This window comes from Gemmatimonadaceae bacterium (genome assembly GCA_035633115.1).
Classification (GTDB): domain Bacteria; phylum Gemmatimonadota; class Gemmatimonadetes; order Gemmatimonadales; family Gemmatimonadaceae; genus UBA4720.
In genome coordinates, this window is sequence record DASQFN010000115.1 from 1 (window position 1) to 48927 (window position 48927).

Genomic DNA, 48927 nt, shown 5'->3' on the forward strand with positions numbered 1-48927 from the left:
CGTTAGGCCGCGCTGGTTGGAGAGCAGCTTGAATGTTATCGGTAGTGAAACGATGTTCGCGCGATGATGTCACGCGGGCTGCGGCAGGAGGAAGAGATGAAGCTTGATTGGGAAATGCAGGCGGGACGCAGGCTCTGCGGATCGGTCGGATTGGGTCCCGGCACGGTCGTCCGGTTTGAAGGGAAGCTGGCGCCATGACGCCGCCGCCAACTTTTGCCACCCCCTCGAGGTTGACCGCCTGCGGTGCCGTCCTGCTCGTCCTGACCCTGGTCGCGATGGCTGGCACGGTTTCAGGCCAGCAGGCCGAGCGATCTTCTGGTAGCGACGCGCCTCGAATCCGACGTACGGCGCCGGCCGATGTCGCCGCGCGACAGCGCTTCCTAGAGATGTTCGCTCGGGCGTACTTTCCTGGACGAACTGGCCAACTCCTGATCGTGCCACGTGAAGGCGCCTTCATCACGCGGCCTGACCCGGACGTGGCGTACATGCACGGTTCCCCGTGGGCGTATGACGTCTCGATTCCGCTGATGTTTGCGGGCCCCGCAGTGAGAACGGGAGTGTACTCGATGCCGGCCGTGCAGCAGGACGTTGCGCCAACGCTTGCGGCGGCGCTGGGTGTGTCGATGCCCCCGACTGCGACAGGCCGTGTATTGCCGGTGTTGCGCCCTGGTTTTGCTCGACCGCGCGTTGTCTTCGTTCTCGTTCTGGATGGCATGCGGCGCGATTACTTCGATCGGTACGCCGATGTGATGCCGACGCTTTCCGCGCTACGCCGGCGCGCCGCGTGGTTCAGCCAGGCGCACGTCAACGTTCTGCCTTCGAACACCGCTGTTGGACACTCGACGATCTCGACTGGCACCGATCCTTCTATCCACGGCGTCACGGTCAACAACATTTACGACCGCTTCCACAGGCGGCGCCAAGACCTGTTCGCCGGGATGATGCCGCAGGCTCTGATGGCATTGACGCTTGCCGACGTATGGCAACTCACCACATCAGGCCGCGCGATCGTCCTGGCGCAGGGCAGCATCGAGCGAGCGGCGACACCGCTCGCCGGCCATGGTGCGTGTCAGCCGAATGGCGCGCCGGTCGTGCTCGTGAGCTACGACGAGGCGACGGGTGCCTGGCACTCGAACCCCGACTGTTTCCGTCTGCCTGACTATTTGAAGGATCGCAATGCGAGCACACTGTGGTCGGCGGAGAGCGAGTGGCTGCATCACAGAATCGATTCGCCTGCGGCGGTGCGTCGTTCGGCGCTCTTCCCCGCCTTCGAAGCCGACGCGATGACCGCCATGATGGAGCACGAGCCGCTGGGCGAAGACAGTGTTGCAGACCTTCTTCTGCTGAACTACAAAGGCGCGGATTTCGTGGGGCACCGCTACGGGCCGGATTCGAACGAGCTGCGCCTCACACTGGGCGAAATGGACCGCAATCTGGCGCGAATCATCGGTACGCTCGAGGCCAAGGTTGGAAAGGACGATCTCCTGGCGGTGACCGCTGACCACGGCATGCCCTCCGCACCGCCGGAGCGCCGGCACCTGGCACCCGCAGTGGTAGACCTGCTGCACCAGAAGTTCGATCCACAGGAGAAGCAGCTCGTTACAGCCTACGAACCGGAAAACGCACAGATGTTCGTCGATGAGGACCGGCTGTTGCTTCTCGGTCTGACCTTGGGCGACTTGGCTCGTTTCCTTGAAGCGCAGCCGTTTGTTTTCTCGGTCTTCACCCACGACGACGTGCGGCGCGCGGCTGAGGCGGCGAACCATGTGACGCCGACGCGCAGGCAAACGAAGTTCGAATAGAGCCGGCCTAACAACCGGTTGCAGCGGACGGCGCTCTGCGCCGCCGCTGAACCGGAGCGTTATGCCGCTTGTAAAAGCTTTTGTCATCCCAAGAGGAGGCCGCTTCATGCGCTCCATGAAGTATTCGAAACTCGCAATGATTTTCGCCACGGTTGGCAGCCTGTTGGCGCAAGAGCTGCGAGCTCAGGCCGATCGCTTCAACGCCGATTTGCTTCCGGCGCTCCGGCGTGCCGCAACGCTTATTCCGGGCGAGGTGGCAACGTCGGTCAACTTCGTGCTCCTGAATCCGTTCACGGTGACTTGGGCCTACCTGCTCGAAGGTGGCAACACAGACACCGTCGCTGGCGGATACCCGGTGTTTCAAATTCGTTTTCCGCGTGGCTGGATCACCGTTGACGCGGCTCTCGATCGCAGTTTTGTGCCAGCTAGCAAAACCTTTGACGACAGTACATATCGAGTGATCCATGAGGCACTTCGCGGCGCGCGCCTGGCTGTGGTCACGCACGAACATCACGACCATGTCGCGGGAGTCCTGAGTTCGCCTGCGCTCGCCGAGGTCCAAGCGCACACGGTGCTCACGAAGGCTCAGATTCAATCGCTAATGCTTCGTCCGAACAACCCGCGAATCAAGATCGATTCAGCCGTCGCCTCGCGATATCTGGTCACGGACTACGATCCGATCATGCCCATCGGCCCGGGGGTGGTCCTGATCAAGGCACCAGGCCATACAGCCGGATCGCAGATCGTTTACGTGCGGTTGGCATCTGGCTCCGAGATCATCATCGCGGGTGATGTCGCGTGGAACATGCGCGGTATCGATTCGCTCGTGCAGAAACCGGCAGCCAGCACACGGGGTTTCGGCGGCGAAGACAAGGACGCGATAGCGAGGGAATTGAGGTGGCTTCGCGACGTCGCGGGCCCGCAGACACACGTCGTCGTATCGCACGATGTTGCGCGACTCAACGCGCTCGTGGCACAGGGAAAACTGAGGATTGGGTTTGACCTCAGCAGGCCGTGAGGCGTGAATTTCACAAGCTCCTGCGTGGGCGCGGCATAACGATCGTTGCACTTGACGAGCGAGCTAAAGATTGGCGCGAGCGAAGCTCGCGCCTTTATTGATTCGCTCGCAAGTGAACTTAGGCGTTAGCTGGACTACTCTAACAGACCGAATGCACACCCGGTACATAAAACTCAGGCGATTTCTTGTGGTCGGTGTCGCTTGCGCGTCACTCTGGCCCGGTCTGGCTCGCGCGCAGCAGTTTCCGCTGTCCGCCGCGGAATTGGCAGATTCGGCAGCACTCGCTACATCGATGCCGAGACTCGCCACACAGGTGTTGGCTGACTATCGCGATACCAGTCGGGCACGTTATCTCGACAACCGTTTCCGGCTCGAAATGCTGCTGGGACGATACGCCGACGCCGCGAGTTCACTGGCGGCGCTGCGGCAGGTGCAACAGGATACGACCGCATCAACACGCGCGCTAAACGTACAGTACGAAATTCTGTCGGCTGCCATGACCGCTCCCGTGGAAACGCCCTTCGCCGAACGTTTCGCGACTGCATTCCGCTCGCGCTTTGCGGATCTCGACGACGCGGCTGCCGCGTGGGCCTCGCGCACGATTCTTCAGAGCCCGCGCACTGTGGCCGGCGATCTCCGATGGGCTACACCAAATCTGAACGGCCGGACGAGTGTGTCGCTCGACGAAGCGCTCACACTGCTGCGCGTGTTCAACGCCGTGGCGACGTATCGCCGCTTCGCAGGTCTACCGGCCGCCTCGGTGGCCGAAGACGACGCGCGGCGCTACGTGATGGAGACGAACATTGCGGTAAGGACACCGGACCAGGCTACGGTGTGCACGTTCGTGACGAGGCCGCGAGCGGCGCGAGGAAAGCTGCCCGCGCTGATGCAGTTCACAATCTACGCCGACTCGATCGCATCGCTGCGGGAAGCGCTTCTGACCGCTGCGCACGGATATGCTGGCGTTGTGGCACACACCCGTGGAAAAGCGTGCAGCCCTGACGAGATCGTTCCCTACAAGTACGACGGTATGGACGCGGCAGCGGTGATCGACTGGATTGCCCAACAACCGTGGAGCGATGGCCGCGTGGGCATGTACGGCGGAAGCTATTCGGGATTCACGGCGTGGGCGGCGGCGAAGTATATGCCGGCGCCACTCAAAGCGATGATGGTGGGAGCACCGGCGGCTCCGGGCATCGACGTCCCAATGGAAGGGAACGTGTTTTGGAATTTCCTGTACCCTTGGCCTTTTTACACCACCAACAATCGCTGGTTGGACAACGACACGTACAATGACTTCGGTCGCTGGAATCGACTGAACCGCGCGTGGTATACGGCCGGCCGCTCGTACCGGGAGATGGAGAAAATCGACGGCACGGCAAATCCAGTGTTCGCGCAGTGGCTCGCGCATCCGGCACTGGATTCGTTCTGGCGTTCGACAGTTCCACAGGGCAGCGACTACGCACGCATCAACATTCCAGTGCTCCAGACCGCGGGCTACCTCTTCGGTGGTCCGGGCGGTGCGCTCTGGTATTTCCGGGAGCACTACAGAAATAACCCGCAGGCGCAACATTATATGCTCTGGGGGCCGTACGATCATCTGCAGGCACAGCGTGGCGTTGTGACGGCGCAGAGCGACACGGCGACGTTCATCGCGGGATACGAGATCGATCCCGTCGCGCGCATCGATATCCTAAGGCGACTGCGGTATCCATGGTTCGACCACGTCCTCAAAGGCGCACCTCGCCCGGCGCTGCTCGTCGACCGCATCAACTACGAGATGATGGGCGCGAACGTCTGGCGGCATGCGCCGAGCGTCGCCGCGATGTCCACGAGCCGCATGCGGCTGTACTTCAACGCCCAAGCGTCTGGAGCGACGTACACGCTGACGCCAGCGCCGGGCGCTGTCGGCTCAGCGGTGACGCTGACGGTGAATCTCGCCGATCGTTCCGATGTCGACGCGCCGTTCGTGGGAGGCCTGCTCGACTCGGTGCTGGACACGGCGAATGCGGTGACGTTTGTCAGCGAGCCCCTACCGGATTCGCTGGACGTCGCCGGACCCCTCTCCGGACATCTGGAGCTGGTCGCGAACCGGCGCGATTTCGATTTCGTGATCACGCTGTACGAGTTGCTGCCTGACGGACAGTACTTCCAGATCGTGCCGTTCACCGCCCGTGCGAGCTACACGGCAAGCCCGAGCGAAAGACGCCTGTTGAAGCCAAATCAGGTCGAGCGTCTGGACTTTGGCGGCGGCATTCGGCTCATGGCTCGACACGTAGCGGCAGGAAGCCGGATTGTGGTGACGCTTGCCATTCCGAAGAGCCCGCGGCAGCAGATCAACTACGGCACGGGTCGCGATGTAAGCGATGAGTCGATCGTCGACGCTGCAGCACCGCTCACTATTCGGTGGCTACCGGGAAGCTACGTCGAGCTCCCGGTTCGGCGGTAGTGAACGCAGGAGCCGATGCGCGCGTGGTTGCCAGCTAACACGCCGATGAAGCTGACGATCGCCTTCGGCGTCCGCAGCTTATCGGCAAGGCGTTAGACAGCGCGACATAAGCTGGATCGCCGGCGGTTCGTCATATTAGCAACCCTGCGTAGCTCCATCGCAGAAGAAGATTCTATGAGAAAGCCTCCATTCGTCGTTCTGCTTCTGCTAATCGGGTGCACTTCGGCGGGCCAACGGCGCCGCGCCGATGTCGCTGCACCCGAGATGCTGGCGGCGCGTGTGGACTCGGTATTCGGGGACATCCGGTATGATGCGCCTGGCTGTGCAGTGGGGGTATACCGGGACGGCGAGCTCCTGCTCGCAAAAGGCTACGGTCTGGCCAACGTGGAGGACGGACGGCGGATCACGTCGCACACCTCCTTCGACCTCGGCTCGGCCGCCAAACAGTTCACGGCACTTGCGGCGCTCATGCTGGAAGAGCAGCGCCGCTTGTCGCTGGACGACGATGTGCGGCGTTACGTGCCCGAGTTGCCCGACTACGGCACGCCGATTCGGATCCGCGATCTGCTCCAGCACACGAGCGGTCTGCGCGATTACGGCTCCCTCGACGTGCTGGCCAGGCGTGAGACGCGAACGATGGCCGAGTTCCTCGCGCTGCTGTCAAGTCAGCAGCATCTCAATCTGACGCCGGGCACGCGCCACGAGTATAGCCACAGCGATTTCGAGTTGCTGAGCCTGGTCATCGAGCGTGTCGTAAAGGAGCCGTTCGGTGCGTATCTCGAGCGCGAGGTGCTGCGACCCCTCGCCATGACGAACAGTCGCGTCCAGGATGCGCGTGGCACGCGTGTACCGGAACGGGCGTTTGGTCATGCCCGGTCGAGGGACGGCTTCCGCGTCGTGTTCAACAGCTCCGAGATTGCCGGCGGGGGAAACCTGTACACCTCGATCGAGGATCTGCTGCACTGGGATCGCGCGCTCGCGCAGGGCGCGAGTGGACGACGGCCGCTCGTCGCGCACATGCTGACGCGGCCGACACTCCCCAACGGCGATACGATTCCTTACGCGTACGGCATTCGCAAAGAGAGTTACCGCGGCCTAGCGACCTTCTCTCGCGGTGGTCACTCGAGTGGCATCAGGACGGAGATCATCCGGTTTCCCGACCAGCAGTTCGCTGTCGCGACACTCTGCAATAGCGATCATCTCTGGGCAGGACAGCGAGCCGAACGCGTCGCCGACGTGTACCTCGACGCCGTGATGCAGCCACGCCGCGCCTCGGCCACCTATCGCCCACCGCCGGCCGCGCCGATCACCGAAGAGGAGTTGCAAGGCTACGTCGGCGTTTATCAGGCGCCAGGTGAACTCGACCTCTCCAGGATAGCCATCCTCGATGGCAAGCTGGTCGAGCTATTTGGCGACACGGCGCAGACCTTCACATACCGTGGTGATGGCGTGTTCACGGCCGACGGCATCCCTGGCGACTTTCGCTTAGCCTTCTCGCGCAGTCCATCCGAAACGATGCGGATGGAGTATGTCTCCGCCGGCGAGGTGGACGTTGTGTGGGAGCGCATGGCGGATTCCGCCGTGTGGCGCCCGGACTCGATGATACTCGCCGAGTACGCCGCAACATATGTCAGCGAGGAACTGAACGCGGTATGGCAGCTCGCGGTGCGTAACGGGAAACTTGTGCTTCGACGTCCCGGCCAGGCGGACGGTCCGCTTCTGCCCATGCGGCCGGATGTGTTCAGCCGCCACTTCGGTGTATGGAACGAACCGCTCATCGCCAGCTTCGAGTTCAAGCGGAATGCTGCGGGGAGCATCACGCATTTCGCGATCACCACGCCGCCAGGCGCCGATGTAGTTCGCGACCTGCGCTTCCTTCGAGTGCCAGCACGTTGAACGCCAAGTGTGCTGTCTAACAATACGCTGAAGCTGACGTGGGTACTCGCGCCGCGCGTCGCTTCCCTCCGCGCGTTGCGTCGTACACCACGCAGCTTAGCTCGAATACGTTAGACGGCTGGCACGAGGATGGAACTATGGTGAAGCGCTTCGCAATGGCGATCTTGGCGGCTGGAGGTGTGTCGTGCAGCCTTCCGATCGCGGCGCAGGTGGGACTGGCCGCTTCGTCCCGGTCACCGACAAGATGCTTCAGAATCCCGATCCGGCCGACTGGCTGATGTGGCGCCGCACGCTTGATAGCTGGGGCTACAGTCCACTTGACCAGATCAACAGCAATAATGTTCAGCAGTTGACTCTGGCCTGGTCACGTACATTGACGCATGGCGTGCAGGAGGGAACGCCGCTGGTCTACCGCGGCGTGATGTACATGCCCAATCCGAGCGACATCATCCAGGCTATCGATGCGAAGACCGGCGATCTTCCTCAGCGTTGGCGATCGGCAGGGCACGGTCGCGGTAGGCAAGCGCGCCGACTTGCTGCTGCTCGAGCAAAACCCGCTGAGCGACGTTCGCAATGTGAGGCGCCTCGCGGGCGTCATGCTTCGCGGTCGATGGATGCCTGAGCCCGAGCTCCGCGCGATGATGGAAGTGTTAGTGCGCTCTTATAGTCGGCGGTAGCGCAAGTCATCAGCGTCGCAACGTCCGCGACTGGCTCGATCACCGCACTCGCAGCCTCGCCGCTTCGACTGCGGATCGACATCACTTCTGCGAATGCAGTCGGCGAGACGATTCGTCTTTCCGGCGACTCAGGTTTTTCCTACCACAAAGTGCAGGCGCTATGTAGCTGACGGCATGAGGAGGCCGCAGCCGGTTAGCGGGCATTCAGCAACGGCCACGGATTCACCGCACCACGCGCCGGATCGTAAACGCCGTAGTGGAGATGCGGTGGAGTCGCGCGCGCGTTGCCGGTGTTACCAACGTAGCCGGGGATGTTACCGCGATAAACCACATCGCCTGGTTTGAACGCGCCGTAGCGATCGAGATGCGCGTAGCCGTGAACCTGTCTTCCTGGCCCAAGCACGTTGATGACTCGTCCGCCGAGCCGGTTCGTTCCTACGCGAAGAACGATTCCATCGGTTGCGCTGAGTACGGGTGTACCGCGGGTCGCGAAGCATGCGGTTGCTCGCGATCAGTACCGTGTGCTCGGGAAGCACGCGGCCGTCGTGCACGTCAACGATGGTCACGTGCGCGAAGGCGAGGTCAGCAGCAATCGGGGCCGAAGCGGGCCGGATGGAGGTACACGCGCTGCTGACGATGAGGGCGACCCAAACGAAGCGGCTCACGTAGCTCCGTAGCGAGAGTCCAGCGAAAAATACCAGCTACACGTTATCAAAATCAAACGGGCGGAAGCTGTTTGATCGCGTTCTGGCGGTACCTCGACACAGGACTCATTCCGGAGGGCGCCGTGCTCCCCGCATAACGCACGAAGCAGGTACTGCGCTTTCCGTCACCGACCGGAGGGAGAGGCCCGCATTTGCCGTCGGGTCTCGAGGGCTAAGCTCTCGGAACCGTGTGTTAAAAAGGGGTTTGCTCCCCTCCCTCGCTTCAACTCGCCCTTGGGCGGATTCACAAAGTTCGGGTGCTCGCCTCTGCCGACACGGATAGGAGGTTGTTCACGGGCATCACGCCCGGAACGTTCGGAAGAAGCGGCCAGTTGGTGAACGGAATGCACAATCGACAACCACAGCGGCGCGTAGCCGCGTTATTGCGATTGCTCGCTATTCACCTTTGCTCCAGGACTTGACAGATGATCCCTCATAGGAGGCAGACCGGTCAAATATCTTCAGGCTTGAGCCCGGTGTGGCGAGCGATGCGCGCAAGCATCCGCGGACCAATTTCTTCACTATGGTGAAATGCAAATACGTAATCCGGCCAATCGGGTCTGGCCAAAGTCTTGTGACTACTTGCTTCGCGCTTGACAGCCCAGCCGATACGAAGAAGCGCCGCTAAGACACGCTTCGCTTTGGCGGCACCCCAAGTGCTCACGCCGCCTGAAACGAGACGTCAAGAAACTCTGGAACGGCTTCACCACGCTCCAAACGCTCCGCCAGGACGCGAAGTGCGAGAGCCTGAACCTTAGCGAGGGCATCGGTTTTTGTCGTCCCGTACGAAGCAACGCCAGGAAGCGCCTCGACCTCAGCCATCCACCGGCCATCAGCTTCTTGCTCAATCTCAATCTGAAATTTCATGGGCCTCCCCTTGTACGCACCTTCAGTATAGCGAGTGGCCGTGGGCTCTGCCCAGCTCCGGACGAAGAACCTTGAGGGCGACTTCGCGGTCATGCCTGACGTCGCGGGCGAGATAGACGGTCGCCATGCCGCCGGCGCCGACCTGCTTCATCGCATAGCGATCAGTGACGATGCGTGGCAGCTCCGACGGGGGCACGGTCATTCATCTATCTTTTAGTTGCGAACCTGAGGTGTGTTACGTTCGGCGCCGCGACTGTCCGCGTGACCTCCTCGACGACCGTAACGAAGATCTGCTGATCGGACCGTCAGGCTGGGCACCGGGGCAGCGCTACTGGACACCGCTCGGGGTCGGGCGCTGGCGCCGATGAATCCCCACCGGGGCCTCCGAAGGTGTACAGGTCGAGCCGGAGTGTTGCCAGCTCGCTCCCAGGTACCGGAAGCTGCGTGAAGCTTCCCTCAGGCAGCAGCTGCCACCCTCGCGCGTCAAAGAAGCGGACAACCGCGTCAACGCCCACCATCTCCACTCCCTTCTCGTAACGGAGCGCATCCCACAGGCTGCCGCACTGTCCGTTGACCTTTCGTGGAACGCACCCTGGCTCGTCGGGCGGACCATCGGTAGTAACCGGCGGCAGCTGGCCGTTGGCGATGCGGGTCTTGTTGATGAGCGCTACGGCTTCTGCCGCGCGATTGAGTCGAATCAGCGCCTCGGCCTTCAACAGGTCCATTTCCGTCACGGTGACGGCGGGCTGTGCGCCCGTCTGCCAAGTGAGGCCGGTGCCGAAGCGGTGGTAGTAATAGTGTGAGTACCGCCACGTGCCGCGGCTCGACTGGAAGATGTTCTCGGCATTGTGACCGAAGTACTTGCCGGGAGTCGCCGGACCGGCAGCTCCCTGTATGCGGCGATCCTTCGTTCGGATCTGAAACGCGACGCGGTTATTGAGTGGCGTGTTGACCCAGTTCACGAAACCGTTGGCGGAGTCGGCGGGGCCGAGCAGCCAGTAGCTGGGCCTGCCGAAATCGCTCGGTCGTGTTGCTGTACGCACGCGGGCTACCAGGCGCTTCCAGTCATCCCAGAGGATATCGACCTGCGCCGTCGGCGCAAAATCGGCAGTAATACCTGCATCCACCCGCCGGATCACCTCCGTCCAGTTGACCCCGGCTCGCTCGGCCCGTGTGCGCGGCGCGTAGGCAAGAAACCTGGCGACGAATGAGTTTGCGAGCTTCACCAGATCGGCGCTGCTCATGGCCTGGAACAACCATGTATCGACGGGCAGCGTAAAGGTATTCGCCTTCGCAATGGCGATGGATGAGTCGAGCTGCGTGATCGAGGCGGCGATGAGCTGAGGGTATGGATGAAACTGCGCAACGGTTATCGTGTCGAGCGCGAGCTTCTCGTCAACGATGTATCCCTTGTCGAAGTAGAGGCCCAGCTGCCCGTGCGAGATTCCCTGAATGAATTTCCCGACCGAGCGCGTCCGCGCCGTGCGACCGGCGTCGACGATGACGAGGCCCGAGTCGATCGCTATCAGCGCGTCATTCACTGAAGAGATCGTGCGGTACAGCCCGTACCAGGGCTCCTCGTTCACATCATTTCGCGCATTTACCGAGCTGTTATTCCACGCCGATCGTGGCTCTGCCGATATCTCGAGCTGGCCGAAATCGGCGAAGCCGGAAGTGATCTCCCGGGCCGACGTCGAAAGCGCCCAGGCTGGATAGTCGTCGTGACCCGATACCGGCCACCAGGTGCGGAATGAGCTCGCAACGAAAGATTCAGCAGCGGTGGGCTGTTGAGTTGCGCGCTCGCGATCGGGCGCGTTGGGATTCGTCACGGCGAGGTCCTGGCATGCGGCCGCGACAACACAGGCAGTGGCGCCCACAGCAATTCCTGCTTTGCGCATCAGATCTCCCGAGGCTCTTGTGCCGCGCTCTTGCCGCGATTCACCGTTATGGTGTGCGCCGTCATGGCCGCTTAAGGCGTTCAAAACGTCACCTCCACGCTGCCGGTGAATGTCCTGTACCGCGGGTAGCCGAAGTTGTCACGGCGGACAATCGTCCCGCCAACTTCCGGGTCATAGCCTTTGTAGTTGGTCCAGGTTTTCAGATTGCGGCCGATAAGCGAGAGCGAGATACCGCTAACGCCGACACGGCCGAGTGAGCTGACGAGACCCGAGCCGAGCCGGTAACGAAGCGAGACTTCGCGGAGTTTCACGAACCCGGCATCCTCCACGAAGTAGTCAGTGGGATCGTTCGCGGCGTACAGGTTCACGTAATATTCGACGGGCTTTTTGAGTCCCTGCTCCTTGCCCGCCTGATCGACGTCTTTGCTGCGCGCCCACTGGTACATCCGCTGATTGGTCTCGTTGTAGACCTGGCCTCCGACCTGCGCATCGAGAAGCGTAAAGACGCTGAAGTCGTTCCAGCTGAGATTGTTGGAAAAACCCCAGTGAAAGTCCGGGTTTCCGTCGCCGATCTTGACGAGGCGATTGCTCCCGGTCGAATCCCGCAGCACGATCGGCATTCCCCAGGCGAAGTTGGTCGTGCCGATGGTGGCCGACGTGCCCCACAGTTTCTTTGTCTCGCCTTCCTGGAAAGTGTTGCCAGCCCCGACCCAGACGAGAATTCCTTCGTCGTTGACCTGGAAGTCGGAGGCACGCGCCTGCGCGTTCGCCAGCAGCTCGTCCGTTCCGCGGATGAACCGGAAGCCGTACATCGCCCCCAGCGTCTCGCCGGCGCAGCGAAAAGCGATGTTCTGGATAGTGAAGCAGCTGCGGTCGAACTCGGTGATGCGGTTACGCGAGCGATCAGCGACGATCCCCATTCGCCAGGCGAAGTTCGGCCGCCTGACGAGCTGCGCTTCAAGGGTGCCCTCGAGGGTGTTGCCGACGACGGTTCCAGCGTTCTGCCACTGCGTCGTGTAGCCGAAGAGGCCGGCGAGAGGAATCTGGATGAGCTGGTCAATAACGCGATTTCTCGCGTACGAGAGCTGCAGCGAGTATCGCTGCCGGAAGATCGCGTCGATACCGACTTCGGTCTCCGTTGCATGCTCCGGCTTGAGGAATTTGTTGCCGAGCGTCAGCTTCGAGAGACCCCCGCCTTCTGAAAACGAGAATGTCTCGTACTGATCGCTAAAGTCCGGCCGGGTTCCCGCGGTCCCGCGCGATGCGCGAAGCTTGAATTCATCGATTGATTTGAGCGGCCACCAGCTCTCTTCCGACATCCGGTAGGCACCGCTCAGACGATAATAATTGTTCCATCGCTCCTCCGGTCCGAACAGCGAGCTTCCGTCACGCCGCACGAGGCCGTCGACGATGTAGCGGCCGTCGTAGTCGGCGCCGGCGGTCAATGCGTACCCTGTTGCGCGGACTTCCTCGAGCAACGACGCTATCGAGCGCTGCTGCGCGTTGTTCAGACTGCGCACTCCCGGCGCGGAGAAGATAGTCCCGCTGGCCGTGGTCGTCTGGTTGCTCTGCCGTTCAATAAGGGCGCGCAGCGTAGACCGCATCGTGAGCTGCGCCACTCGACCGAGCAGATTCGCGCTCGCGGCGGCGTTAAACGCATTCGTCGTTCCCGTGAACTGCTCGATCTCGCCTGGCCCACCGGTGGCGAAGCCTTCAGTCTTCACGCCCTGGTCGAGGAAGAAATCGTTCCGGCGGTCGGACCGGTCGTAGCTCAGGTTGCCGTCGAAGTTGAGCCAGCTGAGCGGGGAGTATCGCCCCGCCAGGCTGCCCTGAGTGCGCGCGCGCTTCCGGCGATCGTACTCGGTCGACAACACGTATAGAGGGTTCTCCTCGCGCGCCTCGATGGCGTCGCCCTGGTATATGTACGGGGTGCCATCCGGATCGGGAACCAGCAGGTCCACGTCGGGCGCCTGGTTGATCAGGTCGAAAAACGTGTCGCCGTACAGCTCGTTGCGATCGGAACGGCTGTGATAGCCGCTGAACGAAAGCTCGAGAGTCTCGATGGGACGGTGGTCGAGATTGAGGCGTATGTTGTTCTGCTCGTACTTGCCGCTGTTCAACACCACGCCGTCCTCGCGGGTGTTCACCAGGGAAAGCAGCCAGTTCGTCCTCGCACCATTCTGCGCGATGTTGATCGAGTTCTTGGCGAACTGTCCCGGATCGAAGAAACGATTGACCTGATCATAGACCGGCTCGGCGTAGCTCACGTCCTGAAACCGCGCGAAGAGCGGCTTCGGGACTCTCAGCGAGCGCGTCACCACCGCGCCCGCGGCATTCACGTATTGCCCCTGCTCGTTGGTGAGGTAGAAATGATTCTGCGCCCAGTGGATTTTTCCGCCAAGCTGGTTGGTGCCGATTTCGGAGCGCGCTGTGACGCGGGTGGTGCCTTCTGGCAGTCCTGAACCGCGCCGGGTCTTGATCTGAATCACGCCGGACGCCGCACGCGACCCGAACAGCGATGACGCGGCGGCACCCTTGACGACCTCCACGCTTTCGATGTCCATGGACTCGAGGTCGGCCGTCGAACCGGTGAACCCCTGGGCAATGACAACCCCGTCAACGACAATCAACGGGGAAATCGATTTCGAGATACTGGTCGGCGAGCGCAACAGAATGCTTGTTCCACTTCCCGGTTGTCCGCTTGGAACGACCGTGACACCAGCAATTTTTCCCTGAATCGTTTCGATTGCGTTCGTGGCGGGAACAGGGGCATTCTCGGCGTCAACGCGACCAATTGTGAATGGTGCACGAGTGCCACTTATCGGGTCGACGACGCCCGTGGTAACGACGGCCTCGAGGGTCAGGCCAACGGGATCCAGCTTGAAGTTCGCGGTTGCGGTGAGGCCATCGCCAACCGTCACGCCGGTGACGGCCGACTGGCGATAGCCCAACCTTCGCGCCGAAAGATTGTACCGCCCGGACCTGACGTTGTTGACGGTGAATCGTCCCGCGTCATCGGTGACCGCGGCGAGTCTGGTGCCGCTGACCGAAATGCGCACCGAGGGAAGCGGTCTGTTGTCGGCCGAATCCGTGACGACGCCTGTTATGCGGCCGGTTGGCTCGCCCGTAGTCTGCGCGGACCCGGGAGTCGCTCCAAGAGCAGCGCCAAGGACCAGAAGCGCACCCGCGACGGTCGAACCGAAGCGGGCAGGTGCGCCGACCGGGAGGATAATACGCCTGAGACAAAGCTCAAACGCGCAAGCGCGGATCATACTGAACCTGGAACGAGGCATTCATCCTCCGAAGATTACGGGAACATGTGAAGCCATAATGGGATTGGGGGTCGCAAGCGTCAAGGCGGAGCGCGTACCTTATCAAGGACAGATGAGTGAGTCGGACAGAAATTGCTGTTTTACGAAAGTGACCAAGCTTTGCACAGATGCGAGACGGCAGAAGCATAGTCGCTGAGTTTCGAGTCACGGTTGCGCTCATCGCGCTCGCCGCGGGCGCGTGCGCGACGGCTGGCAGACCTTTGCAGCCGGTCGCGACCGCACCAATGGTTCAGTCGCGGGGCCACCTGCTTCTCGTCGGCGGAGGCCCAATCCCGCCCGAGATCACGACGCGATTCGTAGAGCTTGCGGGAGGCGCCGGAACGGCGCGAATTGCAGTGCTGCCGATGGCGAGCGCTGTCGCCTCAACGGGCCCGGACAAGGCAAGCGAGCTGCGCGCTCTCGGCGCGGACGCATTCAGTATCAGCTTCACGCGTGCCGGCGCGGACACCGATTCGATCCTCAGGAAACTCGAGGCGGTGACGGGGATATGGTTTACGGGCGGCGATCAGAACCGGCTGATGGAGACGCTCGCCGGGAGCAAGGCTGAACGCGCGATTCGCGCGCGGCATCTGGCCGGGGCGGTGGTAGGGGGGACGTCGGCGGGCGCGGCAGTAATGAGCAGCCCCATGCTGACCGGGAGTGAGCGCCGCCCCGGTGGTGCGCGCCGTCTGACTGACTCGACTCAGGCCTACGTCACCATCGATCGCGACAACATCGTAACTGCCGCGGGTCTCGGACTGCTGCGGGGAGCAATTGTCGACCAGCATTTCGTGCGACGGAGAAGACAAAATCGACTCCTGAGTCTCGTGCTCGAGCATCCCGCGATGCTGGGAGTCGGGATAGACGAGTCAACCGCGATCGACGTCCGGCCCGACGGATCGTGGCTGGTCGTTGGAGCCAGTGTCGCCGTCATCTTCGATGCGCGCGCGAGTGAAATCACACCGGGTGGCGAAGTGCTCGGCGCTTCAGGAATCCGCATGCACATATTGCCCGGCGGTACCACGTTCGATCCTGTCGCCGGCAGGGTGACGCGCCTCGGCAGCGGGCCCCGATAGCAGGATCCTTCGAGCCGGCGCGGGCCGGGATCGTCTCACCGCCTATGGACGGTGGCCGTTCCGACACATAGCATAGACCTTCGCCGCCCCCGCACTCTCCGGAGCCCCTGAAAGGTGATCTCGAATCCAAGCTGGTCGCGATAAAACGAGAGTGCTGCCGTCGCGTCATGCACGATGAAGAATGGTGAGATTCCGCCAATCTCTGGTCGTGTCATCCGGATACCCTTCGGCGGCCAAGCCACAGTCGCCCGGTCCGTTCGAGGAACGCGGCAGCCAGCACGCCGTTCACGGCGTCGCCGAAGGCGGTCGTCGCGGCTGATTCCCATTGTCCATGTCGGACGCAATCAACCATCGGCCTCTTGACCGCCGCAGAGTCAGCGTAAACTTTCCCTGGTCGCCTGGAGTATCCCCATATCCGTAGGCTCCAATAATGTAGCCGACCGTGTCGGCTTGAGCGTAGGCCAGCGCGCGAAGCCGCAGCATTCCGCCGGCCTGACCGCGATAGACGTTTGTCAGCGCCGAATGTCCACGCGCCGGCGTGCGTCCGGGCTGGAGGACGAACCCATCCTCGGTGAAGAGTGAGACCAGCGCGGGAATGTCGTTGGCACGCCATGCACGCTCGTAGTTGCGGAGCACTTGATCGAAGTCCGCAGGTAGAGTAAACGATGGAAGCGAGTCAGCTGCGACAGCTGGTGCAGGCTGAGGGGTCTGCGCTCTCAAAGGAATTGCGAGCACACTGAAAGCGAGTGCCACAGAGGCCATCCTGTACATGGTCACACCGTCGTTAGGGTTACGAGAAAGCGTTGATGAAGAATGCGCGACATCAGTCGCGCCGGACAGCGTGCAGGTTTTCAAAAAGGTCCGCTGAGGATCGGCCAAGGATTCACTGCGCCGCGCTCCGAGTCGTAGATGCCGTAGTGCAGGTGAGGTGGCGTGTCGCGCGCGTTGCCGGTGTTTCCAACGTAGCCGAGGGTGTCGCCGGGAAGCACCACGTCGCCAGGCTTGAAGACGCCGTAGCTATCGAGGTGCGCATAGTAGTGCACCTGCCTCCCCGGGCCGAGCACATTGATGACGTTGCCGCCAAGCTCGTTGGTGCCGACGCGCAGAACTATCCCTTCCGCTGCGCTGAGCACAGGCGTGCCGCGTCTCGCAAAGATGTCGACGCCTTGATGCGCTCGCCCGCCGCCGCGAGGTGCGCCCCAGGAGCTGGAAATCTGGCGCTTGAGTATGCCTGCGACCGGAATCCTCACCTCGGAAGGCGCATGTGAAGTGAGCAGGCGTACGAAAAATACAGGATGTCGGAGTGCTGGGAAGACCGCAACTGCAAGGAGACACGCCAGCGCGATGAGCACCATCGATACGAGGCAGCCACCGAAGCGAGCGTGAAGGAGGTTGGCACGCACGAGGAATCAAGGCCCGCTTACTTCCTTGAGGTTGTCGGTTGGATCTTGATCGTGGTGCTCTTTCCCGCGCCGTTCGCTCCGACGAGCACGTACACCGAGCCTTCCGGCACTCGAAGATCGACTCGATCGAGTGCAGGCTGTTTTTCGTAGCTCTTCGAGAGATTCGTCGTTTCGACTGCGAGCGGCGTCATTCTTCTTCGGCGATCAATTCCTGTTTGGTGTCTTGACGGAACGTTCGAAAGCGTGCGGCGGTAGGTGTAAGGTGCGTGTCGAGAAGGGCAGACTTGCTCCTGGCCGAAAGTTGCGTCGCCTGCCGTCGAGGCGGGAACGAAATCGACACTGCCGTTCTGGCCTGCGACCATGCCATCAATGCTGATGAATTTCTGAAGCCTCTCGAATTGATATGCTTCGCGAAGTCGTGATTGATCACCGATGGGAACCCAGACTCGTTCTCCCGCCTTGAGCCCAAGTCGCGCGAGTTTCCATTGCACCCTGACATGATCGGAAATGATTCTTGTCTTGAGAATGTCGTCGATTTCTTCCGGTCGACTTCGATGAGCGGCGATAGAGGCTGGGCCGCGATCGGGAGTGCATCCGGGATTTTCTGCGAAACCGTTTCGCCCTCCTGGATTCTTCGAGGATTGAGTACAGATCATCGAAATGCGCATGGAACTGTTCGAGTCTCGTCGGAAAAACAGTGGTGAATCCGCGGAGACGATATGAATCAAACAAGGGCGCAGAGGACTAAATGTAGCTTTCCTTTCCCCTGCAAAGAACGAGAGTAGTCGTGCGAGACACAGCGACTTATCGCATCATTGACGCATGGTCGATCCAGACGAATTTCGCCGAATGGTGCTCGAGGAGCGGACGCTGCCCACGGTCGTCACGCCGATGATCCTCCGGCAGGGCGAGGTCGCCCACCTCCGGATGCCGCGCGCAGTCTGGCGCGAGCTTGGTGCCTCCACGGGCGCGTTCGGAGTAACCGGATTTGCCGTCCTCGGAACGGGCCGACTGTTCGTGACCAACCAGCGGATCATTCTCGATGGTGTAGCGGATGATCTGAGCATCGAGTATCGCGAAGTCGAGGGTGTAGCCGTGTCGGATGGAATGCTTCTCATCCAGCGAATCGGAAAGCTCGATCCGTATCTGGAGCTGAACTCTCCTGGATGGCTGGACGCGGTGCTTCTGCTCATCGAGCGGGCTCGGCGTGGCGATCGTCCGTTGCGCGAGTATCTGGACGGGGCGGCGCCGGAATCGCCGTCCGCAGCCGGTGAACCGAGCACCGAGCGTGCGCGTCAGGCGGCGGAGTCAGTGGCGAGCGCCAGCAAAGGCGCCGATTCTCCACCGCCTACGCTCGACCAGCTGCTGTCGAAGCTCGACAAGCTGGTGGGCCTCGAGAACGTGAAGAAAGAGATACGAACTCTGGTAAACGTCGCGCGCGTGCGCGAGATGCGGCGGAAGGAAGGGCTCAAGGCCCCGCCTTCCGCATATCATATGGTATTCGTCGGGCCTCCGGGGACCGGCAAGACGACAATTGCCCGGCTGCTGGGATCGATCTTCCATGCGCTCGGCCTGTTGTCGAAGGGGCATCTCACGGAGGTGGATCGGGCGGAGCTCGTTGCCGGATATGTCGGGCAGACGGCGATCAAGACCGATGCGGTGGTGAAGGACGCGCTCGGCGGAGTGCTGTTCATCGACGAAGCGTATAGTCTGGCGCCGGAAGACTCCGGGCACGACTTCGGTGATGAGGCGATCGAAACTCTGTTGAAGCTGATGGAGGATCATCGCGACGACCTGGTGGTGATCGCCGCCGGCTATCGTGAGCGGATGGAGAGCTTCATCGAGTCGAACCCCGGGCTTCGCTCGCGGTTCACGCGGTTCATCGATTTTCCTGACTATTCGCCCGACGAGCTCACGGCGATTTTCACGCGAATGGTCGAAGAGGACGGGTACACGCTCGGACCGGGTGCGGTCGAGTCCGTGAAAGTGATTCTCGCGAGAGAGTATGAATCGCGGAGCGAGAACTTCGGGAATGCACGGCTGGTGCGGAATCTCTTCGAGCGGAGTCTGACGTCGCAGGCGAACCGGCTAGTCAGCGCGACGCCCTCGCGCGCTGACCTGTGCGTGATCGCGGAGTCAGACATTACTGCCACAGCCTGAGGTGACCGTTAAAGCCTAACGAGGGCCTAGGCGGGAACCTGTAGCGCAAGAGGAAGGTCCGGATTCATTAGGGAGCTGCCACCATCAACGGAAACAGCTTGCCCGGTGACGAATCGGGCTTCGTCACAACAGAGCAGCGCGCAAACATCCGCGACGTCCGCGGGCCTGCATCGCCTTCGCATTGGTGTCCAACCCGATTCCGCCCAGTCCTTCACCGCATCCTGCACAGCCTGAGGTGTCTGTCCCAGCACGGTCGTCTCGTCGGAGAAGCCGGGGCTGACCGTGTTCACGGTTATACCATGCCGGCCCAGTGCGACGGCGAAATAACGGGACATGCTGTCGAGCGCCGCCTTGGCCGATCCCATGCCGACCCATGGTTGCCAGCCGCCGGTGCGTCCTCCTGGAGTGTACGTAAGCGCCAGAATCCTGCCGCCCCCGCTCATGTACCTTGCAGCCGTCCTCGCGCAGACAAAAAATGCTCGCGCTTGAGAATCAAAAGCGAGCTGCCACTTGGCGAGCGGAACCTCTGTCGACAACGCGTGCTCATAAATCTCTTCCATCGGAGGGATCACGCTGTGTATGAAGATGTCGCAGCCGCCGAGCTTTTCCGCTGCTTCCTTTACGATGTTCTCAGCCACGGTTGCGTCGGACACGTCTCCTTGCACGAGAACGCCCATCGCGCCAGCGCTCCGGACTTGAGACACCGTCGTTTCTGCTTCCGCCTTACGAGTACGATAGTGCACGGCGATCTTTTCGACCCCCTCTGTTGCCAGCTTGACGGCAATCCCACGACCAATGCCGCGAGAGCTCCCAGTGATGAGGGCGGTGTTAAATGGTATGTGCATGTACTCTCCTGATGCGGTAGTAAATCTTTACGCGCTGATCCCGCGGCGTGCACTTGCGCGGAATTGGATTCAGGTTCTCGAGCGAGTCTGCTTCCTTGCAGTGCGCTCGATAAATGGCGGAGTCGGCGAATACTGTGCCAACGCTGGTTGGGCTGGGAACCTTGCCGATCGCGCCGCTTCAGGCCGGCAGGCGAGAAGCAGACATGCACCCACGCAAATGGATCTCATTGCGAACTCGTCCTCGAGCGCGATGCGAGCTGCGGCCGAGCTACGCGGCTGCCAGCTTCCGTTTGCTAGGCAGCTGCCGTAGTGCGGATCATGCGCTCTATGGTGCTCGTCTCCAGGTAAGCACTCGATGGCGGGGGACGCCGTTTACCTCCGCTCGAAGATCGATGAATAGCCGCCCTCCTTCGATTCGAATCGCGGCGGTAAGTCACACCTACTTCATCGGGGCGCAGGCTCGTTTCCACGAAGTGCGCAATCGAGTCTCCGGCGGCGCTGACCTGATAGCGGCCGAAGTATGCATAGTAGCCGCCAAATAGGTCGCGAAGCTGGTCCACCTCGAGTGCAGCGAATGGATCGGCGCCGGCCAGTCGAGCGACGTTGGACCCGGAGTCAGTGCGTTCCGGGAGCACGGGTCGCGGATCACGCATGAATTGCACACTCATATGCCCCGATGCGGAATAGATAATCGCACCTGTGGGGCGTCGGCCCATCCAATAGGATACGGATCCGTTCTGAAGCGTGTCGACAATGCTGTCGAGCAGCCACGTTCCGACGATGGGAGATTGAGCAGGGACGCTCTGCGCTCGAACCGGTGCAGCGACCGTGGCGATGGCGCAAGCAACGCAGAATAGTCGTCGATTTGTCATTCGTCCCTTTTGGTAAGTGATTGCCACGCGCGTCGTGCAAGGATCGCTAACGCGTGAATGTCATTCTCACGACCTGCTTGACGGGACACCCGGCCACGCGGGCGGGAGAGAAACGCCACTCGGGAATCACGGCCCGTATCGCGTTGACTGCCGTAGAGTCGAGCTCGGCAGGGCCCTTGACCGTGGCTGGGTCAGCGCGTCCGGCAGTGTCGACAACGACGGAAGCAACGAATTGGCGGAGCCCGCCGGGTAAGAACGCGGGCATCGGGTTGCTCGACTGCAGTCTCGCCGGCTCGATCGTCGACGTGCCTCTCCCCGGGACCGCGGCCATGCGCGTAAGGCAGTCGGGTCCGCCGGTCTGGGCGACGAACGCCGGTGCGCTCGGCGCTGTTGGGGCGATGTAGGCCGGCGCGCCTTGCGCGGCATTCTTGATCTCCACGAGGACGATGCGAACGGGAGTCTTGCCGATGTTTGTCGCATAGTGGCGCCCCAGTGCGTTCCTCCAATGAGCTACTCCCTGCCACTCCTCACTGACGATTGAAGTGCCGTCCGCCTGTGTTATGCGCAGTGTGCCGCCGTTCACGACATAAGAGACTTTTGCAGGATGCGTGTGCCATTCGTCGCGCTGGCCGGGCTGCAACACGTACTCGACGACGCGCACCTCTGCGTTGTCGAGCAGTACTCGATACCGGTTGGGCGAGACTCGGACCGCATCGACCGCTTGCGCATCTGCCGGACGTGGGAATCCGGCACACGCGATAAAACACATCAGTACTCGAAGCTTCATTTCATCTCCAATGGCGTTGAGCGTTACTCCGTTACTTCGCGCGACTCGTGCGCACGCTGGTCAGGCACCGGCGTCGCCGGAATACACGTCCGTACTCAAGTAGCGCAGCCCGGAATCGACAACAATGGTGGCGACCGTAGCACCAGGGCAAAGCTGCTCGGCGATGCGGATCGCCGCAACGACGTTCGCCCCGGTCGATGCGCCTGCAAAGATCCCTTCCTCACGCGCCAAACGCCGAGCCATGTCCTTTGCTTCCTTTGTTGTCACGGTCTGAATGTCGTTCACGAGGTCAGGTTCCCACAACGGCGGAATGAATCCAATGCCGATGCCTTCGATTTTGTGCGAGCCGGATGGCTTCCCCGACAGAACGGCAGACTCCGCGGGCTCGACAGCGATGGTTCGGATGCGATCGTTGTGTTTCAGCAGGGATCTCGTGACGCCATGAATCGAATGCCTGATCGTGAGTCATAGAGAACGAAATGATGAGGCTTTGATACGTAACGCTCTGCATTTCAGCTGCGGGGGCCCGCGTCAGCTGCAAATGCGGTTAGCCAGCCACGCGACCTTGCACGAGAGGGCCCTGTTCGTGTCAACCCGTAGGGAGACGCCGTGCCGATGTCGACACCAAGAGCTTCCTTGGGGCACAATCCTCCTACCTAACTCTCGCGACCCGTCGGCTCGCCTCCTGGGTCCGAATGAAGAAGAGGGCATCCAAAACCTCGCTCCACGGTGCATGCTCGCTGATGTGGAAGAGAGGACGTGCCAGGAATGCTCCGCCGGGCCACTGCTGGCGTCCACGGGCTTCACGGAGGTTGACCCACGCCAGTTCATGACCCGCGGCGTCCATTAACTCCTCGAACTCAAACGCCGGATGCTGGTCTGGCACGAGGCTCTGCTGTTGTTCTTCCGGTTGGTTTGCAAAGCGGGCTGTCCCGGTGTACGACACGAAGCCGACCGCGAAGCTCTCTCTGCGGAGGGCCTCCCACAACCCCTGCCCCATCGTAAACCCCTGCTTCCTGCCGGAAACCGTGTGCTGTGGGTTGCGCATGACGTGACCGGTGTGCGCCCACACGATGATCTTGCGCCCCCTGTAGTAGCGGTTCACCAGCCACAGCAGGTTGTCAGCCATCTGACGGTCCCGGATCAATTCCGCGTCCTGGCTCGGATAATCGAGGTAATAGCGGGCTGTGACCGACGTACTGCGGAGCAACTGCGCCCAGAACAGTGCGTCGCGTCCCGAGTGGCTTCTCTCCACTTGCGCCGCTGTCGTCCGCAGACTCTCGAGGAATTCGGCTTGCTCGGCCGGTGTTGGTGATTGTTGCCGATCGCGCCCAGAGCGCCCGCCGTAGGTTCTCGCGAGAATCCAGCTTGGGGTGCTCTCCAAATCGGCGAGCGGACCGCCAACGCCGGTGCGCGTGAGGAACTCCCGAAGATTGGGGAGAAGGGAGTCCCGCGAGGCCGAGAAGCGGCCCACACCGACGATGTCGAAGGCAGTCAACTCTAACGGGTGAGCGGAGCGCGCCGACGCTGCCACATATCGGATAAGGGGCTGAACCTGCTCGGACATCGCCCAAATGGGATACGCTCCCTGGGAGAACGCCGCGCGAGGCTCAGCGCCGGTCTGGAGTGCTCGCCACGCGACCCTGGTCCCGAAGAGCTCCCCCTCGAAGGCAAGCACGTCGAAGCCCATCTGCCGATGCAGGAACTTGACCAGCCGGGTCTTCGCCGTGAAATCGGACCCATCGCCGTGATCGGCCTCGCCGAGCAGCACGACGCGGACTCCCCGTAGCTGCTTACGCAGGAATTGGAGGTCCGAGAAATCCCCGTCTTCGGGATCGATCGACCGAATCCTTTGCGCATGCTCCCGAAGCCAAGCGGTCCGCGAGTCGGTTCGTAGGTCCTCCCTGATCGCTGCCTGGATCCCCGCCGAGCGGTACTCCGCTACCTGCACCTTGAATACAGGAACGGGCTGGCCAATCCCGACGGGGATGCTGAGTTCGACGACGTAGCGGCCCGAGGTGGACGCTTGGAAGGCAAGGGCAGCAAGACGCGGAGCCGTGTACTCTGCTGAATCGGGCCTGACCCACCTCACCTGGAACCGGTGGTCGTCGTAGGGCCCAAAGGCTTGGACGCGAGCATATCCCGCCTCGATGTCGACGGAAATGCGGATGAACTCGCCATCCTGGAGGAAGAGCTCGAAACACTTGGCCTCACCAGGTCCGAGAGAACCTGTCCGCGCCTCGAACGGCGCCAACTGTGGAAGCTGTTCCGCTGCCACAGGACACGCGGGCCCTTCTCGGGAGGCCTGCGCCTCGACCGACGCTGGCAGTGCGGCGCCGACCGTCAGAGCAACTCCGAGACGGTGGATGGCGAGGGTCATGTAGTGTGCGAAAAAGTTCAAGCCATGGGCCCGGTCACGAGACTGCCCGTCGAACAATCCTTGCTCCTGGTTGGACCGTACCATCGAGGGTCCTCGGGTCTGGCTAACTAAATATTAGACGGGGAGAATATACTGCCGAGCGCAGACAAATCCTTCGATCTTCGCAGGCAATGTCGCATCTGCGAGAGGCGACTCGTCGCAACAGTTGATTCAGCAATCGGTTGGCGGAGACCTGGGAGTTCGACGGAGGGAAAGGCTGCGAAAGTTCGCAGCATAACGTCGCGACGAGCTTGTGGATGACCCAAGCATTCGTCGTAAGCACTCCTCGCCCTCGGCCTAAAGAAGATCAGCCGGACTCCTCAGGCCAAGGCCGCCCTTATTCTTCCGTGGGCTCAGACGATTCCAGTCTGGCGCACGAGATATACATTAGAAAGCAATGACAGGGGTGCTGCCGAGCGGCGGCTGAGAAAGTCCCTCATAACCTGATCCGGTTAGTACCGGCGTAGGGAGTCAACAATGGAAGCACGCACGCAGATGCATTACGCGCGTCGGGGCGAAATCACCGACGCAATGCGCTTCGTCGCCGAGCGCGAAGAGATTTCCCCCGAGCTGGTGCGGGACGAGATCGCAATCGGACGACTCATCATCCCCGCGAACGTCCGACATCTCGCTGGGTCGCTCGAGCCGATGGCAATCGGCAAAGTCGCCAAAGTCAAAATCAACGCGAACATCGGCAACAGCGCGGTGAGCTCGGACATCAACGGCGAGATCGAAAAGCTCGGCATGGCCGTGAAGTACGGCGCCGACACGGTGATGGATCTCTCCACCGGCGGAAATATCGACGCCATTCGGCAGGCCATCATCGACGCCTCGCCGGTTCCCATCGGAACCGTCCCGATCTACCAGGCAGTCCAACAGGAGAAGCAGCTCGAGGAGATCACCGCGCAGGACCTGCTCGACATGATCGAGCGACAGGCGCAGCAGGGCGTCGACTACATGACTATCCACGCCGCGATCCTCATCGAGCATCTCCCGCTTGTTCACGGGAGAACCACCGGGATCGTCAGCCGCGGCGGATCACTGCACGCAGTGTGGATGATGTACCACCGCAAACAGAATCCACTCTACGTGCACTTCGACGAAGTGCTCGAGATTCTTCGCTACTACGACGTCACGATCTCCATCGGCGATTCGCTGCGCCCGGGATGCCTCGCCGACGCGAGCGACCGCGCACAATTCGCAGAGCTCGACACGATGGGCGAGTTGACTAAACGAGCCTGGGAGCGAGACGTACAAGTAATGATCGAAGGCCCCGGTCACATTCCGATGGACCAGATCGAGATGAACGTGAAGCGCGCGAAGAGAGTCTGTCACGAAGCGCCGTTCTACACGCTCGGCCCGCTCGTCACGGACATCTCTCCGGGATACGATCACATCTCGAGCGCAATCGGCGCAGCACTCATCGGCTGGCACGGATCGGACATGCTCTGCTACGTCACGCCGAAGGAGCACCTCGGACTTCCGAACGCCAACGATGTCCGCGAAGGAGTCATCGCCTACAAGATCGCCGCCCACTCGGCTGACATTGCACGCGGGCGGAAGGGTGCGCGCGATCGCGACGACGCACTCTCACGCGCGCGCTATGCATTCGACTGGAAGGAACAGTTCCGTCTCGCGCTCGATCCCGAGCGCGCGCAGGAGTATCACGACGAGACTTTGCCGGCCGAGTACTTCAAGAGCGCGGAGTTCTGCGGGATGTGCGGGCCGAAGTTCTGCTCGATGCATCATTCGAGAACGATAGAGGAGGGGATCGCACAGCTTGCTCGCGAGGCAGAGCTGGTTACTGCCTAAGCGACGATTCGGTGCGTCGAGTGTTGCGATGATGCTGTAGCCGAGCGTATCTATAGGTTGATTGGACTCGGTCCTTTTGGAGGTCGAGTGCCGGTTACAGCAAAACTCTCACGCAAATTCTATGAGCGGCTGGGTGACGATATCGCCGCGGAGCTCGTGGACTGGTTCAACGCCGTGGATGCGACATACAAATCAGACCTGAAAGAGACCAACGAGCTGAACTGGGAGCGGTTCAAGGCGACGCTTCACGAAGAGATTTCGTCGCTGCGTGCGGAGCTGCTTGGAGAGATTTCGTCGCTGCGTGGCGAGCTGCGTGGGGAGCTGCGTGGGGAAATCTCATCCCTGCGCGGCGATCTCCGATCCGAGATGAAGGCGGTTCAGGCGGATCTCATGAAGTGGATGTTCATATACTGGTCCGGAACCGTTGCGGCAATTATCGGCATGGGCTATTTCGGTCCCAAGTAAAGACCTTTCGAACACGCCGACAACTCCCACAGCGGCCGACATCCCCGCGGACCTGCGTGATGCCCTCGCTGGCCGGTACACCCTCGAGCGCGAGCTCGGCCAGGGAGGAATGGCCACAGTCTATCTCGCGCACGACGTTCGACATGAGCGGCCCGTAGCGCTCAAGGTTCTGCGCGCCGAGCAGAGCGCGGTGCTTGGGGCCGAGCGGTTCGACCGCGAGATCAAGGTGCTGGCCCGGCTGCGCCATCCATTCGTTCTGCCGCTTCACGATTCGGGCGAAGCCGCCGGCGCTCTCTACTTCGTCATGCCGTATGTCGAAGGCGAATCGCTCCGGGCCAGGTTGGCACGCGAGTCGACACTTCCGCTGGAAGATGTCGCATCGATCGTCCGGCAGATTGCGGACGCACTGGATTACGCCAACGGCGAAGGCGTCATTCACCGCGACGTGAAGCCGGAGAACATCCTGCTCTCCCGGCACGGCCACGCCATGCTCGCTGATTTTGGAATTGCCCGGGGTGCATTGCTGGCTTCGGGCGCGCCCGCCGCAGGTATCGGTCTGACTCAATCCGGCACGACAATCGGCACCGTGGACTACATGAGTCCGGAGCAGGCGCTCGGCGACGCCGACATCGATGGCAGGAGCGATGTCTACTCGCTTGCCTGCGTCGTGTATGAGGCCCTCGCCGGTCGTCCGCCATTCACCGGGAGAACTGCTCTCTCTATTGTAGCGCAACATATCGGAGTACCGGCGCCAAGCCTTGCCGCACACCGTGCGGATCTCTCACCGTCAACGATCCGGGCGGTTTCGCGCGCGCTCGAAAAAAAGGCGGACGACCGATTTCCCACGGCGACTGCCTTCGTGCAGGCGCTGCTCGCCACGGAGACACAAGCGCTCCCAGCGCAGACGCAGCTTGCATCGACACCACGCCTCTCGATTGCCGTGCTGCCAGTCTCGAATCGCAGCTCCGACGCGGAAACCGAGTATTTCAGCGAAGGCATGACGGACGAGCTGATGAACGCTCTTGCAAAGGTCGAAGGACTCCGGGTCGTGTCACGCACGTCCGCATTTGCGTTCAAGAGCGGCGACGTCCCCATCAAGGAGATCGGCGCGCGGCTTGGAGTCGGATTCGTTCTCGAAGCAAGCGTGCGACGTGCAGGCAACCGACTGCGCGTCACGGCGCGACTCGTCGGCGTCGAAGACGACTCCACTCTCTGGTCGGAGACCTACGAGCGGCAGCTCGAGGACGTGTTCGCGGTGCAGGATGAGATAACGCACTCGATCGTCAAGACGATCACCGGAGCACTTCAGCTCGGCCACCTGCGCGGCGCGAAACCCGTCCAGCAACCGCGAAGTCTCGAAGCATACGATCTCTATCTCCTCGGCCGCCATCACTGGTACAAGAGAACCAACGAGTCGATGCGGCGGGCACTCGAGCTCTTTCAGGAAGCCGCTGCCGCCGATCCGTTGTATGCCCCTGCGTACTCCGGCATCGCGGACGCTTCGGCTCTGCTCGCGTCGTGGCAGTTCGCGACAGCGAAGGAGATGTATCCGCAGGCCGTTAAAGCTGCGCAGCGTGCGCTCGAGCTGGATCCGTCGCTCGCGGACGCCCACGCGTCGCTTGGCTTCGTGAAGCTCAACTGGGACCGGGATTGGGAAGGCGCGCTCCATGAGTTTCAGAGGGCAATTGCGCTGAATCCGAGCCACGAGGCGGCACACCGCTGGCTCTCCGCTTTTCTTGCGGGGATCGGGCGTGACTACGAGGCAATGCCGATCGCGCTGCGCGCAGTGGAGCTTGATCCAATTTCGGTTCTCCCGCGCATGAACCTCGGAATCGTGCACTGGTTCGCCTGGCGCTTCGAAGCCGCCGAGGTGGAGTTTCGGGGTGTTATTGAGAAGGACCCGGGCTTTGTACGCGGCTATGCATTTCTCGCGTGTTCGTTGTCGTTTCTGAACAGGCACGAAGAAGCGATATCCGCCGCACGCATCGGCGTCGAGAAATCGAATCGTCACGCGGTAATGCTCTTCGCGCTCGGCCTGTGCATCGCGCGAGCGGGACAGCTCGACGAAGCGCGCGCGATCTTCGGGCCGGTTGTTGCCGAGCTGGATCCATTCTACGAGGCGGCGGCTCACGCAGCGCTGGGAGACGACTCGGCGGCGCTCGACACGCTCGAGCGCGCTCTCGACGTGCACCCGGACTGGATGTACTCAGTCGGCAGGCAGCGATGGTTTAGCCAGTACCACGCTCATCCCCGGTTCATCCGCTTGCTTGAGCACCTGCAACTTCCAATCAGCTAGATGCGGGCAACCGCCACTTCGCCTGCTTGCCAATTCGTGATGCTCACGTAGCATAGCACAGCATGGCCAATGAGCTCGAGGACCTCCGAACCGCTCTCAGCGAGCGTTACCGCATCGAGCGTGAGGTCGGCCGCGGCGGAATGGCCACCGTCTACGTCGCGGAGGACCTGAAGCACCATCGCCAGGTGGCGATCAAGGTGCTGGATCCCGACCTCGCCGCAGGCCTCGGCCACACGCGCTTTCTCCGCGAGATCGAAATCGCGTCCCGCCTCAGCCACCCTCACATCCTCCCGCTGTTCGACTCCGGCGAGAGCGGCGGATTCCTCTACTACGTCATGCCGTTCGTCGAGGGCGAATCGCTGCGGAGCCGGATCCAGCGCGAGAAACAGCTCTCGATACCGGACACTGTTGCAATCGGCCGATCGGTGGCCGGTGCGCTCAGCTACGCGCACGGTCAGGGCATCGTGCATCGCGACATCAAGCCGGAGAACATTCTGTTCGCCGCCGGCCAGCCGGTTGTGACGGACTTCGGAATCGCGCGCGCGGTCGGCGTAGCCGGCGGCGACCAGTTGACCCAGACCGGCATCGCGATTGGAACTCCCGCGTACATGAGTCCCGAGCAAGCGGCGGGAGACCGCGAGCTCGACGCGCGCAGCGACGTCTACGCTCTTGGCTGCGTCCTATATGAAATGCTCGCCGGACAGCCACCCTTTACCGGCCGGACTGCTCAGGCCCTGCTCGCACGGCACGCGATTGATCCAGTGCCGCCGCTGCGCACCATACGGCACACAATACCCGCCGCTCTGGAAGCGGTAGTGCTGCGCGCGCTGGCCAAAACGCCGGCGGATCGGTTTCGCACCGCGGGCGAGCTGGCGGAAGCGCTGGAGCAGGGCGAAAAGACCGTCGAGACTGCTGCGCCAGTTCGAGCTCGCCGGCGTCGCAGCATCTCCGTGCTCGCCGCCGCTGTCCTCGGGATTCTTGGATTCGGAGGATGGTGGCTCGCGCCGCGCCTCGGCGTGGGGTCCGCGCGCATCGAGTCGCTGGCCGTTCTGCCGCTGACGAATCTCGGCGGAGACTCCCGGCAGGATTATTTCGTCGAAGGAATGCAGGAAGCGTTGATCGCTGAATTGTCGAAGATCAGCGCCCTCAAGGTCATTTCCCGAACTTCGACGCTGCGGTACCGGAAGACTGAAAAGCCGCTGTCGGACGTGGCCAACGAGCTGAATGTCGACGGAGTGATCGAAGGCTCCGCGCTGCGCGAGGGCGACCAGGTACGCATCACAGTCAAGCTCGTCGATGGCCGGAGCGACCGGCACGTGTGGGGACAGACGTTCGATCGGGAGCTGCGCGGCGTGCTTGCCCTGCATAGCGAAGTTGCGCGCGAGATCGCCAATCAGATCAAGGTAAGTCTCACTCCGCCCGAGGCGCAGCGTTTAGCCGTGCGCCGAGCAGTGAATCCCAAGGCCTACGAGCTTTACGTGCTGGGCCGCCACCAGTGGAACCAGCGCACGCTCGAGCGGAACAGGCAGGCCGTCGAGAGCTTTCTCGAGGCACTCGACCACGATCCCAGCTATGCGCCGACCTACGCCGCGCTCGCGGACGCTTACATGTGGCTCGGGGAACAGGGCGGCATGCCCCAGCGTGAGGCGCGTGACGCAGCCGCGGGAGCGCTCGCGAAAGCGCTTGCGTTGGATGAAACACTCGCGGACGCTCACGTCTCGATGGGTCTCTGGAAATTGCGCTCCGACTGGGATTGGGCAGCTTCGGAAAGGGAGTTGCGGCGTGCGATCGAGCTCAACCCAAGCTCCGCCTCGGCCCATCAGATGTACGGGCGGACGCTTTCGTTTACGGGACGCTTCGAGGACGCTCTGCGTGAGCTCGAAAAAGCGCGGGAGCTCGATCCGCTCTCCGTCCCCGTCAACGCGTACATCGGACAGGTTTATCTGCACGCCAGACGGTACGGTCAGGCGGAGGAGCAGCTTCGGAAGACCTTGAGGATCGACCCCAACCACGTGCTGACCCACCACAATCTCGGAGAGCTGCACCTCGCGCAGGGACGCTCGGCGGAGGCGGTGAAGGAGCTGGAGCGGTCAATTGCAGGGTCTGCCGAACCCAGCTCGCATTATCTCGCCATGCTCGGTTGCAGTTACGCGAGAGCGGGGCGGAAAGCGGAAGCGGTCAAGATCCTGAAGGATCTCGAGGCGAAGGCGACGAAAGATCTTGCATCGGCGTTCGACGTGGCGAGCCTTTACGCAGCACTGTCAGACAAGGAGCAGGCACTGGGCTGGCTCGAGCAGGGCTATGCCAAACGGGATTATTGGCTCGTCGAGATTCACGCGTGGCCGTGGTTCGATTCGCTGCGCTCCGAACCGCGCTTTCAGGACCTGCTGCGGCGCATGCGCTTCCCCGCTTGAATCGGATGCTTTGGATTGCTCAACGAAAAAGGAAACTTCGTGTACTCCCGTGTTTTCGTGGTCCCCTTCCGCCTGACTCCAGATGGAACGCCGTCGCTTTGTTGAACTAGTCGGAGTTCTCGCGGCCGGAACTCTGCTGAAAAAGGACGAAGCACTCGACGCGATAACCAGACCGATTCCATCGAGCGGCGAACGGATTCCCGTCATCGGCATGGGCACCTGGCTGACCTTCGACGTCGGCCGGTCCGAATCGACCCGCGCGACACTGCGCGACGTCCTCCAGACTTTCTTCAACCGCGGCGGGCGAGTCATCGATTCGTCACCCATGTACGGAAGAGCCGAGCTCGTCGTCGGTGATCTCCTGCCTCAGATCAAACCTCGGCCACCGCTCTTCTCAGCAACCAAAGTCTGGACACCGGGCCGACGCCTTGGCGTGATGCAGATGGAGGCATCGCAGAAACTCTGGCGCGTCCCGAAGTTCGACCTGCTCCAGGTGCACAACCTCGTCGACTGGGAAGGCCATCTCCAGACGCTCAAGGAATTTAAAGCGAGCGGTCGCGTGCGCTACATCGGCGTCACGACGTCGCACGGCAGGCGGCACGACGAGCTCGAGCGCATCATGCTGCGCGAGCCGCTCGACTTCGTGCAAATCACCTACAACCTCGCGGACCGCTCCGTCGAGAATCGCATCCTGCCGCTGGCGCGCGAACGAAGAATGGCAGTCATCATTAACCGACCGCTGGATGGAGGAGAGCTTTTCGACAGGGTTCGAGGGAAAGCGCTTCCGGCATGGGCGCGCGAATTCGACTGCACGACATGGTCGCAATTCTTTCTCAAATTCGTCTTTTCACATCCGGCAGTGACGTGCGCAATTCCCGCGACGTCGCAGCCCGCGCACATGGTAGAGAACATGGGGGCCGGGGTCGGGCGCCTGCCCGACACACCCATGCGGGCTCGCATGGCAAGTCACTTCTCGACTCTCTAAACCTTGTTTCTAGCCATTAGGTCAAGTTGACCATCTAAATAAAGCTGTTAGATTGGTCAACATGACCAAAATCATTAAACTGTACGACGCGAAGACGCACCTCTCCGATCTTGTCGAGCGCGCATCGCGAGGCGAGGAGTTCATCATCGCCAAAGGCGACGAGCCCAAAGCCCGCCTCGTCCCGATCACCAAACTCGCGCAGCCCCGCGCGCCCGGAGGATGGGAAGGCCGCCTCTGGATCTCGGACGATTTCGACGCCCCGCTCCCGCCCGAAATCGCGGACGCGTTCGAAGGCAAGAATGAGTGATCAGCTGCTGCTCGACACCCACGTCGTTCTCTGGTGGCGCGGGAACGACGAACGCCTGACCCTCACAGCGCGCGAAGCCATCGCTGCAGCATCACTCGTCTTCGTCAGCGCCGCCTCGGCATGGGAGATCGCGATCAAGTCGGCCCTTGGAAGAGTCAGACTTCCTCAATCATTCGCGGACGGGACGCAGCAAAGTGGATTCATCGAGCTGCCGATTTCATTCCAGCACGCTCAAGCCGTCGAGTTTCTCCCGTCACATCACGCTGACCCGTTCGATCGCATGCTGCTCGCGCAGGCCAAGGTCGAGCGCCTCGTGATCGTCACGCACGATAGACGCTTCGAGCCCTACGGTCAGGCCATCCTGTGGACGTAACTGCCACCATCCCGCAGAAGCTCGAAGCCGACGTCCAGATGAGGGGGGAAGCGCGCCTTCATCTTGCCACCGACATCCTTGCTCCCCGCGAGACGGCAGTCGTTGCCGCGATCGCCGGCAGGGTGCTTCGCCTGCGACAGAATTCACTCGGCGGACTCACGGCTTATCTCATCGATCAGGAGGAGCGGTACGTCTACTACTACGCCCACACGGCGTACTACTCTACGACAATCACCGAGGGACTCGAAGTCGAGCAGGGGTACGTCATCGGATACGTTGGGACAACCGGCAATGCTCCGCCGGACACACCGCATCTGCATTTTCAGGCGATGCGGCTCGACCTCGGGCTGCGCGACTGGTCGAACGGCACGCCGGTTGACGTGAGAGCGTTCATGAAGAAGAGAGGCGAGGCCCTGCTATGAAAGGACGCGAGCGCGCCGAGCTGAGAAGTGAAGCACATCATCTCAGTCCGCTCGTCCACGTCGGCAAGGAAGGACTTTCGGCAACGTTGATCACATCGCTCGACGACACGCTGCGCACGCACGAGCTCGTGAAGGTGAAGCTCGGAAAAAACGCCGACGTGAAAGCAAAGGATGCAGCAGCGGCACTCGCCCTGGCGACGAAGTCGGAAGTCGTCCAGGTGATCGGTCACACGGCGACGTTCTATCGGGAGAATCCCGATCTCGAGAAAGGCGACTTGCCGCCCTGGAAGCGGTAGGGGGCCGTTGTCGTTCCAGCTTCGTCCTACAATGTTGCCGCTGGCAAGAATGTCCCGCATAATGGGTTCATTCGTCCAGGGCGTATTGGATGCCAGAGATTCTTCATCAGCTCGTCATCGACGTGCCGCCGCCCGCTACTTTCGACGCGATCACCGAGCAGCGCGGTCTCGCGAGCTGGTGGACGACAGACGTCAAAGCCGAGCCAAAGATGGGCAGCATCGCGGAGTTCGGTTTCAACGGACGGTCGATGGTGTTCGACATGCGCGTCGTCGCACTCGACAAGCCCAATTTCGTTCGCTGGCACTGTCTCGCGGGACACGCCGAGTGGTGCAACACCGACCTGATCTTTGCGCTGTCTTCGCGCAAGGGTGGGACTCTCTTACGGTTTGCGCACCGCGGCTGGGAATTCAGCGACGGAATTCTCGCACAATGCAGTTACGACTGGGCACGCTACCTTGCCAGCTTGAAGTCCTATCTCGAGACAGGAACTGGCACGCCGCACGAGGCCAAGAAAACCGAGGACGACACGCTGCCCGCTGAACGCTGAGCGCTCAACGCTGCGCGCTTCACAACGAAGCGACGTCGCAACCGAAGGAGGAGACCAATGACAGCACCCCCCGCGATTGCGGCGGTCATCAGGCGAAGGGAGCGGGAGGTCGTTGACGATTTTCGTCGCGGCGGCGCCACCGACCCCACTTCCGCGAAGTCGCTGGCGGATCTCGGACTCGAGGACAGCTGGCCTGTGAGACGGCTTCAGCGGCGCGCCGTGATCCGCGAGCCTCAGCCCGGCATCATGTACCTCGACGAGGAAGTCTGGGCAGCCGTTCTCCGCACCCGCCGGCGAGTTGCGCTTACCACCACGGCCGTCCTGGTGGTCATCATCATCGCCGTCTGGATGGGATTCGTCACCTTCACCTAGCGACGAAATACCCCCTCCCGGGCGCGGGTTGCTATTCATACTGCCCGGTCTATTTTTCGCACTACCCGCCCGCCGCCCGCCGAAAGACACTGAGACCCAATGCCCTACGTAATCACCGAAGCCTGCGTCAATACAAAGGACAGAGCGTGTGTCGACGTCTGTCCCGTTGATTGCATTTACGAGGGTCCGGAGCAGCTCTACATCCACCCCGACGAGTGCATCGACTGCGGAGCGTGCGAGCCCGAGTGCCCGGTGACCGCGATTTTCCCGGAAGAGGACGTGCCCGCGAACATGAAACAGTTCGTGCAGATCAATCGCGACGTCTTCAAGAGTGAAAACCCGCCCGGGCGACCGAACCGATAGCGAACTACAACTATTCAGTTGTAGTTAGCCGACGAAGCGATCCTTCACAACGAACGCCAGAACAAGCACGAGATACACAAGGAAAGTGCTGATCTCACTCCTGAACGCCTCGCGCCAGTTCAGCTCCCCGGGCACCGGCTCCTCCGGCCGACTCGGCACCCACCTCGGCGTCTTCAGCCTGTACTCCAGGTACGCTCGGCCGAACGTCGTCTCCAGCACACCTTCCTCGTACCGCACGATCAGGCTGTACTCGGCCGCAAAGAGAAGCATCGCTAACGGCAGAAACCAGAGCACCCCCGAGAGAACGACAAATCCTACCCACACCAGAAAATTCCCGTTGTAGAGAGGATTGCGGCTCCACGCGAACGGCCCGTGCGTGACGAGTCGCTGCACGTTGCGCGAGCGGCGGCGCGTCGTCGTTCCCGCTGCGGCGACACCCGCCAAGCGGAATGCTTCGCCCGCAACAATCAGAATTCCGCCGATGATCCAGCGATTGGGCGACGGGGTGCCCGGGGCGAGCAGAGGAATCCCGAGAAAAACCAGCGGAAGCCACCCGCGATTCCGGAACAGCCAGCCGCCGAGCCGCGCGGGAAGCGTGGCCTCGAGGTCGCTTACCTCCTCGACAGCGGTGCGCTCGAGGTTGGCCATCAATCCCAGGGCAGGAAGATCGACCGCCAATGTTCCGGAACGCGAGCGGGTCGCCCATCGGAACCCAGCGTCACGTAAACGACGGTCGCTTCGCAGATGAGCTCGTCGCGCTGGTTGTGCGCGGTCTGCTTCACGGTGAAGCTCGTATTGCCAATCGAGACAAGTCCGGTGCGAGTACGGAATTCGTCACCCGGCCGCGCGCTGCCGCTGTACGACGCGTCGATGTGCCGCACGACTGCAGTGAGCGAGCGCGTCACGTAATCCTCGAACGTCATGTGCTTCTCGAGCGCCGCCCATCGCGCACGCTCCAGAAGCATCAGCATGTAAGCGTGATTGACATGCCCCGCGCTGTCGCAGTCGCTCGGATAGATGTGGATCGTCAGCTCGTCAGCCATTTCCAGTTGCTGGTTTGCCGGTCGGTTTCAATCAGTGAGGCAGCGAGCGTCGAAGGTTAACCAGAACAGCGTCGGCCCTTTTTTCATCCGTGCAAGATCGAGCGCAGCGACGAACGCTTTTGCACTGTACGTGGCGTCGAGCTTGATGCCGGACACCCGCTCGAGCAGATCCGCCGCCGCCGTTCCTGCCGCAAGCGGTCGCCCGTACGCGCCTCCGTAAACGCGGTGAGTGATGTGCATGTTGTTCGGCATCGGCACAGTCTCTCCGGTTATCCCCGAGATCAGCCGCGCGACGTCGCGCGCCGTGCGCCGCACCTTCGGAAGATTCACGAATATCCTCGGGCCAACGCGCGCACCGACCACCGGAATGTCCAGTCCCGCGATCGCGAGGCCGAGTGCAATGCCCGCCATCGTTCCGCCAGTGCCTACCGGCAACACGATATTCGCCGGCGTGGGGAGATCGCCCTGTTTCAGCTGCGCTGCGAGCTCGAGACCCGCATTCACGTGACCGAGCGCGCCAAGCGGCGAAGTTCCGCCGACGGGAATGAAGTGCACGTTGCGCGTGAGTCGCACGTATCCGCACCGCACGATCGCCCCGATTGGCGTAGCACCGACTCTCGTCTCTGTCAGCTCGCGCGCCAGCTTATCCGAGATTGTATCGGCCATCGAGTTCATGTCGTGCCGCCATCTCATCGCCATCGTCTCGGCGCCGATTCTTCGCGCGTGAATCGCCGTACAGAGGACGTGTGTCGACCCCGCTCCGCCCAGGGTCAGGACCGTGTCTCCCGGCCTTACCTCGCCGAGGAGAAACTCGAGTCCGCGAACTTTGTTGCCGCCGAGCACGGGAGCATTGAAGTCGTCGCGCTTGACCCAGAGTTGCGTCGCGTCGGGAATTCCCTCGATCTCGTGCACCGGAGAGGGTGGCGTGCACAGCGATACCCGGGGCAGCGCTCGAAGGGCGGGGAAGCGCCGGTAGAGCGGGATGTCGTCGCCAAGCGAATGCGTCCCTGTGACAATTTCGTCGGTCTGCACGCTTTCAGTCCGTCTGCACGCCTCTAATGGTATTCGCTAGATTGGCTGAATGAAGGCGACGGACACCGAATCGCTCCTGTATCTCGACACTCCGCAGCAGGTCGAGCTCTTTCTCGACGACATTTCCGGAGTGCGCGAAATCGCGCTCGACACCGAGGGAGCGAGCTTCCATCGGTTCATCGATCGAATTTACCTCCTCCAGATCACAACGCGAGAACGGAGCGCGGTAATCGACCCGATCCCCATCGGCGCCCCCGCCAGGCTGGGCGAGATGCTCGAGGACCCGGCCGTCGAGGTCGTCTTTCATGACGCCGATTATGACCTGCGACTTCTGCACCAGGATTATGGCTGGCACGTAAGGAACATCTTCGACACGCGGATTGCCGCCCAGCTCCTCGGCATCAAATCGTTCGGGCTGGCGGCGCTGCTCGAGGATTTTTTCGGCGTGAAGCTCGAAAAGAAGCACCAGCGTGCCGACTGGTCGCTGCGGCCTCTCACGCAGGGGATGCTGGATTACGCGGCGCAGGACACGCGGCACCTCCTCGACCTGCGCGACGAGCTGCTATCCCGACTCGAGAAGCTCGGCCGGCTGGAGTGGGCGAGGGAGGAGTTCGAGCGGCTCGAGGGAACGAAATGGGACCCCGAAGACAACGGCCAGAGTTTCTTGAGGATCAAGGGCGCGCGCGATCTGACGCGGCGCGAGCTCGCGCTGCTCCGGGAGCTGGTGCCGTGGCGCGACAGTGTCGCGCGCGAGCTCGACCGCGCGACGTTCAGGGTGATGGGAAACGAAGTGCTGCTCGACATTGCGCGCACGGCGCCGCGCGACGCGAAGCAGCTCGCGGGTCTCAAGGGAATGCCGCGCGGAATTCTCGAGCGCGGCGGCGCGGCGATTCTCTCCGCGGTGAAGCGCGGGTTGGAAGTAGCGGAGGAGCATTTGCCGAAGTTTCCGCGCGCGGCGAAGTGGGAGCGCGAGGAGGATTTCGAGGCGAAGGTCACGAAACTCAAGACCGTTCGTGACGCGGCGGCAACGCGGCTGCTTCTCGACCCGGGAGTCTTATGCTCGCGTGAGCGACTGGAGGCGATAGTCCGCGCGAAGCCCGAGAAGGTGAAGGATTTAGAGGACGTTCCCGGGTTGAGACGCTGGCAGATCGCGGAGATGGGGGAGGAATTCGTCTCGGCGCTGAAGCAAACCAGAAGCCTCTAAGAGCCAAAGACTAAAACCAAAAGACTAAAACCCGAGGTACGCCCTCACTCTCGGCTCCATTTTCTCGGGCGTCCAGAACGGAGTCCACACCAGATTAATGTCGGCGGACTCCACTCCCGGAAGACTTTCGATCTCGCGCTGAGCGTCGCCCATGATCTCGGGGCCGGAGGGGCAGCCCGGCGAGGTCAGAGTCATGTCGACTTTGACCTTCGGCCCTTCAACCGCGATCGAATAGACAAGGCCGATGTCCATGATGTTCAGGTCGAGCTCGGGGTCCTTCACCCGGCGAAGGGCGAGCTTCACCTGATCCTCACTGACGACGGGAGCGGTAGGAACTGGCTGATCGGACATACCTTAAGATAGCGGCCCCTGCGCGTGGCGTGGTCCATCAGATCTACAGAGAGAATCACGGGTGAGAGCGTCCAGGAATCCAGGCCGCGAGGCCGCAGGTGAGGTTTCAGGGATCTCTCGCACCTCGCCTGACCCCTTCAAGCCTCGGCTCCTGTTGCCGGGCACCCGTGTTTCTCTTTGTAGAACCTTGGCTTTGCCGGCCGGCGCTACTTCCGCTTCGACCTGGCCGAGGTTTTCTTCGCGACCGCGCTCTTGTTCGAAGAGCGCTTGGCCGAGCTGGCAGCCTTCTTCTTCTTGAGCGCCGCGGCCCGCGCTTTCGCGCTCCGGCTCTTCGCCGACTTCGACGACGCCGCGCGGCGGCTCGCCAGCGCGCAGCTCACACGCGCACGCTTGCGGCTCGCGCGAGTCGACTTCCCTCGGCGGGACTTGAGCGCCGAGCACCGCACCGGCCTGACCACCGTGTTCCAGCCTATCTCGCGGTCGCTGCGGAACGCGCTGGGCATCGCGAGCAACGGCGTCGGCCCGTCCACAACCGCCAGCACCGCTGCGTCAGACAGGTCGGCACGCACGTCCATGATGATCTTTCCGGGATGGCGCGCCTTTGCGGCGTGAACGCGATTCGTCAGGAGGATGACGAACATCTCGCGGTCGGGATCGATCCAGATCGACGTCCCCGTGAACCCCGTGTGTCCGTATGCGCGCTGCGTGAGATATTGTCCCGAGCCGTCTTCGCCATCGGCCGTGTCCCAGCCGAGTGCGCGATGTCCGGCCGTGCGACGCGTAAACAGTGCGACTGTCGGCTCCGACAGAATGTGAACTCCGTCGTATGTGCCGCCGCTCAACATCATCTGCGCGAAGATCGAAAGATCAGCCGCGGTGCTGAACAGTCCCGCGTGACCTGCGATCCCGCCGAGCGCATAAGCGTTCTCGTCGTGCACTTCGCCCTTCAGCGGATATCCGCGCGGCGGAGTCACTTCGGTGGGCGCAATGCGATAGCGCACTGAATCGGCGGGACGGTAGAACGTGTCGCGCATCCCGAGCGGGCCGAAGACGCGCCGCTCGAGGAAGTGATCGAGCCGCTCGCCCGAGACTTTCTCGACGATCATGCCGAGCACGTCGGCGCCGAGGTCGGAATACACGTAAGCAGTGCCGGGCACGTGCTTGAGCTCGGTGGCGAGCACCATGTCGCGCGCCATCTGCGGACTGTGCGCAACCCGCCACAGATCTCGCCCCGCGGGGAGACCGGAACGGTGAGTGAGCAGCTCACGCACGGTCACCTGATCCTTGATGCCGCCCGAGAAGGCGGGGAGATAGCGGAAGACGGGAGCGTCGAGATCGACCTTCTTCTCGTCGTGAAGGATCATGATCGCCGTCGTTGTGCCGACGACTTTGGACAGAGAGGCGATGTCGTAGATGGTCTTGTCCGCGTCGACGTTGCTGCTGACGGGGGACCATGAGAGCTTGCCGAAGCCTTTTTCCCAGACGGTCGCGCCCTTGCGCCCGACTACCACGGACGCACCTGGGTACCCTCCAGCACTAATACCGCGCTGGACGACACGATCGATGGCTTCGAGGCGGGAGGATGACATCCCGACCGCGTCCGGTGCTTTGACCGGAAGACCTTCCTTACCGACCAGCGTAAGGACGGTGACAATGACTCTCAGCACTTCGTACTCCTTCCTGCAATGTAGGTACGCAATGCGCCATGGCAGAGTTCCATCAGGAACCCCGGCTTAAGCTGCCGAAACGGCGCACCAGCACCTTCCCTAGAGGTGACGACCCATCCCCGGCCCCGTCACCCCACCGCCATAGTAATGAACAATTGCAATTTTCGCCCCTGTTTTTTTCGTGTGCCAGCGTACCAACCCGTTGGGGCCCATACATCTGTGAGCCGGCCAGCTCACAGATGCCGGCCCGGAAACGAGGGCTCCGACAACCGTACGAAAGGCGACAACTCTCTGACATTTGCCGGTGACTAAACTTCCAGACGGGATGCAGACCGACGAACTCGAGCTGAAACGCGCCATGAACGGCGATGAGCGCGCGATGCGGCAGCTTTGGCTGCGGCATTCGCCGCACATCGATGCTGTCGTGCGCCGCCTCTGCGGCGACCACGACATCGCCGCAGACATCGCGCAGGAAGTCTGGATCCAGATATTTCGCGCGCTTCCCGGGTATCGCGGCGAGTCGCAGTTCGGAACGTGGGCGCACAGGATCGCCGTGAATCGCACTCTGAACGCGCTCAGAAAGGTGAAGCGGCTCGCGAAGATCGAGACCGAGATCGAGGACGACAGCGCATTCGTCGAGGGCGACAGCGACAGGACCTTCCTCGCGGAGTCGATCGAGAAGGCGATGACGCAGCTCTCGCCTGGCGCGAGAATGGTTTTCGTGCTGCACGACATCGAAGGCTACACGCACGACGAGATTGGAAAGGAGCTCGGCATCACGTCGGGCGGATCGAAATCACAGCTTTTCAAGGCGCGCGCCAAGCTTCGCCGGCTGCTGGCGCACCTCGTGGACGAATCAAATGCCGGCGTAGGAAGAACACATGCTGCCCCTATCTGAAAACGAACTGGACGAACTCGTTGCTCGCGAGCGCGAGCGTGGCGCTCCTCCACTCACCGACTGGGACTCTCTCGCGGATCGACTGCGCGCAGAGGGACTCATCAAGGCTCCGGCATTCGGCGGCGGCGGCGGGGGCGGGGGCGGCGGCCCACGGTTCACCACCCGCACCTGGATGCAGGCCGCGGCGGCGCTGCTGCTCGTTGCCGGTGGAGCTGCAATCGGACGCGTCACCGCTCCCGCGTCATCGAGCGAGACCACGCCGGCCCAGTCAGCGCAAACCGCTGCCTCGTCTGCACCGAAGGCATCGGCTTCCGCACAGACGCCAGCGCCTGGACAAACCGCGAGCGCTGCGGTCGCGAGCAACGCTCCGGAATTCCGCTCGCCCGAGGAAGCGTGGGAGGTTCTCAACCGCGCCGGCGAAGAGTACCAGCGCGCTTCCGCGTATCTCTCGGCCAGCAATACCGAGGTTCCGCTGCCGACGAATCCCGACACGTACCGCACGCGGCTCGCCGCGCTCGACAACGTGATGAGCGAGATGCGCTCGGCGTTGAACGAAGCGCCGCACGATCCGGTGATCAACCAGTACTACCTCGCAACGGTGGGCGCGCGCGAGGCGACACTGAGGCAGCTCGGCACCACGCTTCCGGCGGGCGCGAAGCTGAACCGTTTTTGAAAACGATTAGGCGGATTGGACGGATGAACAGAACAACGATAATGCGAATCTCACTTGCGCTCATCGTGCTCGCGGCGATGATACCGCGAGCGGCGCACGCGCAGCGTGAAGCGTCGCGCGGATGGGTGGGCGTTGCGTACACAACTGGAGTCGGCACAACCGACCACAACGGCGCGATGGTCTTCGCCGATTATCCGGTGATCGAATCCATCGAGCCGAACTCTCCCGCCGAGCGTGCCGGACTGTCCGCGGGTGACACGATCCTGGCGATGAACTCGCAGGATCTTCGAAAGAGCCCGCTTCCTGTCGCGAGTATGGTGCAGCCGGGAAAGAGGATCGTCTTCCGGTTCAGACGGAACGCCGTGCGCGAGGTGACGCTCACCGTTGCGCCCCGTCCGCGCGGCAGCAGGGAATCGTACGAGGTCACGATCTTCGGCCCGGCGCTCTCGCCATCGCAGCCGCTGGGCAGCGGCCCCGGGTCGCAAGTTCTTCTCCGACGCCCGCGGCCGGCAGCCGAGGTCGCGGCAAGAGCTGCGGCCGCGCCGGTCACGCCGATCGCGGCAATGCCGTCGATCGTCCTGGGCGGACCGAGAATCCTCGCTTTGGCCGGCGCCGAGCTCACGGAGCTCAACCCCGGACTCGGCGCACTGGCCGGAGTGGAGACGCCCGGAGTGTTCGTGATCAACGTCGCGGTGGGCACGCCGGCGAAGGAATCGGGCCTCCGTCCGGGCGACGTCATCGTCAAGGCCGGATCGCTGGCAATCGGCGATCCGGGCGAGCTCATCCGGGCGTTCAGGGAATCGAACGGCAGCTCGCTGAGGCTTGAGATCATCCGGAACAAAAAGCCTCAGACGATCACGCTGCGCTGGTAAAAACACAAGAAGAATAGGGCGAGCTATCAGGCGTCAGGCTTTCAAGGCGCCCGGCATCAGGAACTGCCCAATGACTCCCGGCGGCAAAGTGGGTCATTGGGTATGCCGTTCCCTGACTGGCTATCAGGAGCCTTCCGCCGAAAACCGATTGCTTGGCGGTTGCCAGGATGGCGCTGCCGAGCGTATCTATGCGTTACATGCACTCGGTTTCCATTGGGAGTCCGAGTGCCTGTTACGGCAAAACTTTCACGCAAATTCTACGAGCGGCTGGGCGATGACATTGCCGGTGAGCTCGTGGACTGGTTCAACGCGGTGGACGCTACATACCAGCAGCAGCTGCGACACATCAACGAGCTGAACTGGGAGCGATTCAAGGCCCAGCTAGATGCCACGCGTTCCGCGCTTGACGGTGAAATGCAAGCAATGCGCGCGGAGCTGCGGGGTGAAATGCAAGCAATGCGCTCGGAGCTGCGCGGTGAAATGGCAGCGATGCGCGCCGACCTTCTCAAATGGATGTTCGTCTACTGGACGGGAACCGTCGTCACGCTCGGCGGACTGATCGTCGCGATGGCGGTTTTCGGCCCGAATTAAAATCGGCTTAGTCGAGCCGCCGCGACTCCGGCACAAGTGAATGGTGGATGGCAAGCGCAGCAACAGCGCCACTCGCAGCTGCTGCGATCGCCAGCTGCGGGCCCGGCGTGATGTCCCCGGCCGCGTAGACATTCTTCACCGACGTGCGATTGTTCTCCTTCACTTCAATCAGGCCATCCTCATCGCGCGTGCAGCCCAGCTGCTTGCCGATGTCGTCCGCGGGGTACTGTCCGATCGCGAAGTAGAGACGGTCGCAGTCGAGTGACATCCCCCCGGCGAGCTCGAGGCAGGTGATCTCCCCGTTATTCGACTTGATGCAGGTGATCTTCTGCTCGAGCGTCGGAATGTTGAGGTTCTTGAGCTGCGCGAGATACTCGGCGTTGATCGCCGCGGGCTCCCCATTCGTGCAGATGACGATCTTCTCCGTCCACGTGGTGAGCGCGAGCGCCATGCCCACAGCCTTACGTCCGGTTCCGACGACGACGGTCTTCCGTCCGTGCGTCTCGTATCCGTCGCAGTCGGGACAGACGTGCGCCGTCTCGCCGTAGCAGTCCTCGAGACCGGGGATGGGCGGCCAGTGGTCCTTGATGCCGATCGCAAGCAACAGTCGCCGCGCTTCGATTGATTTTCCGCTCTTCAGCTGAAGGCGATAGCAGTCGTCGTCGATCTCCTTCACCGTATCGACAGTATCGTCGATCAATACAGCACCGTACTTCTCGGCGTCGGTGCGCCCGCGCTTGCGGAGCTCGGGCGACCGGATGCCGTGTGCGCCGAGGAATCCGTTGATGCCGCGGGTCTCCCAGTTGCGCGGCTCGCCTGAATCCACGAGGACGACCGAGTGCATGTAGCGCGCGAGCCATAGCGCCGCGGAAAGCCCGGCCGGTCCGCCGCCGATTACAGCTACATCATACGTGTAAGAATCTGGTGTGGTCACTACAGTCATGACCGGCGCTGGTGCAAAATAGAGTCCTGTAGTCTGAACTGTCATCGCGGCAATGCGACGGGATAACACAGAACAGAAATACGGGAAACTCACGACGCGCGAACTGAATGGGTCCAGATAAACCAATCCCGAGCGCCGTTTGTCCAATCTTGATACGACCCGGAGTTCGATATGCGCCTGAGCCTCGTCAGTTCGTTCGCCTTCGTTTCCCTCTCAGCGCTCCCTTCGTCGCTGACCGCGCAAACTCCTCCCGCTGCTCCGCCCGCTCCGGCAGCCGCGCCCGACACGTCGCAGCGGAGAGTCGCGACTGCCGCGCGACGCAGTGGAGAAATCACGCTGGACGGGAAGCTCGACGAGCCTGCCTGGCAGTCGGCCAGGCCAACCGGCGACTTCATTCAGTCGTTTCCCAAGGCGAACGAGCGAGCGCCGGATCAAACTGAAGTCAGAATTCTCTACGACGACGCTGCGCTTTACGTCGGCATGAGAATGTTCGATCAGAATCCAAAGGAGATCGCCGCGCAGCTCGCCCGTCGGGACGCCAGCGGGATCTACTCCGACTGGGCGCACGTCGTAGTCGATTCGTATTACGACAGGCGCACCGCCTTTCGCTTCACCGTCAATCCGCTGGGCGTGAAGAAGGACGTATACATGTCGAACGACAACCAGGAAGATCTGAACTGGGACGCTGTCTGGGATGTCGGCGTAAGGGTCGACTCACTCGGCTGGGTCGCCGAGTATCGCATTCCGCTGTCGCAGCTCCGATTCGGAAATGCGAGCGGGGAGCGCGTGTGGGGGTTGCAGTTGCAGCGCGACGTCGCGCGCCGGCAGGAGCGTGACACATGGAATCCGTGGGTGCCCGACGGTCGCGGATTCGTTTCACGCTTCGGGGATCTGGCGGGGCTCGTTGATATTCCGACGCCGCAGCGCCTCGAGTTCGTGCCATACGCCAGCACGCGCGTCACGCGAGCGCCGGGCAATCCAGCCAATCCGTTCTTCAACAAGACAGATCTGACGCCGTCGGTCGGCGCCGACCTTCGTTATGGTCTGCCCAAGGGTCTGACCCTGACGGCGACCGTGAATCCCGATTTCGGCCAGGTCGAGGTAGACCCGTCGGTCGTGAATCTCTCGGCGTTCGAGACGTTCTTTCCGGAGAAGCGGCCGTTCTTCCTCGAGGGCTCCGACGTTTTCTCGTTCGGCCAGATCGTCACGCACAACGATTACGGAAGTCAGCGTTATTTCTACTCGCGGCGCATCGGACGTCAGCCTCAGCGATTCCCCGGCGGTCCCGGCGTGGCGTTCTTCAGCGCGCCCGATCAGACGACGATTGCGGCGGCGGCCAAGGTGACGGGCAAGAACGGGCCGTGGACGATCGGCCTCATCGATGCAATCACGCCGGAGGAGCGCGCGGACGTGCTATCTGTTCCCGGCGACGACCCGGGTGAGCGATTCACAACGCCGGTCGAGCCCTTCACCAACTATTTCGCGGGCCGGGTGAAACGCGACTTCAGAAAGGGAGCTACAGTCGTCGGTGGAATGCTGACGTCCACCGTGCGAAAAGTGGGCGACGCCGTGTTCGAGAATCTGCTTCGGTCGAGCGCCACTTTCGGTGGTCTCGACTTTCAGGCGGCAAACACCGGAAGACAGTGGGTCCTGAGCGGTTTCGTCGCGAGCAGTCACGTCGCGGGAAGCGCGCAGTCTATTGCGTCGACGCAGCTCAACAGCTCGCACTACTATCAGCGGCCCGACGCCGACTACGTCGAGTACGATCCCCAGCGCACGTCGCTCGATGGACACATCGCCGAGATCGCGCTGGCGAAGAACGGAGCGTGGTACAGCTCGCTCGCTGTCAAGCAGGTGAGCCCGGGCCTCGAGCTCAACGACATGGGCTTTCACGGACGCGTTGATTATCGCGCTCTCTCCACCCTGTACGGCTACCAGTCCCTCACCGCCAGCAAGCGCTTCCGGAACTACGGGTACTACGGGTACACGAACCACACGTGGAACTTCGGAGGAAACCAGATCTTCAATGCTCTCAACGGGGGAGCCTACGTGACATTTCTGAATCTCTGGAACTTGGGGTTTCAGGGGGGCATCAGCCCGTCGGTCGAGAGCGACAGGTTCACGCGTGGCGGTCCGCTCGCGCAGATGCCGTCGAGCTGGAACTTCAGCATCAACGGCGGAAGCGACAATCGTAAGCCGATCTGGCTCAACGGCTACACCGAATACAGGCGGGATGAATCAGGGGGCGACTCGAGGTATCTGCAGGTCACGGTCAACATGCGGCCAGCATCGTCGCTGAGTCTGAGCCTGGGCCCCGTGCTGAGCGGAACGAAGAGCACCGGGCAATTCGTGCGGAGCGTGAGTGACGCGTTTGCGACGAGCACCTACGGTCGCCGCTACGTTTTCGCAAACCTGAATCAGACGACGCTTTCGATGGACACGCGCGTCGACTGGACGTTCACCCCGCTGCTCAGTCTTCAGGTCTACGCACAGCCGTTCGTCTCGGCCGGCCGCTACTCGAAGTTCAAGGAGTTCCCGACGCCGAAGACGTACGACTTCGCGGTATATGGAAGGGACAGGGGGACCATCGCGCGCGACGGATTCGGGACGTACACCGTCGATCCAGACGGCGCGGATGCAGCTTCGGCGTTCACGTTCGCGGATCCGAACTTCAATGTGAGGAACCTGCGCGGGAACGCGGTGCTCAGGTGGGAGTATCGTCCGGGCTCGGCGTTGTTCGTGGTGTGGCAGCAGCAGCGCAGCGGGTTCGAGCCAATTGGGGACTTCGATCTCGGGAGGGATGTCGGCGACATCTTCGATACGGTCCCTACGAACGTTTTCCTCGTGAAGGCTACTTATTGGATTGGACGCTAGGTGGCTGCGAGTGCGGACCAACCGCTGATGCGGATCGCGGACTAACTGAGGAGCCCGGACCTACTGCGGACTGCGGACTGCGGACTGACTACGTTCTCAGGGCGGAAAACTGATTGGCCGGGCATTGCGGGGATGACGCTGCCGAGGGTATCTATGGATTGACTGCACTCGGTTTCCACCTGGAGTTCGAGTGCCCGTGACGGCAAAACTCTCACGAAAGTTCTACGAGCGGTTGGGCGATGATATCGCCGGCGAGCTCGTGGATTGGTTCAACGCTGTGGACGCAACCTACCAGACGCAATTGAAAGAGACCAACGAGTTGAACTGGGAGCGATTCAAGGCACATCTCGATAGCGGCCTCGCGGGGCTCAGGACCGAGATGGCTGACATGCGCGCCGACCTTATCAAGTGGATGTTCCTCTTCTGGGTAGGGAACGTCGTTTCACTCGGTGGGCTGATAGTCGGACTCCATTTCTTCGGCCCTGGATAGAGGCGGGGCAGGCAAGGCTACGCGCGGTCGGAGCTTTAAGCGCCACAATGAGTTAGCCAAAGGAAAAAAAACGCCGCATCGATGTCTGGCGCGGCGTTCTGATTTCTCCGTGTTCTCGGTGCCTCTGTTGCAAGCCGTTTGGTACTCCCAAAGGTACGGTATCGCACAGAAACGCACGGACGACTGAGCTCGGCGGTCGTCACAAAATAGGCTGTTTATCCCATGTGTGGATAACACGAGCCCTCCGTAAACTACTGGACCAGTTTATAAGTACCCGCGCCACGTCTGCTAGTCACGTGGTGCAATGATCGATTGTCGCAGACTCATCAAGCAGTTTCGTCACCCTCTTTTCGCTCGGAAAAGAGCGTACGCAAAGGAGCTTCAATGCAACGCTCATCGGTTGGAAGTCAGCAAACTCGACGTGCTACCGGAGAGACTACGTGGACCACGCGTAGTGTATCTCGCAAAGCTCGAGTCATCGCGATTGGCGGTGTCGTCGGGCTTTTTGCCTGTCAGGACGCGACAGCCCCGGACGCGGCGGACGAGCTCGATCTGTCCGGCCCCGCCCTCGCAGTCGCGCAGACGACGCCGCTTGGAATGATCGGTCTGTCGCTTCTAGACGCAACCAGCTGGGTTCTGTCGTCGATCAACAGCGCGGGCAAGCGCAACGAGATGCAGGCCACGCTGAAGGATCTCGCCAGTCAACTGGTGTCGGGCGACTACACTGCCGCGCGAGCCAATGTGACGAAGGCGCGGGACATCCGTACGTCACTCGACGCAATCGACGAGCTGGAGATCGGACCCATCGAGGTGTCGCTCGATCAGACGGATGCAGAGCTCAAGGCAATCGGTAAGTAAGCGATGAATATCCCTATTGATTCAATGACGTCGGAGCGCAGCGCGCGCTCACCCAGGAGAAATCTGATGCAAGGCAACTCGTTGGCTGGTACGGCCGGGACCACTCGGCGCTCACTGTTGGTGGCCGCTGCTTCGGTAGCCGGATTGGTATTGGTAGGGATGCTGCCGAGTACCGGTCGGGCGCAGTCGAGCACGACGCCGCCGACGACCAGCACGATATGGGCGTGCTACACGCCCAGCGGTTCGGTCTACGTTATAAATCCTCCGGCAGGGCAGCCGGGCCGGACTTTCTCGGGCGCGCCTACTAAGTGCGCGAGCCCTGCTCACCTGCTTTTCCACTTTGACGACACGAACGGGGCTGAGGGTGCGGGCGGAGTTACGGGAGCGACCGGAGCGACTGGAGCACCAGGTGCACCGGGAGCGCCGGGCGCAACAGGTGCGACGGGTGATCCGGGCGCCACTGGAACAGCCGGAACGCCGGGTGCAACTGGAGCAACTGGAACAGCCGGAACGCCGGGTGCAACCGGAGCGACTGGTCCCACAGGTGCGACGGGTGATCCGGGCGCAACTGGAACAGCCGGAACGCCGGGTGCA

49 protein-coding genes, 1 pseudogene and 1 riboswitch are annotated in these 48927 nt (G+C 62.0%); of the genes and pseudogenes, 28 read left to right on the plus strand and 22 right to left on the minus strand.

Going from position 1 to position 48927, the window contains the following annotated elements; genetic code table 11:
• Positions 1-194: 194 nt before the first annotated feature.
• The 5 genes from VES88_17585 to VES88_17605 all read left to right on the plus strand — a co-directional run bounded on the left by VES88_17585 (position 195) and on the right by VES88_17605 (position 7787).
• Entirely contained in the window at positions 195-1802 is a 1608-nt protein-coding gene (locus VES88_17585; protein HYN83295.1) for an alkaline phosphatase family protein, read from the plus strand.
• A 136-nt stretch (positions 1803-1938) separates the two neighbouring features.
• Entirely contained in the window at positions 1939-2820 is an 882-nt protein-coding gene (locus VES88_17590) for a hypothetical protein (GenBank protein ID HYN83296.1), read from the plus strand.
• Positions 2821-3082: 262 nt separating this feature from the next.
• Positions 3083-5269 carry a CocE/NonD family hydrolase gene (locus VES88_17595; GenBank protein ID HYN83297.1) on the plus strand — a complete coding sequence of 729 codons (2187 nt, stop codon included), beginning with the start codon at positions 3083-3085 and terminating at the stop codon, positions 5267-5269.
• 174 nt (positions 5270-5443) lie between these two features.
• A complete protein-coding gene (locus VES88_17600) occupies positions 5444-7165 on the plus strand; it encodes a serine hydrolase domain-containing protein (protein HYN83298.1) in 1722 nt (573 codons plus the stop codon).
• Between the two features lie 184 nt (positions 7166-7349).
• The gene (locus VES88_17605; protein ID HYN83299.1) at positions 7350-7787 is read left to right on the plus strand and encodes a hypothetical protein; all 438 of its coding nucleotides are present in this window, start codon (positions 7350-7352) and stop codon (positions 7785-7787) included.
• Between the two features lie 248 nt (positions 7788-8035).
• Here the strand turns inward: VES88_17605 and VES88_17610 are convergent, their stop codons facing one another.
• Complete coding sequence (locus tag VES88_17610; protein ID HYN83300.1) at positions 8036-8293, minus strand: M23 family metallopeptidase; 258 nt, start codon at positions 8291-8293, stop codon at positions 8036-8038.
• Here VES88_17610 and VES88_17615 point away from each other — a divergent pair.
• Entirely contained in the window at positions 8250-8519 is a 270-nt protein-coding gene (locus VES88_17615) for a hypothetical protein (protein HYN83301.1), read from the plus strand. The genes VES88_17610 and VES88_17615 overlap by 44 nt on opposite strands.
• 478 nt (positions 8520-8997) lie before the next feature.
• Here VES88_17615 and VES88_17620 read toward each other — a convergent pair whose 3' ends face one another.
• The 5 genes from VES88_17620 to VES88_17640 all read right to left on the minus strand — a co-directional run bounded on the left by VES88_17620 (position 8998) and on the right by VES88_17640 (position 14604).
• On the minus strand, positions 8998-9210 hold the full coding sequence (locus VES88_17620; protein HYN83302.1) for a type II toxin-antitoxin system HicA family toxin: 213 nt from the start codon (positions 9208-9210) through the stop codon (positions 8998-9000).
• On the minus strand, positions 9207-9368 hold the full coding sequence (locus VES88_17625) for a hypothetical protein (GenBank protein ID HYN83303.1): 162 nt from the start codon (positions 9366-9368) through the stop codon (positions 9207-9209). Before VES88_17625 ends, VES88_17620 begins: the two co-directional genes overlap by 4 nt.
• 67 nt (positions 9369-9435) lie before the next feature.
• Positions 9436-9615 (minus strand): hypothetical protein, encoded by a 180-nt coding sequence (locus tag VES88_17630; GenBank protein HYN83304.1) that lies wholly within the window; start codon positions 9613-9615, stop codon positions 9436-9438.
• A gap of 103 nt (positions 9616-9718) precedes the next feature.
• Positions 9719-11311 carry a hypothetical protein gene (locus VES88_17635; GenBank protein ID HYN83305.1) on the minus strand — a complete coding sequence of 531 codons (1593 nt, stop codon included), beginning with the start codon at positions 11309-11311 and terminating at the stop codon, positions 9719-9721.
• 80 nt (positions 11312-11391) lie between these two features.
• Positions 11392-14604: a SusC/RagA family TonB-linked outer membrane protein gene (locus tag VES88_17640; GenBank protein ID HYN83306.1), complete on the minus strand. Its 3213-nt coding sequence runs from the start codon at positions 14602-14604 to the stop codon at positions 11392-11394.
• A gap of 146 nt (positions 14605-14750) precedes the next feature.
• Here VES88_17640 and VES88_17645 point away from each other — a divergent pair, with 146 nt between their 5' ends.
• Positions 14751-15698, plus strand: coding sequence for a cyanophycinase (locus tag VES88_17645; GenBank protein HYN83307.1), 948 nt, complete (start codon positions 14751-14753; stop codon positions 15696-15698).
• Between the two features lie 35 nt (positions 15699-15733).
• Here VES88_17645 and VES88_17650 read toward each other — a convergent pair whose 3' ends face one another.
• The 4 genes from VES88_17650 to VES88_17665 form a co-directional block, all read right to left on the minus strand.
• Positions 15734-15913: a hypothetical protein gene (locus VES88_17650; GenBank protein ID HYN83308.1), complete on the minus strand. Its 180-nt coding sequence runs from the start codon at positions 15911-15913 to the stop codon at positions 15734-15736.
• A gap of 70 nt (positions 15914-15983) precedes the next feature.
• A complete protein-coding gene (locus VES88_17655) occupies positions 15984-16451 on the minus strand; it encodes a nuclear transport factor 2 family protein (GenBank protein ID HYN83309.1) in 468 nt (155 codons plus the stop codon).
• A gap of 98 nt (positions 16452-16549) precedes the next feature.
• Positions 16550-17101 carry a M23 family metallopeptidase gene (locus VES88_17660; GenBank protein ID HYN83310.1) on the minus strand — a complete coding sequence of 184 codons (552 nt, stop codon included), beginning with the start codon at positions 17099-17101 and terminating at the stop codon, positions 16550-16552.
• Between the two features lie 17 nt (positions 17102-17118).
• Complete coding sequence (locus tag VES88_17665) at positions 17119-17292, minus strand: ATP-binding cassette domain-containing protein (GenBank protein HYN83311.1); 174 nt, start codon at positions 17290-17292, stop codon at positions 17119-17121.
• A gap of 631 nt (positions 17293-17923) precedes the next feature.
• On the opposite strand from VES88_17665, the gene VES88_17670 reads away from it, so the two are divergent.
• On the plus strand, positions 17924-19261 hold the full coding sequence (locus VES88_17670) for an AAA family ATPase (GenBank protein ID HYN83312.1): 1338 nt from the start codon (positions 17924-17926) through the stop codon (positions 19259-19261).
• Positions 19262-19287: 26 nt separating this feature from the next.
• Here VES88_17670 and VES88_17675 read toward each other — a convergent pair whose 3' ends face one another.
• The 5 genes from VES88_17675 to VES88_17695 form a co-directional block, all read right to left on the minus strand.
• Positions 19288-20106, minus strand: coding sequence for an SDR family oxidoreductase (locus VES88_17675; protein HYN83313.1), 819 nt, complete (start codon positions 20104-20106; stop codon positions 19288-19290).
• Between the two features lie 293 nt (positions 20107-20399).
• Positions 20400-20978, minus strand: coding sequence for a lipocalin-like domain-containing protein (locus VES88_17680; GenBank protein HYN83314.1), 579 nt, complete (start codon positions 20976-20978; stop codon positions 20400-20402).
• Positions 20979-21024: 46 nt separating this feature from the next.
• Entirely contained in the window at positions 21025-21765 is a 741-nt protein-coding gene (locus VES88_17685) for a hypothetical protein (protein HYN83315.1), read from the minus strand.
• Between the two features lie 60 nt (positions 21766-21825).
• Positions 21826-22224: a pyridoxal-phosphate dependent enzyme gene (locus VES88_17690; GenBank protein HYN83316.1), complete on the minus strand. Its 399-nt coding sequence runs from the start codon at positions 22222-22224 to the stop codon at positions 21826-21828.
• A 193-nt stretch (positions 22225-22417) separates the two neighbouring features.
• A complete protein-coding gene (locus tag VES88_17695; GenBank protein ID HYN83317.1) occupies positions 22418-24229 on the minus strand; it encodes an erythromycin esterase family protein in 1812 nt (603 codons plus the stop codon).
• 347 nt (positions 24230-24576) lie between these two features.
• Positions 24577-24671, plus strand: a riboswitch (TPP riboswitch).
• Between VES88_17695 and thiC the strand changes: the two are divergent.
• The 12 genes and pseudogenes from thiC (at position 24659) to VES88_17755 (ending at position 34837) form a co-directional block, all read left to right on the plus strand.
• Positions 24659-25996, plus strand: a pseudogene (gene thiC, locus VES88_17700) (phosphomethylpyrimidine synthase ThiC). Its footprint overlaps the riboswitch before it by 13 nt.
• Before the next feature lie 87 nt (positions 25997-26083).
• The gene (locus tag VES88_17705; GenBank protein HYN83318.1) at positions 26084-26461 is read left to right on the plus strand and encodes a hypothetical protein; all 378 of its coding nucleotides are present in this window, start codon (positions 26084-26086) and stop codon (positions 26459-26461) included.
• Positions 26421-28757 carry a protein kinase gene (locus tag VES88_17710; GenBank protein ID HYN83319.1) on the plus strand — a complete coding sequence of 779 codons (2337 nt, stop codon included), beginning with the start codon at positions 26421-26423 and terminating at the stop codon, positions 28755-28757. Before VES88_17705 ends, VES88_17710 begins: the two co-directional genes overlap by 41 nt.
• 62 nt (positions 28758-28819) lie before the next feature.
• Positions 28820-31171 (plus strand): protein kinase, encoded by a 2352-nt coding sequence (locus VES88_17715; GenBank protein ID HYN83320.1) that lies wholly within the window; start codon positions 28820-28822, stop codon positions 31169-31171.
• A gap of 82 nt (positions 31172-31253) precedes the next feature.
• On the plus strand, positions 31254-32156 hold the full coding sequence (locus VES88_17720; protein HYN83321.1) for an aldo/keto reductase: 903 nt from the start codon (positions 31254-31256) through the stop codon (positions 32154-32156).
• A 61-nt stretch (positions 32157-32217) separates the two neighbouring features.
• Positions 32218-32463 (plus strand): type II toxin-antitoxin system prevent-host-death family antitoxin, encoded by a 246-nt coding sequence (locus tag VES88_17725; GenBank protein ID HYN83322.1) that lies wholly within the window; start codon positions 32218-32220, stop codon positions 32461-32463.
• Entirely contained in the window at positions 32456-32836 is a 381-nt protein-coding gene (locus VES88_17730; protein HYN83323.1) for a type II toxin-antitoxin system VapC family toxin, read from the plus strand. Before VES88_17725 ends, VES88_17730 begins: the two co-directional genes overlap by 8 nt.
• On the plus strand, positions 32827-33258 hold the full coding sequence (locus tag VES88_17735) for a M23 family metallopeptidase (protein HYN83324.1): 432 nt from the start codon (positions 32827-32829) through the stop codon (positions 33256-33258). The genes VES88_17730 and VES88_17735 overlap by 10 nt, the downstream gene beginning before the upstream one ends.
• A complete protein-coding gene (yhbY, locus tag VES88_17740; GenBank protein HYN83325.1) occupies positions 33255-33554 on the plus strand; it encodes a ribosome assembly RNA-binding protein YhbY in 300 nt (99 codons plus the stop codon). Before VES88_17735 ends, yhbY begins: the two co-directional genes overlap by 4 nt.
• 89 nt (positions 33555-33643) lie before the next feature.
• Positions 33644-34102, plus strand: coding sequence for an SRPBCC domain-containing protein (locus VES88_17745; GenBank protein ID HYN83326.1), 459 nt, complete (start codon positions 33644-33646; stop codon positions 34100-34102).
• 57 nt (positions 34103-34159) lie between these two features.
• Complete coding sequence (locus tag VES88_17750; protein HYN83327.1) at positions 34160-34474, plus strand: hypothetical protein; 315 nt, start codon at positions 34160-34162, stop codon at positions 34472-34474.
• Between the two features lie 99 nt (positions 34475-34573).
• Entirely contained in the window at positions 34574-34837 is a 264-nt protein-coding gene (locus VES88_17755) for a ferredoxin family protein (GenBank protein ID HYN83328.1), read from the plus strand.
• 24 nt (positions 34838-34861) lie between these two features.
• Here the strand turns inward: VES88_17755 and VES88_17760 are convergent, their stop codons facing one another.
• Genes VES88_17760 through VES88_17770 form a run of 3 tightly spaced genes read right to left on the minus strand, consistent with a single transcriptional unit; the run spans position 34862 to position 36912 of the window.
• A complete protein-coding gene (locus tag VES88_17760) occupies positions 34862-35515 on the minus strand; it encodes an isoprenylcysteine carboxylmethyltransferase family protein (protein HYN83329.1) in 654 nt (217 codons plus the stop codon).
• Complete coding sequence (locus VES88_17765; GenBank protein HYN83330.1) at positions 35485-35880, minus strand: thioesterase family protein; 396 nt, start codon at positions 35878-35880, stop codon at positions 35485-35487. Before VES88_17765 ends, VES88_17760 begins: the two co-directional genes overlap by 31 nt.
• 27 nt (positions 35881-35907) lie before the next feature.
• The gene (locus tag VES88_17770) at positions 35908-36912 is read right to left on the minus strand and encodes a pyridoxal-phosphate dependent enzyme (GenBank protein ID HYN83331.1); all 1005 of its coding nucleotides are present in this window, start codon (positions 36910-36912) and stop codon (positions 35908-35910) included.
• Between the two features lie 49 nt (positions 36913-36961).
• On the opposite strand from VES88_17770, the gene VES88_17775 reads away from it, so the two are divergent.
• Positions 36962-38116 carry an HRDC domain-containing protein gene (locus VES88_17775; protein HYN83332.1) on the plus strand — a complete coding sequence of 385 codons (1155 nt, stop codon included), beginning with the start codon at positions 36962-36964 and terminating at the stop codon, positions 38114-38116.
• Positions 38117-38140: 24 nt separating this feature from the next.
• Here the strand turns inward: VES88_17775 and VES88_17780 are convergent, their stop codons facing one another.
• Both VES88_17780 and VES88_17785 read right to left on the minus strand, forming a co-directional pair.
• The gene (locus tag VES88_17780; protein HYN83333.1) at positions 38141-38467 is read right to left on the minus strand and encodes a metal-sulfur cluster assembly factor; all 327 of its coding nucleotides are present in this window, start codon (positions 38465-38467) and stop codon (positions 38141-38143) included.
• Between the two features lie 206 nt (positions 38468-38673).
• Positions 38674-40134, minus strand: a complete 1461-nt coding sequence (locus tag VES88_17785) for a serine hydrolase (protein ID HYN83334.1) — start codon at positions 40132-40134, stop codon at positions 38674-38676.
• Positions 40135-40459: 325 nt separating this feature from the next.
• Here VES88_17785 and VES88_17790 point away from each other — a divergent pair, with 325 nt between their 5' ends.
• The 4 genes from VES88_17790 (at position 40460) to VES88_17805 (ending at position 43168) form a co-directional block, all read left to right on the plus strand.
• On the plus strand, positions 40460-41032 hold the full coding sequence (locus VES88_17790) for an RNA polymerase sigma factor (protein HYN83335.1): 573 nt from the start codon (positions 40460-40462) through the stop codon (positions 41030-41032).
• The gene (locus tag VES88_17795) at positions 41016-41705 is read left to right on the plus strand and encodes a hypothetical protein (GenBank protein HYN83336.1); all 690 of its coding nucleotides are present in this window, start codon (positions 41016-41018) and stop codon (positions 41703-41705) included. Before VES88_17790 ends, VES88_17795 begins: the two co-directional genes overlap by 17 nt.
• A 23-nt stretch (positions 41706-41728) precedes the next feature.
• Positions 41729-42577 carry a PDZ domain-containing protein gene (locus VES88_17800; GenBank protein ID HYN83337.1) on the plus strand — a complete coding sequence of 283 codons (849 nt, stop codon included), beginning with the start codon at positions 41729-41731 and terminating at the stop codon, positions 42575-42577.
• 225 nt (positions 42578-42802) lie between these two features.
• Positions 42803-43168, plus strand: coding sequence for a hypothetical protein (locus VES88_17805; GenBank protein HYN83338.1), 366 nt, complete (start codon positions 42803-42805; stop codon positions 43166-43168).
• Between the two features lie 7 nt (positions 43169-43175).
• On the opposite strand, the gene VES88_17810 is transcribed toward VES88_17805, so the two are convergent.
• The gene (locus tag VES88_17810; protein ID HYN83339.1) at positions 43176-44156 is read right to left on the minus strand and encodes an FAD-dependent oxidoreductase; all 981 of its coding nucleotides are present in this window, start codon (positions 44154-44156) and stop codon (positions 43176-43178) included.
• Between the two features lie 126 nt (positions 44157-44282).
• Here VES88_17810 and VES88_17815 point away from each other — a divergent pair, with 126 nt between their 5' ends.
• The 3 genes from VES88_17815 to VES88_17825 all read left to right on the plus strand — a co-directional run bounded on the left by VES88_17815 (position 44283) and on the right by VES88_17825 (position 48333).
• Positions 44283-46985: a DUF5916 domain-containing protein gene (locus tag VES88_17815; GenBank protein HYN83340.1), complete on the plus strand. Its 2703-nt coding sequence runs from the start codon at positions 44283-44285 to the stop codon at positions 46983-46985.
• A gap of 196 nt (positions 46986-47181) precedes the next feature.
• On the plus strand, positions 47182-47475 hold the full coding sequence (locus tag VES88_17820) for a hypothetical protein (GenBank protein HYN83341.1): 294 nt from the start codon (positions 47182-47184) through the stop codon (positions 47473-47475).
• A gap of 384 nt (positions 47476-47859) precedes the next feature.
• The gene (locus VES88_17825; protein ID HYN83342.1) at positions 47860-48333 is read left to right on the plus strand and encodes a hypothetical protein; all 474 of its coding nucleotides are present in this window, start codon (positions 47860-47862) and stop codon (positions 48331-48333) included.
• Between the two features lie 376 nt (positions 48334-48709).
• Here VES88_17825 and VES88_17830 read toward each other — a convergent pair.
• On the minus strand, positions 48710-48927 hold a 218-nt coding region (locus VES88_17830; protein HYN83343.1), incomplete at its 5' end, for a hypothetical protein.

What these genes read in the sequence shown, in the direction of transcription:
- VES88_17585 (HYN83295.1), top strand. Translation starts at nt 195, where the DNA reads ATGACGCCGCCGCCAACTTTTGCCACCCCCTCGAGGTTGACCGCCTGC.
- VES88_17590 (HYN83296.1), top strand. Translation starts at nt 1,939, where the DNA reads ATGATTTTCGCCACGGTTGGCAGCCTGTTGGCGCAAGAGCTGCGAGCT.
- VES88_17600 (HYN83298.1), top strand. Translation starts at nt 5,444, where the DNA reads ATGAGAAAGCCTCCATTCGTCGTTCTGCTTCTGCTAATCGGGTGCACT.
- VES88_17615 (HYN83301.1), top strand. Translation starts at nt 8,250, where the DNA reads ATGACTCGTCCGCCGAGCCGGTTCGTTCCTACGCGAAGAACGATTCCA.
- VES88_17625 (HYN83303.1), bottom strand. Translation starts at nt 9,368, where the DNA reads ATGGCTGAGGTCGAGGCGCTTCCTGGCGTTGCTTCGTACGGGACGACA.
- VES88_17630 (HYN83304.1), bottom strand. Translation starts at nt 9,615, where the DNA reads ATGACCGTGCCCCCGTCGGAGCTGCCACGCATCGTCACTGATCGCTAT.
- VES88_17635 (HYN83305.1), bottom strand. Translation starts at nt 11,311, where the DNA reads ATGCGCAAAGCAGGAATTGCTGTGGGCGCCACTGCCTGTGTTGTCGCG.
- VES88_17640 (HYN83306.1), bottom strand. Translation starts at nt 14,604, where the DNA reads ATGCCTCGTTCCAGGTTCAGTATGATCCGCGCTTGCGCGTTTGAGCTT.
- VES88_17645 (HYN83307.1), top strand. Translation starts at nt 14,751, where the DNA reads ATGCGAGACGGCAGAAGCATAGTCGCTGAGTTTCGAGTCACGGTTGCG.
- VES88_17650 (HYN83308.1), bottom strand. Translation starts at nt 15,913, where the DNA reads ATGACACGACCAGAGATTGGCGGAATCTCACCATTCTTCATCGTGCAT.
- VES88_17665 (HYN83311.1), bottom strand. Translation starts at nt 17,292, where the DNA reads ATGACGCCGCTCGCAGTCGAAACGACGAATCTCTCGAAGAGCTACGAA.
- VES88_17670 (HYN83312.1), top strand. Translation starts at nt 17,924, where the DNA reads ATGGTCGATCCAGACGAATTTCGCCGAATGGTGCTCGAGGAGCGGACG.
- VES88_17675 (HYN83313.1), bottom strand. Translation starts at nt 20,106, where the DNA reads ATGCACATACCATTTAACACCGCCCTCATCACTGGGAGCTCTCGCGGC.
- VES88_17680 (HYN83314.1), bottom strand. Translation starts at nt 20,978, where the DNA reads ATGACAAATCGACGACTATTCTGCGTTGCTTGCGCCATCGCCACGGTC.
- VES88_17685 (HYN83315.1), bottom strand. Translation starts at nt 21,765, where the DNA reads ATGAAGCTTCGAGTACTGATGTGTTTTATCGCGTGTGCCGGATTCCCA.
- VES88_17695 (HYN83317.1), bottom strand. Translation starts at nt 24,229, where the DNA reads ATGGTACGGTCCAACCAGGAGCAAGGATTGTTCGACGGGCAGTCTCGT.
- VES88_17715 (HYN83320.1), top strand. Translation starts at nt 28,820, where the DNA reads ATGGCCAATGAGCTCGAGGACCTCCGAACCGCTCTCAGCGAGCGTTAC.
- VES88_17720 (HYN83321.1), top strand. Translation starts at nt 31,254, where the DNA reads ATGGAACGCCGTCGCTTTGTTGAACTAGTCGGAGTTCTCGCGGCCGGA.
- VES88_17725 (HYN83322.1), top strand. Translation starts at nt 32,218, where the DNA reads ATGACCAAAATCATTAAACTGTACGACGCGAAGACGCACCTCTCCGAT.
- VES88_17730 (HYN83323.1), top strand. Translation starts at nt 32,456, where the DNA reads ATGAGTGATCAGCTGCTGCTCGACACCCACGTCGTTCTCTGGTGGCGC.
- yhbY (HYN83325.1), top strand. Translation starts at nt 33,255, where the DNA reads ATGAAAGGACGCGAGCGCGCCGAGCTGAGAAGTGAAGCACATCATCTC.
- VES88_17745 (HYN83326.1), top strand. Translation starts at nt 33,644, where the DNA reads ATGCCAGAGATTCTTCATCAGCTCGTCATCGACGTGCCGCCGCCCGCT.
- VES88_17750 (HYN83327.1), top strand. Translation starts at nt 34,160, where the DNA reads ATGACAGCACCCCCCGCGATTGCGGCGGTCATCAGGCGAAGGGAGCGG.
- VES88_17755 (HYN83328.1), top strand. Translation starts at nt 34,574, where the DNA reads ATGCCCTACGTAATCACCGAAGCCTGCGTCAATACAAAGGACAGAGCG.
- VES88_17765 (HYN83330.1), bottom strand. Translation starts at nt 35,880, where the DNA reads ATGGCTGACGAGCTGACGATCCACATCTATCCGAGCGACTGCGACAGC.
- VES88_17775 (HYN83332.1), top strand. Translation starts at nt 36,962, where the DNA reads ATGAAGGCGACGGACACCGAATCGCTCCTGTATCTCGACACTCCGCAG.
- VES88_17780 (HYN83333.1), bottom strand. Translation starts at nt 38,467, where the DNA reads ATGTCCGATCAGCCAGTTCCTACCGCTCCCGTCGTCAGTGAGGATCAG.
- VES88_17790 (HYN83335.1), top strand. Translation starts at nt 40,460, where the DNA reads ATGCAGACCGACGAACTCGAGCTGAAACGCGCCATGAACGGCGATGAG.
- VES88_17795 (HYN83336.1), top strand. Translation starts at nt 41,016, where the DNA reads ATGCTGCCCCTATCTGAAAACGAACTGGACGAACTCGTTGCTCGCGAG.
- VES88_17800 (HYN83337.1), top strand. Translation starts at nt 41,729, where the DNA reads ATGAACAGAACAACGATAATGCGAATCTCACTTGCGCTCATCGTGCTC.
- VES88_17810 (HYN83339.1), bottom strand. Translation starts at nt 44,156, where the DNA reads ATGACAGTTCAGACTACAGGACTCTATTTTGCACCAGCGCCGGTCATG.
- VES88_17815 (HYN83340.1), top strand. Translation starts at nt 44,283, where the DNA reads ATGCGCCTGAGCCTCGTCAGTTCGTTCGCCTTCGTTTCCCTCTCAGCG.
- VES88_17825 (HYN83342.1), top strand. Translation starts at nt 47,860, where the DNA reads ATGCAACGCTCATCGGTTGGAAGTCAGCAAACTCGACGTGCTACCGGA.